Consider the following 56,245-nt stretch of genomic DNA (forward strand, 5'->3'; position numbering starts at 1 on the left):
CGACGCCGCGCTCGGCGGCCGCGGCGAGCGCGTCGACGACGTGACGGTCGAGCGCGTCGGGGTCGAGCATCCCCTCGATGATCGGGAGCACGTCGAACGCGGCCTCCTCGCGCAGCAGCGGCTCAGCGAGCTCGATCCCGAGCCGTCGCAGCATGGCCGAGTTCGGCCACGAGCAGTGGACGTCGCTCGAGATGATGAGCGTCGGCAGGTCGCCGGTCGCGGCGTCGAGCTGCGCGCGCGTGGGGGCGGTGGACCAGAGCCCGTCGCGCATGCCGGTGAGCACGAGCGGGTCGGTGCCGGTGTGCACCGACGCTGCGCGCGCGGCGATCGCCGCCGCCTCGTCGGCGGTCTCGGCGTCGAGCACGCTCACCCGAGTGCGGTGGCGCGCCCACTGGCCCAGGTGCGTGTGCTCGTCCCAGAGGCCCGGGACGACGGTCGCGCCCTCGAGGTCGCGCCGCTCCCCCACCGCCGGGGTCGAGCCGGCCGCGCTCACCCGCTCGATCTCGCCGTCGACGATGTCGAGGTCGGTCAGGGTCCCGTCGAGCAGTCGGGCGTTCGCGAGGCGCATGCCTCCATTGTGGGGTGGGCGCGGCACGACCGACGACGCGGCCGCCTGGGCAGCGGCCGCGTGGTGCGGGTCGGTCAGTGCGCCGGCGACCGCTGGCTCGCGGCGCGAGCGAGGTCGATCCGGGCGCGGGGGGTGCGCTGCCGCAGCAGCGCGACGATCGTGCCGACCGCGCCGGCGGCGCCGATCGTCGTGAGGAAGGTGAGCCACGTGCCGTCGAGCGGGACGCTGCTGAGCCAGGTGCCGTCCATGCGCCGATTGTGCGCCTGCGGGAGCGCGCGCGCCAGGGGTCGCTTCGGCGCTCGCGCGGCTCAGAGCCCGCCCGCCCAGAGGCGCTCGGTGCTGATGGGTGCTCGGCGCTGCGGCGTGCCAGCGCGGGCGTCGCGCTCCTCCGCGATGCGCTCCTCCACCTGCTCGCGCCCGCGCCGAGCGAGGTCGGCGGAGACGCGGTCGCGGAGCCGTGCGAGTCGCTCGGGGTCGGCGGCGACGCGCGGAGCGCGCTGTCCGATGAGGGCGTTGATCGTGCTCGAGATGGCCACGATCACGAGAGCCGTGATGACGATGATCCAGATGGTGTCCATGGCAGGAAGTCTGCGCTTGCCAAGATACAGCCACCAGTGGCAGGATAGCCAATGCTCGGCAAGATCCTGCCAGCCACGTGCGGACGGGATCGACGCGCCCGCGTCGGCCGAGGCATCCGCGCCCTGGAGGTCACCATGCTGAAGATCGCGTGCATCGTCGACGACGACGTGAGCGTGTTCGAGCTCGCTGTCGCTGCGGAGGTGTTCGGCACCGATCGCGCCGACCGCGGGGTGCCGCGCAACGACTTCCGGGTCGTGACGCCGACGCCCGGACCGATCCGGCTCGCGGGCGGGCTGGGCCTGCCGGTGATGGTCGACGAGGGGCTCGGGTTCGCCGACGAGGCCGACGTCGTGATCGTCACGCCCTACGACGAGTGCAGCATCGACGGCGAGTGCTCGCTGAGCATCGCCCGGGTGCTGCAGCGGGCCGTCGCGCGCGGTGCTCGCGTGCTGACCATGTGCACGGGTGCCTTCATCGCGGCCAGGTCGGGCGTGCTCGACGGCCGCCGCGTCGCGACGCACTGGGCGCACGCCGACCAGCTGGCCGAGCAGTTCCCGCAGCTCACGGTCGAGCGCGACGCGCTGTGGGTCGACGACGGCCCGGTCACCTCGAGCGCCGGCACCGCCGCCGCGATCGACGCGGCGCTCCACATCGTGCGGGAGCTGCAGGGCGCGCAGATCGCCGGCATCATCGCCCGATCGATGGTGGTGCCGCCGCTGCGCGACGGCGGGCAGTCGCAGTTCGCCGTGGGGCCCGTCGCGGAGCAGCGGGCCGAGACGCTCGCGCCGCTCATCGACTGGATGGTCGAGCACCTCGACGAGGAGCACTCGGTCGCGTCGCTCGCGCGCCGGGCGCGGCTCTCGGAGCGCACCTTCGCGCGCCGCTTCCGCGAGGAGCTCGGGGCGACCCCCGCGGCGTGGCTCGTGTCCCAGCGGGTGCAGCGGGCGCAGCAGCTGCTCGAGGCGACCGACCTCGCGCTCGACATCGTCGCGCAGCAGGCGGGCTTCGGCACCGCCGCGCTGCTGCGCCACCACTTCACGCGGCAGCTCGGCATCGCCCCGTCGGCCTACCGCCGCCGCTTCGCGTGTGTCGAGCCGAGCGCGATGGCGGAGGCCGCCCCCGCGGGCTGACCTGCGTCCCCGCGCTTCCGCCGGCGCTCGAGCGGTGGGTGGTCACGACACGCCGTCCTGCGGGCGGCGGGTGGTCACGACACGCCGTCCGGCGGTGCACGCGCGCGGCGTGTCGTGACCACCCCGCGCTGACCGGGGCGGGCTCAGGCGGCAGGGGTACGGTGGCGCGCATCCGTCGGGTGACGGAGGCGAGGGGGATCGCATGCGCATCGTCGTGATCGGCGCGACCGGCAACGTCGGCACCGCCCTGCTGCGGCGCCTCCAGGCAGCCCCCGAGGTCGACTCGATCGTGGGCATCTCGCGGCACGGTCCCGAGCGGCTCGGCGAGCCCTACGACCGCGTCGAGTGGCAGCACGCCGACGTCTCGCTGCCCGGCTCGACGTCGCTGCTCGAGCGGGCGATGCGCGGCGCCGATGCGGTCGTGCACCTCGCGTGGATCATCCGCCCGAACCGCGACCCGGGCCTGCTCGAGCGCACGAACGTCGAGGGCTCGCGGCGGGTGTTCGAGGCCGCGGCCGCCTCCGGGGTGCCGCACCTCGTCCATGCCTCGAGCGTCGGCGCGTACGGACGGGAGGACGAGCGGCCGCCCGGCCCCGAGCGCGCCGACGAGTCGTTCCCGCGCCACGGCGCGCCCGCATCCCACTACGGCCGGCAGAAGAGCGCGGTCGAGCGCATCCTCGACGACGTCGAGGCGGCGCACCCCGAGATGCTCGTCTCGCGCCTGCGGCCGGGGCTCATCTTCCAGGCCGAGGCCGCCCCCGAGATCCGCGACTACTTCCTCGGCGCCCTCGTGCCGCGCGTGCTGCTCCGCGCGCTGCCGCTGGTGCGCCTGCCCGTGCTGCCGTGGCCGGCCGGCATCGCCGCGCAGGTCGTGCATGCCGACGACATCGCGGATGCCTACTGGCGCGTCGTGCGCGAGCGCGCGCCGGGCGCGTTCAACGTCGCCGCCGAGCCGCCGGTGACGCCGCACTCGGTCGGGCCGCTCGTCGGCGCGACCCGGCAGCTGCCGATCCCCGTGCCGCTCGTGCGGGCGCTCGTCGCGATCTCCTACCGGCTGCGCCTGCAGCCGACCGACCCCGGGTGGGTCGACATGGCGCTGCTGACGCCCGTGATGGGCACCGACCGCATCCGGGCCCTCGGGTGGGAGCCGCGGCACTCCGCGACGGACACGCTGCGCGAGCTCGTCCACCGGCTCGGCGCCCGGGGCGGGCTCGGCAACGCGCTGCACCGCTCGCGCAGCCCGCTCGAGTGAGCCGGGTCCCTCGACGCGGGCGCGTGGCTCAGCCCAGCGAGCTCCAGCCCTCGGGCATGTAGCCCTCCGGCTGCAGCACGAAGCGCCCGATCGGCGTCGCGGGCCGCTTCTGGATCTTCGCGACCGAGGAGCGCAGCTCCTTGAACGGCTTGCCGTAGACCGTCACCTCGCGGCTGCCCTCGAACTCCTGGTCGGGGCGCTCGCGCGGGATCGTCAGCACCCGTCCCGCCGCCCATGCGGGCTCGTTCGGCATCACCGGCTGCAGCTCGATCTCGCGCTTCTCAGGGAACAGGAACCCGCCGAACGCGACCGGGTCGCGGCCGTCGACGGGCGTGAGCCAGCGCATCCACTGCCCGGGGTCGAAGTCGGGCAGCGGCCGCGGCGACCGGGCCTCGATCGCACGGCGCGTGCCGACGAGCCACCGCTCGTACTCGCGGTCGTCGTCGCCGTCGGGCACGTACAGCTGCAGGTCGAGCAGCGCGTCGTCGCGCTCGAGCACGTGCGGCTCGATCTCGAGCGAGTCGGCGCGGAACGCGCCGTACACCCACGGGTGCAGCGCCTTGCCGAAGCGGGTCGCCGCCTCGAGGACGAGGCCGCCCGACTCCTCGTCGCGCTCAGCCTCGACCCGGAAGGCGCTGCCCTGCGCGTCGAGCGCCCAGAGCCCGTACGGGTTGACGGGCTGCTCGCCCTCGCGCGTGGCGGGCGGCGCCTGCGGCTGGAAGAGCTCGGCGTGCGAGGCGATGAGCAGGTCGCGCTCGTCGGACTCCCACTCGTCGTCGAGCGTCGTGTCGCGGCGCACCTCCGCGCTCCTCGGCTCGGGCTCGACGTCGATCTCGACGATCCAGGCGCCGCGCTCGTCGAGGTCGACGACCTGCTTCACGAGCGTCGAGTAGATGCCGGGCGGCAGCTCGCCAGACCCCTCCGGGACGAGCACGTACGTGCGCGCGAGCCCGGTGGGCGGATTCGAGAGGGCGATCTCGACGATCGGCCCGCGCCGGGTCTCGAGGAAGCCGTGGAAGGGGAAGTCGAGCTCGCCGACGGTCTGCGTCACGCCTCCACGCTAGCCGTTCTTCTCGACCGGCCGGCTGGTCCTGCGAGGGCAGCATCCCCTCGCGCTGCCGACTGGCCGGTCGAGATTCAGGCGAGGAGGGCGCCGCTGCCGGGCGGGAGGGTGAGCGCGTCGGCGAGCGCGACATCCGGATGCGTCTGGAAGCGCAGGTCGCGCCGGGTCACCGGCACGGTCTGCGGCTCGGTGCCGAGGTTGAGGACGATCTCGACAGCGTCGGCCATACCGGCGCGACGCGTCAGCCGCAGCACCCGGGTCTGCTCATCGGCCTCGACGGCGTTCCGCGAGTAGTGCGGGTCGGTGAGCGCCTCGAGCTCGCGCCGCAGCGCCCCGAGCTGCCGGTAGCCCTCGAGCACGCGCGCGTGCCGCTCGCCGCGCAGCTCGTCCCAGTCGAGCTTCGAGCGCTCGAACGTCGCCGGGTCCTGCGGGTCGGGCACGACCTCCGGGTCCCAGCCCATCTGCTCGAACTCGGCGAGCCTGCCCTCGGCCGTCGCCTTCCCGAGCTCGGGCTCCGGGTGCGAGGTGAAGAACTGGAACGGCGTCGACGCCGCCCACTCCTCGCCCTGGAAGAGCATGGGCGTGAACGGGCCGCCGTAGAGCAGCAGCGCCGCGCACAGCAGCTGCGACTCGTCGAGCACGCCCGTGATGCGATCGCCGGTCGCGCGGTTGCCGATCTGGTCGTGGTTCTGCGCGCTCACGACGAGCCGCCACGACAGCGAGCGGTCGGTGTCGATCGGATGCCCGTGGTCGCGACCGCGGAACGACGAGTACGTGCCGTCGTGGAAGAAGCCGCGCTCGATCGCCTTCGCGAGCGCACCGATCGGCTCGAAGTCGGCGTAGTAGCCCTCGGTCTCGCCGGTGAGGGCGACGTGCACGCCGTGGTGGAAGTCGTCCGACCACTGCCCGTCGAGGCCGTAGCCGCCGCCCTCGCGCGGAGTGATGAGCTTGGGGTCGTTGAGGTCGCTCTCGGCGATGAGCTCGAGCGGCCGGCCGAGGTGCGCCGCGAGCGCGTCGGTCTCGATCGCCATCTCCTCGAGGATGTGCAGGTCGCTCGCGTCGACGAGTGCGTGCACCGCGTCGAGCCGCAGCGCGTCGACGTGCATGGTCTCGAACCAGTACCGCACGTTGTCGAGGATGTAGCGGCGCACCTCGCGCTCGGCGAGGTTGACGTGGTCGCCCCACGTGGAGCGGCCCTCGCTCGACAGGTACGGGCCGAACAGCGGCAGGTAGTTGCCCGAGGGTCCGAGGTGGTTGTAGACGACGTCCTGCACGACCGCGAGGCCCGCGGCGTGAGCGGCGTCGACGAAGCGCTGGTAGGCATCCGGCCCGCCGTAGAGCTCGTGCACCGCGAACCACGCGACGCCGTCGTAGCCCCAGTTGTGGGTGCCGTTGAAGCCGTTCACCGGCAGCAGCTCGACGTGCGTGACGCCGAGCGCGACGAGGTGGTCGAGCCGCTCGGCCGCCGCGTCGAGGGTGCCCTCGGGCGTGAAGGTGCCGAGGTGCAGCTCGTAGAGCACGCCGCCCGCGAAGGGGCGACCGGTCCAGTCGGCGTCCTGCCAGTCGTGGGCGGATGCGTCCCACACGCGCGAGCGCTCGTGCACACCCTGCGGCTGCCGGGTCGAGCGCGGGTCGGGCCGGACGCCCAAGTCGTCGTCGATCTGGAAGCCGTAGTCGCCGACCGGCGCGAGCGCGTGCCACCAGCCGCCCTCGCCCGCCGACATCTCGACGGACTCGTCACCGGCGACCACGCGCATCCGCGTCGCGTTCGGTGCCCAGACCCGGTACTCGTGCAGCTCGCTCATGTCCCCCATGCTCGCATCGGCTGCCTCGGAGCCGAGTGGGAGTGCGGTCAGCGTTGCGGCGCGGGAACGGTTCGCGGCACCGATGGCGTGCGGCGCGAGCGATACCAGGCGTTCGCCGCCGGGAGGAACAGCAGCACCACCCCGATGATCGAGAGCACCGACCCCGGATGCAGCGGCAGATCGGCGGTGACGGAGCTGACCGCACCGATCGCCGCGAGCACCGCCAGCACGCCGAGCAGGATCCGCGCCCAGTTGCGGCCCTTCGCGGCGAAGACGAGCACGATGCTCTGCACCGCGACGAGGGCTCCCGGGAGCACCGCGATGAGGGTCACCACGCCGAGCGCCCCGGGCAAGGGGATGCCGTCCATGACGGCGAGCGCGAGCAGGCGGATCAGCGGAATCGCCAGCGCGACGACGGCGAGCGCGATGGCGATCCACTGCAGGGCGAGACCACACACGACGACGACGGGCCGCCGCTCGTGCTGGCTGCGCTGCGATGGTGCCGGCGCGGCCGCCTGCGCGTGTCCGCCCGTCATGCGCGACTCGTCAGCGCTGACCGGAGCGGGCCCGGTACCAGGCCGTGGCGTCGGGCATGAAGAGCAGCGCGACGCTGAGGATCGAGATCGCCGAGCCGAAGTTGAGGCCCTGCCCGGTCGCGAGCGAGAGCACGATGCCGAGGATCGCGATCGCCGCGAGCGCGATGCGCGCCCAGTTGCGGCCCTTCGTCGCGAACACGAGGACGACCACCTGGATCGCGAGCATGATGGCGGCGACGGCGAGCATGATCCCGACGAAGCCGGCGACGGCAGCGTCGCCCGAGCCGGCGACCGCGAGCAGGCCGATGAGACCGAGGATGAGCGCGAAGGCACCGAACGCGACGCCCACCCACTGGATGCCGAGACCCCACTTGACGACGCCGGGCATCGCGCCCGAGTGCGCGCCCGGACCTGGCTGGTCGTATCGACCCGGCTCGCCGTACTGCGCGGGCTGGGCGTACTGCGCCGGTGGCGTGTAGTGCGCCGGCTGGGCAGGCTGCTCGTAGCCGCCCGACTGCCCGGGCTGCTACGGCTGACCGTACGCGGGCTGCTGCCCGTGCTGCTGCGGGTCGGACGAGGACGGCTGGTTCGGCTGCATGGGTGCAGGCTATGCGCCCGCTGTGCGCAAAGCCTGGCGGCCTGCTGGGAATGCGCCGGCCCAGCCGACCTCAGTCGGCGAGGGTGAGCAGTGCGACGGGCGCGGTGCCGAGCAGCTCGGCGAGCGAGACCTCGCCGCCGTCGACCTCGGCGCCCGTGAGCAGCTCGCGCCAGCGGCCCTCCGGCAGCTGGATGCGCGTGTCACCCCAGCCGCCGCGAGCCGCGAGGCCGATGGGCAGCCGGGTCGCGACCGCGACCGCTCCCCCGCGGTCGAACGCGACGACGTGCTCGGCGGCCGAGCCGCTCGCGAGCACCGGCTCGTAGCCCTCGAAGCGCTCGGGGTGCGCGCGGCGGAGGCGGAGCGCCTCGCGCACGAGCCGGGTCTTCGCGACCTCGAGGTCCCACTCGCCCGACAGCGGCTCCGCGGCCGCCGTCCGCAGCGCATCCATGCGCGCCCAGTCGACGGGCCTGCGGTTGTCGGGGTCGACGAGCGACTGCTCCAGCGCCTCCGAGCCCTGGTAGACGTCGGGGAAGCCCGGGATCGCGAGGTTCAGCAGCTTCGCCGCGAGCACGTTCGAGCGGAAGCCCTGCTCGGTCTCGGCGAGGAAAGCCTCGATGTCGCCCGAAGCGGGCGCAGCCGTCACGTTCCGCACGAGCTCGGCGAGGTTCGCCTCGAACTCCTCGTCGGGCGCCGTCCAGTGCGTGATGTCGTCGGCCTCGCGAGAGGCCTTCTCCATGTAGGCGAGCAGCCGGTCCTCGCTCGCCGGCCAGGCGCCGACGACCGCCTGCAGCAGCAGGTTCGCGAAGGCCCGGCCCTGGTTGGGCGCGAAGACGAGCAGCCGGTCGAGCAGCGCGTCCCAGCGCTCGGGCACCTCGGCGATCGTCGTGATGCGGGCACGCACGTCCTCGCCGCGCTTCGTGTCGTGCGTCGAGAGGGCGTTCATCGCGTGCGGCCACTCCGCCTGCCGGCCCGCCATGAACTGGTGGAAGTCGGGCACCGAGACCGAGAACACGTCCGGGTCGCCGCCGACCTCGTTGAGGCTCGTGAGCCGCGAGTAGCGGTAGAAGGCCGTGTCCTCGACGCCCTTCGCCATCACCATGCCGCTCGTCTGCTGGAACCGCAGCGCCGCATCCTGGCGGGCGTTGCCGAGCACCGGCAGCAGCGCGTCGATCGTCTCGGCGAGGTCGGGCCGGTAGTGCTTGGCGCGCTCGGCGGCGTGCCCGAGGTGCTCGAGCCCGTCGGGCAGGTACGAGCGGTAGACCGGGAAGCACGCGAGCAGCTCGGCGATCGCGTCGGCGGCGTCGGCCGGCGCGCCCTGCGAGCCCCACGCATCCGACGCCCGCACCTCGCGCTAGAGCCGCAGCACCTCGGCGCGCAGGATCCCGTCGGCGATGGCCCGCTTCGTGCCGCGGATCATGTCGGTCCAGTCGACGCGCTCGCCCTGCAGCCGCGCGTCGATCGCGTCGAGCGCCTCGACGGCGGATGCGTCGGTCAGCACCCGGTCGATCGCGCCGAGCGTGTCGTAGCCGGTCGTGCCGGCGGTCGCCCAGCGCGGCAGCTCCTCACCCGGCTCGAGGATCTTCTCGACGAGCACGAAGGCGCCGCCGGTCAGGCGGTCGAGGTCGTCGAGGTAGCGGGCCGGGTCGCGCAGGCCGTCCGGGTGGTCGACGCGCAGGCCCTGCACGAGCCGCTCGTCGAACCAGCGGGCGATCTCCGTGTGGGTGGCGTCGAAGACCTCGGGCAGCTCGACGCGCACCGCCGCGAGCGTCGTCACCGCGAAGAAGCGACGGTAGTTGAGCTGGTCGTTGCCCTGCTTCCAGTGGCCGAGCCGGTAGTGCTGGCGCTCGAGCACCTCCTGCGCCGTGCCCTCGCCCGTGCCGGGCGCGACGGGGAGCCGCGTGTCCCAGTAGCGCAGCAGGGGGCCGTCGGCACCATCGGCGTCGAGCTCGAGGTGTGCGACCGTGCCGTCCTCCGACCAGTCGTCGTCGCCGACGATCGGCAGCAGCAGCTTGCCGCCGCCCGCCTCCCAGTCGATGTCGAACGCATCCGCGATGGGGCTCTCCCGGCCCTCGCGCAGCAGCGTCCACCACCAGTCGTTGTGCTCGGGCACCGCGACGCCCATGTGGTTCGGCACGATGTCGACGAGCACACCCATGCCGAGTCGCCGCGCCTCGGCGGCCACGGCATCGAGCCCGGCCTCGCCGCCCCTGGCGGGGTCGACGCGCTCGTGCGAGATGACGTCGTAGCCGTGGTTCGAGCCGTGCTCCGCCTCGAGGATGGGCGAGAGGTAGACCCAGTCCACGCCGAGGTCGCTGAGCGCCTCGAGCCGCGCGGCGGCATCGAAGAGCGTGAACTCCTCGCTGATCTGCAGTCGGTAGGTGCTCTGCGGCGCGTGCACGGGTCTCCTCGTCGCGGTCAGTGCTGGGTGTCGGTCAGTGCTGGGTGTCGGTCAGTGCTCGGTGTCGGTCAGTGCTCGGTGTCGGATGCGTCGGACTCGTCGGAGCCGTCGGATGCCGCGGGCACGATGCCGTCGATGCCAGGCTCGACCGGCTGGCCGGGTGCGGCGAGCGGCGTGGTCGCGTGGAGCGGCCGGCCCTCGTGCTGCGTCTGCTCGAGCGTCGTCACCGGTCCGGGTGCCGAGGTGCCGGTCGCGGCGGCGACGGAGGCGGCGACGGAGAAGTCCTGGTCGACCGGCGCGATGTGCTCGCGGAGCACCGCGAGCGAGCGGGGCGCGAGACGCGCGACCTCACCGGCGCGGATGGCGCCCTCGACCGCCTCGACCGCACCCGTGTCGATGAGCACATCCCACGACTCGGCGTACTCGGCGGGCGGAATGGTGATCTCCCGCTCCTCCTCCGAGGCGTTCGTGTAGATGAGGAAGTGGTTGTCGATGATCCGCTCGCCGCGAGCGCCCCAACCGGCGATGCCGTTGCCGTTGAGGTACATGCCGAGCGTCTTCTCGGCCTCCGCGGCGTGCCAGTCGCCGGGCTCCATCGGGGTCGCGTCGGTGCGCAGCCACACGATGTCGTTCAGGCGCTCGCCGTCGCCGGTGCGGACCGTGTTGCCGTGGAAGAAGCGCTTGCGGCGGAACGTCGGGTGGTCGTGGCGCAGCTTCGCGATCGCCGCCGTGAACTCGATGAGCGGCTGGTCGATGCTCGACCAGTCGATCCAGCTGATCTCGGAGTCCTGTGCGTAGGTGTTGTTGTTGCCGTGCTGGGTGCGGCCGAGCTCGTCGCCGTGCAGCACCATCGGCACGCCCTGGCTCAGCAGCAGGGTCGCGAGGAAGTTGCGCTGCTGTCGCGCGCGCACCGACTGGATGTCTGGGTCGTCGGTGGGGCCCTCGACGCCGTAGTTGTAGGAGCGGTTGTGGCTCTCGCCGTCGTTGCCGTCCTCGCCGTTCGCGTCGTTGTGCTTCTCGTTGTAGCTCACGAGGTCGCGGAGCGTGAAGCCGTCGTGCGCGGTGACGAAGTTGATGGAGGCGACGGGGCGGCGGCCCGAGTGCTCGTAGAGGTCGGCGGAGCCGGAGAGACGGCTCGCGAACTCGCCGAGCGCCGTCGGCTCGCCGCGCCAGAAGTCGCGGACCTCGTCGCGGTACTTGCCGTTCCACTCGGTCCACTGCGGCGGGAAGTTGCCCACCTGGTAGCCGCCGGGGCCGATGTCCCACGGCTCGGCGATGAGCTTCACCTGGCTGATCACCGGGTCCTGCTGCACCATCTCGAAGAAGGTGGACAGCTTGTCGACGTCGTAGAACTCGCGAGCGAGCGCCGAGGCGAGGTCGAAGCGGAAGCCGTCGACATGCATCTCGGTGACCCAGTAGCGCAGCGAGTCCATGATCATCTGCAGCGAGTGCGGGTGGGCGACGTTGAGGCTGTTGCCCGTGCCGGTGTAGTCCATGTAGAACTGCTCGTCGCCCTCGACGACGCGGTAGTACGCGCGGTTGTCGATGCCGCGCCAGCTCAGCGTCGGGCCCATGTGGTTGCCCTCGGCGGTGTGGTTGTAGACCACGTCGAGGATGACCTCGATGCCGGCGGCGTGCATGGCCTTGACCATGCCCTTGAACTCCTGCACCTGCTGGCCGCCGCCCGCGCTCGCGTACTCGGCGTGCGGGGCGAAGAAGCTCAGCGTGTTGTAGCCCCAGTAGTTGCGGAGCCCCTTCTCGACCAGTGTCGCGTCGTGCACGAACTGGTGCACCGGCATGAGCTCGATCGCGGTGACGCCGATCTTCTGCAGGTGGGCGATGATCGACGGATGCGCGAGGCCCGCGTAGGTGCCGCGCAGCTCCTCCGGCAGGTCGGGGTGCGTCTGGGTGAGCCCCTTGACGTGCGCCTCGTAGATGATCGTCTCGTTGTAGGGCGTGCGCGGGTAGCGGTCGCCCGTCCAGTCGAAGAACGGGTTGATGACGACGCCCTTGGCCATGAAGGGTGCCGAGTCGTCCTCGTTGAAGCTCAGCGGGTCGCCGAAGTTGTAGCTGTGGAGCGGCTGGCCCCACTCGATCGTGCCGCTGGTCGCCTTGGCGTATGGGTCGAGCAGCAGCTTCGCGGGGTTGTGCCGCAGGCCCTGCTCGGGGTCGTACGGGCCGTGCACGCGGTAGCCGTAGCGCTGACCCGGCTGGACGGAGGGCAGGTAGGCGTGCCAGACGTAGCCGTCGACCTCGGTGAGCTCGACCCTCGTCTCGACGTCGTCATCATCGAACAGGCAGAGCTCGACTCGCTCCGCGGACTCGGTGAAGAGGGCGAAGTTCGTGCCGTTGCCATCGAAGGTGGCGCCGAGCGGGTAGGCCTCGCCGGGCCAGACCTGGAGTGCGGGAGCGGTATCAGTCACTCTGCTGAGTGTAGGCGGGGCGTGTACCCCGTGCCTGGGAGCGAGCGTGAAGGGCTCTGCGTGGGTCAGTCGCCGACGACGCGCGGCTCGCCGCCGGTGATCCGCAGCAGCTCGTCGTAGCTGAGCATGAAGACGGTGTCTGCGGTGCCGGCCGCGGCAGAGAGTTGCTCGTAGTCGGCGAGCGCGACGTCGACGATCGTGCGGATGGGCGCCGGGTGCCCGAGCGGGGCGACGCCGCCGATCACCTGCCCGGTCGCGGCGCGGACCTGTTCGGGCGTCGCGCGCTCGATTGCGCCCTCGCCGAGCTGCGCCGCGAGCGCCGCCGTGTCGACGCGGTGGCGACCCGACGTCATGACGAGCAGCGGCGCATCCGCCATCCAGAAGATGAGCGAGTTGGCGATCGCACCGACCTCGATGCCGAGCGCGGCGGCGGCGGCCTTCGCGGTGTGCGTGCCCTCGTCGAACCGGATGACCTCGCGGTCGATGCCCAGCTCACGGAGCTGCTGCTGGATGTGCTCGGCCCTCGTCGGAAGCGTCATGTCCCCATCCTGCCCTCCGCGAGCCAGCCTGACCGCACGGCTGGGGCTCGCGTGTGCGTCGGGGGCCGGATGCGTCGCCGCGGGTCAGGCGATGCGGCTGCCGGCGGCGAGCGTGCGGGCGGGGGCGCGCACGGCACCGACCGCGCCCCAGACGGCACCGCCGGCGATCAGCAGGTGGATGCCGAGTCCGACGAACCAGCTTGGCAGCGTGCGCTCGTAGATGTCGCGCGCCGGGTCCTGCCACTGCCCCAGCTCGTCGTAGTCGGCGCACGACTCCGCTCGCGGCGGCTCCTGCGCCGAGCGCACGGCCATGCCGATCTGCCCGAAGATGTCGTCGGGGTAGCCGGAGGCGTCGAAGCGCGGCGGGATCGCGTCGGCCATGATCACGTACGGGTTCGCGGCGAGCATGAGCCAGACGCGGTCCGGCCGCGGCACCGTCGTCTCGTACGTGCGGTCGGTCTCGACGCACGTCGAGCTGCCGGTGCGCTCGTCGTAGTCCCACCGGATCTCGTTGCGGGTCTCCTCCTGCTGGAAGGCGATCGTGCCGACGCCGAAGCCGATGAGCGTGCCGACGCTGAAGAACGCGACGACGAGGTAGGTCACGACCGTCGAGAGCACCGGCCTGCGGATCAGCCCGGAGAGCCCGACGCCGATCGCCGAGATGACGCCGATCTCGAGCACGAGGATCGGGATGGCGACGAGCACCGCCTCGAGCCGGAGTCCGCCGAGCATCGCCGAGCCGACCATGAACGGCGTGCAGACGGCGAGGAAGCCGAGCGAGGCGATCCAGGCCCCGATCACCTTGCCGAGCACGAGCTGCGCAGCGCTCACCTGCGTCACCTGGGTGGAGGCGAGCGTGCCCGCATCGCGGTCGCCGTTGATGGCGCTGCCGGAGAGGGCGGGCGTCACGAGCGACGTGACGAGCATCACGAGGAAGATCGTCATCGCGAAGATCGCGCCGCCGAGGTCGCGCTGGAAGCCCTCGAGCGACAGGAACAGCACCGTGATGACGCCGCCCACGACGACCGCGACGACGACGAGCAGCACGTACCAGGCGACGCTCCGCACGCGCTGCGCGAGCTCGAGCCCGATGACGACTCGGAGCATCCGGAACCACGCGCTCATCGGGCACCTCCGGCGAGGCCGAGGTAGGTGCGCTCGATGTCGCCGACGGCGGGCGCGAAGTGGATGATCGGCACGCCGGCGCCGACGAGGCGCGCGAGCACGTCGGCGGCGTGCTCGTCGCGGTCGAGCGCGACGTAGGCGACGTCGCCCTCGATGCGCACGCGGTCGAACGCGACGCCGATGTTCGCGAGCTGGTAGCTGAGGGCGCGGGGGTCGAGGGCGCGGATGCGCCACTCGCGCGCCGCTTGCCGCGCGAGCACGAGCCGCTCACCGCCGACGACCTCGCCGCGGTCGACGAAGACCGCGTCGTCGGCCATCTCGTCGAGCTCGCTGAGGTCGTGGCTCGAGATGAGCACGGTGCCGCCAGCCGCGGCGAAGCCGCGCAGCATGCCGCGCAGCTCGACGCGCGACGTGGGGTCGAGGCCCGCGGCGGGCTCGTCGAGCAGCAGCACGCTCGGCCGGTGCACGAGCGCGCGCACGAGGCCGAGGCGCTGCTGCTGGCCGCGCGACAGCACGCGGCTCGGTCGGCCCGCGAGCTCCTCGAGCCGCGCCTCGACGATGAGCTCGCTCGCGCGCTCCTTCGCCGCGGCGCGGGAGAGCCCGTGGAGGCGACCGACGGTCGTGAGGATCTGCAGCGGCGTGAGCGTGCGCCACGTGCCGAGCACGTCGGGCATCCAGCCCATCGCGCGTCGCACCGCGCGAGGGTCGCGCACCGGGTCGGCACGCGCGATGCGGATCGCGCCGGCGTCGGGCGCGAGCAGCGACGCGAGCATGAGCAGCAGGGTCGTCTTGCCCGCGCCGTTCGGCCCGATGAGCGCGGTGACGCGGCCGGGCCTCGCGTGGAAGGTCATCTCGCGCACGGCCTGCACGGTGCCGAAGCTGCGGTGCACGTGCTCGACGACGATGCCGTCGGCATCGAGCCCGGGCGCTGGCTCCACGGTGGCGAGCGGGTCGACGAACACGGGCGCGGCGGTTGCGGGGATCGGCTCGGGCGCGCCGTCGACGTGCGGGGGCGCGGGGCTCGGCACCGGCTCCGGCGCGCCCGCCGAGGGCACCGTCACGTCGCCGACTGCGGTGCGGCCAGGAGCGTCATGCCGCCATCCTGCCCGCGACCGCGATGAATCGCGCGAGCGACGCGGCCATACGCTGGAGCCGTGCAGCGCATCCCCCGACTCCCCACCGGCGGGCTGCTCGCGGGCGTGCTGCTGGTGCTGTGCTCGATCGCGTCGGTGCAGCTCGGCGCATCGATCGCGAAGACCGTCTTCGACCGCATCGACCCGGCCGCGCTCACGCTCCTGCGGCTCGCGTTCGCCGCGCTCATCGTGCTGCTCATCGCCCGGCCGCGCATCCGCTCGTGGGACCGCGCCGCGTGGCGCTCCATCGTCTTCCTCGGGCTGTCGCTCGCGGCCATGAACCTGCTGTTCTACCTCGCGCTGCCGCGCATCCCGATCGCCGTCGCGGTGACGCTCGAGCTGCTCGGGCCGCTCGTGCTCGCGCTCGTGCAGTCGCGACGCGCGATCGACGTCGCGTGGGTGGGGCTCGCCGCGATCGGCGTGGGCGTGATCGGCAGCCAGTCGATCGGCGGCGACCTCGACCCGGTGGGCGTCGTGCTCGCGCTCGCGGCGGGCGGCTGCTGGGCCGCCTACATCCTCGCCTCGGCATCGGTGGGCCGGCGCGTGCCGGGCGTCGGCGGGCTCGCGGGTGCGCTCGTGATCGCTGCGATCGCGGTGCTGCCGTTCGGCATCGTCGGTGCGATCGGTGCCGTCTCGGCCGACCCGTCCGTGCTGCTGCCGGCTTTCGGCATCGCGATGCTGTCGAGCGCGATCGCCTATGGCTTCGAGCTGCTGGCGCTGCGTCGCGTGCCGACCCGCGTGTTCGGCATCCTCATGGCGCTCGAGCCGGCGTCGGCGGCGATCTTCGGCTTCCTCATCGTCGGCGAGCTGCTGAGCATCTGGGACCTGCTCGCGATCGCGCTCGTGATCGTCGCCTCGGCCGGCGTCGCGCTCACCGCCGCCACGTCGCGGCGGCCNCCCCCCGCCGCCGACCGGACCGAGCACCGGACCGATCTCGGGGCTCGTGCCTCCCATCCCCTGACGGCTCCGCCCTGCCACGATGGATGCGTGGAGCGGCACGAGGACGACGACGCGCGGCGCTGGGCGCGGCCCGCCGCCGGCGAGCGCGGCGCGCGCGGCTCGGACGAGCCCGCCGCCGGCGATGCCGGCGCTCGAGAGGCGACGCCGCACTCCGCCGCCTCGCCGTGGACGCGCGGGCTGCAGCCGACGCGCCGGGTCGACGACGACGCATCCGGTGTGCCGATCCCCGCGCCGCTCGTCGACGAGCCGGCGCTCGCGGGCGCGGAGGCCGGGCGAGAGCCGCGGATGTGGCCGATCGCGGCCGGCATCGCCGGGCTCGCCGTGCTCGCGTGCCTGCCGCACTGGGTCGCCCCGACGGTCGCGCTCATGGTCTCGCTCGTCGGCATCCCCATCGCGTGGGGATTCCGGCGCATCTCGCACGGCCGCCGGCGCGTGCAGTACATCGTCGTGGTGCTGACGCTGCTGCTCACCGCCGCGCTCGCGGTGATCGCGCCGACCCTGTGGCTGCAGCTGGACGTGCTGCAGCCGCTGACCGTGCCCACCTGATCGGCCATTGACGCGCACCGGTCGGCTCGCCATGCTCGTGGCCAGCACGGACGGAGCGCCATGGCCACCATCACCGCGACCGAGAGCATCACCCTCGACGGCGTCATGCAGGCGCCGGCCGGCGCCGACGAGGATCGGCGCGGCGGCTTCGCGCACGGCGGCTGGGCGCTCCCCTTCGCCTCCGACGAGCAGATGGCCATCATGGGCGAGGGCATGGGCGAGACGGCCGGCATGCTGTTCGGCCGGCGCACGTACGACCAGCTCGTCGGGCACTGGCTCTCGGCGCCGGAGCCGAACCCGTTCGGCGGCTTCATCCGCTCGATACCGAAGTGGGTCGCGTCGCGCGCCGACGCACCGGTCGCGCATCCGGCATCGACGCTCCTGCACGGCGATGCCGCCGAGACGGTCGCGCGGCTCCGCGAGGAGGTCGGCGGGCCCATCTCGGTCCTCGGCAGCGGCGAGCTCGTGCGGTCGCTGCACGCCGCGGGCCTCCTCGACGGCTACGTGCTGCTCGTCCATCCGATCGTGCTCGGCAGCGGCATCCGGCTCTTCGGCGAGGGCGAGCGTCGCGACCTCGAGCTGCGCCGCGTCGATCGCACGAGCACCGGCGTCGTCATCCAGCAGCTGACGGTGCGGCGCTGAGCCTCAGCGATCCCCGCGCGGCTGCAGCCACGGCGCCGCGAGGCGCGTGATGAACGGCAGGATCAGCCCCACCATGATCGGCGTCAGGATCACCGTCGAGATGAGCAGCCGCAGCGGCAGCAGCAGCTCGATGAAGCCCGGGATGAGCGACAGCAGGAATGTCACGAGCACGTTCATCGGGAAGAACGCGAGCCAGACGATGATCATCTGCTTCCACACCGGCGGGGCGGATGCGACGGGTCGGATCTCGACCCGGTCGCCGTCGACCACCACGCCCTGGGGCGCGTCGAACCATCCCTCGATCCCGGTGCGGCGCTCCATCCGCGACTCGCTCGCGAAGCTCGCGCCCGAGGCGATCCACTGCTGCCGCTCGGGGCTGCGCTCCCAGGCCTCGAGCGTGGCCGGGTCCTCGAAGCGGTAGAGCATGTGCCAGCGCTTGCTGCCGCGCGACTCGCGCACCCACCCGGCGCCGAGGAAGCCCGAGAAGTAGGAGGCGAGGTCGACGCCGTGCCGCACCCACGCCTGCGCGTAGCGGTCGAGGTCGGAATCGACGGTGCGCTCGATGGCGACGGTGATGGGGCGGGGCTCCTGCATGCCTCAACGGTGGCAGATCGGGTGTTTCGCGCGCATGTCGTGCTCCCCTACGGTGGCGCGCATGACGAAGTACATGATCTCGTTCCCGAGCGGTGCGATGCAGTTCCGCCCGGAGGAGTTCCAGACTGTGGTCGACGAGTCGCACGCGGTGATCCAGGAGGCGAAGGACGCGGGCGTCTACGTCTTCGGCGGCGGCATCGACGAGGAGGTGCCACCGGTGCGGGTCTCGGCCGACGGCACCGTCACCCCCGGCACCTACCCGCAGACCAACCGGCTCGAGGGCGGGTACACGATCCTCGAGCTCCCGTCGCGGGCGGAGGCGGAGCGCTGGGCGGCGAAGATCGCGACGGCGTGCCGCTGTCCGCAGGAGCTGCGTCAGTTCGGGTACGACCCGATGTCGTGATGGCCGCCGAGACGGTGCCGGACGAGCGGTTCGAGGAGCTGCTGTCGGTCGCGTGCGTGCGCGACCGCGCGGCGGGCATCCGCTGGTACGAGGCGTTCTTCGGTCGTCCCGCCGACGAGGTCATCGGCGAGGAGGCACTGTGGCGCGTCGGGTCGGATGCCTATCTCGTGGTCGACGAGCGACCGGAGCGCGCGGGAGCGTGCACGATCACGTTCGCCGTGCGCAGGCTCGACGCGATGCTCGAGCGGATGGCCGCGGCCGGCATCCGGCCGGAGCACGCGGAGCGCTACGCCAACGGCGTGCACCACGTGACGATCGTCGATCCCGACGGCAACAGCCTGTCGCTCGCCGAGGCGCCGCCGGGCTCCGCGCCCTGATCGACCCCGGCGGTCAGCAGGTGCCGTTGGCCTGCATCGCCGGATCGTCGATGATGCGGCCGTCGATGTCGAAGCCCGCGACGAGCTCGTCGTCGACCACCTCGATCGACGTCAGCGTCAGCGCCGCGGGCAGCGACGACGCGACGCAGACGCTGCGATCCTGCAGCAGCGGCTCGAGCAGGCCGCCGAACTGCTGCCGCAGCTGCTCCGCGGTCACGGTCGCCTGGGCGACGGTGCCCTCGACGGGCGAGAGCACGAGCTGGCCCTCGGCCGCGTCGGGGGCGAGCTCGAGGGCGAGCGGGATCGACGCGCCGAGCAGCTCGACCTCCGTCGAGGCGGTGACGTTGGGCGCCGCGAGCTCGATGGTCTCGGCCGGGAATCCGTCGATCGTCGAGAGCAGCGAGCGCAGCTGCTCGGTCGTCATGCGCACCTCGGCGGTGCCTCCCGCGGCCGCCCGATCGCCGCGGATGGGAATGCCCTCGCCGTGGGCCGTCACATCGCCGCTGAAGGCGCCGACCGTCACGTCGTCGGATGCGATCCGCACATCCGCGAGCGTGCCGGCGATGAGCTGCGGGATGAGGATGCCGTCGACCGCCACGTCGACCGGGTGGTCTGCCGGCAGCTGGAGCTGCTCGACGACCGCGGCGCGGACCATCCCCGGCACCACCTGGCGGGCGACGAGCTCGGCGACGACCGCGAGCACGGCCACGACGAGGAGGATCGCGCCGAGCACGAGGAGGCCGCGTCCCCGCTTGCGGGGCGCGTGGTCGGCGGCGCTCACGAGCGCGCCCGATCGTGGTCGTGGTCGCAGCGCATCGTCGTCACACGCCGAGCGTAGACGCGCGGACGTCGAGCCGACCTGCACGCGCACCGTCGAGGAACGACGAAGGACCCCGCCGAAGCGAGGTCCCGTGGAGCGGATGACGGGAATCGAACCCGCGCTATCAGCTTGGGAAGCTGAAGTTCTGCCATTGAACTACATCCGCACGACCGCCGGAGCGGTGTGCCCATCCTACGCCACGACCGCGCGGGCGCACCTCCGGCCGGGCGTCATGGGCCGACCGCGGGGCGTTCCGCTCGCCAGAACGGGATCGCGAACAGGGGCCGCGCCACATCGCCGCGCGCCGCCGCGACCCAGCCGCGGATCACGTTGATGAGCGTCATGATGCCGCCGCCGATGTATGCGATGCCCAGCAGGCTCGCGGTGATGGCGAGCACGATCCCCTGGGGCGATGCGCCCGAGACGCTGCCGTCACCGGTGAGCGCGAAGAGCAGACCGAAGTGCAGCACGGCCGTCGCCACCACCGCGGTCATCCACGTGAGCGACCAGTTCATCGCGGCTCTCGAGTTGGCCTCGTCCACCCCACCGTTGCGCACGGCGCCGCCGCGCATGCCCAGGAGCACCGCCGGCACGACGAGCAGCGGCAGGATCGGGATCGGCACCCAGTAGAGCAGCTGCCACGCCCAGTGGCGCACGCCGGTCGACGGCCTGGGCGCGTACCCGCCTGCGTAGCCTGGCTGCTGCGCGTAGCCCGGCTGCTGCGCGTAGCCCCGCTGCTGCCCGTAGCCCGGCTGCTGCCCGTAGCCCTGCGGCGGCCCGTAGCCCTGCGGTGGCTGGTAGCCGTGCGGCGGCGCGTAGCCCCTCTGCCCCTCCGCGTCAGGAGTGCTGGCAGGCGGCTGCGGATGGGGGTCGTTCACGTGCGTCGACGCTACTCGCGCGTCGCGGCCGCGACCTGGGAGTCTCGGCTCGGAGGAAGCGCGCTCCGCTCAGCCGCAGCTCCGAAGCCCCGCAACTGCGCGGCTGAGCGTAGTGGGGCCTCCGAGCACGAGCACCCGGCTCGGTCGGTACTCCGTCGTCATGATGGCCAACGTCCCATCGGCGATGCACTCCCGCGGTGACAGCAGCAGCGGGCCGACGTCGCTTGCGATCGCCGCGCCGGCCAAGGCGTCGGGGAAGTTCTCGCCCGAGGCGAGGATGACGGCGGACTGCGCCTCCGTGCTGCCGAGGCGCGCGGCGAGCACGTTCGTCGCGTAGCGGTCGGCTCCCGACAGGCGGTCGGCGCGCACGGCAGCGGCGGCGTTGATCGCCCTCTCGGCCGCGCCCGAGACCGAAGGCGTCCCGCCGACGATCGTCACGTTCGAGAGCTCGTGGTCCCGGAGGTAGCCGTCGAGCGTCGCGGTGATATCGGCCGTTGGGGTGAGGAGCACCGGCGCGCCGCGTTGCGCTGCGATCGGTGCCGCGCTCAGCGCGTCGGGGAAGCCCTCACCCGAGGTCACGAACGCTTCGGTCGCGTCGGGGAACGCGTGGCGCGCGATCGCGACGCTCGTCGCGAAGCGGTCCTGCCCTGCGAGGCGAGTGACCGAGGCTCGCGGAAGGTTGCTCCTCACGGATGCGACGACCTCCGGCGAGATCGTGGTCTCGCCACCGACGACGACGACCGTGCTCGGGTTCAGCCGCCGAAGCTCCACCGCGACGTCGGCGGGGAGCCGGTCGGAGAGCGTCAGCAGGAGCGCGCCTCCTTGCTGCGCCGCCGCGGGTGCCGCGCTCAGCGCGTCGGGGAACTTCTGCCCCGACACGAGGTAGACGGTCCGGGTCGTCGAGGGCACGTTGTAGCGCTCCGACAGAAGCACTGCGGACTCGAAGCGGTCTGCACCCTCGACGCGCTCCACGTCCGGCGCGGATGGGCTGGGCGGCGGTGTGGGCGTCGGCGTCGGCGTCGGAACTGGAGTTGGGGTCGGGCTGGGCGGCGGTGTGGGCGTCGGCGTCGGCGTCGGAACTGGAGTTGGGGTCGGGCTCGGCGCCGGAGTCGGCACGCTCACGCATCGGGGGAAGGAACCCGTCTGCTGGCCCCAAGTTCCCGGCAGAGCTTCGCCGCAGACGGCGACCGCGCTCACCCCATCAACCACGCGCGGGATGACGGCACTGAAGCCGTGGTGCCCCTCGAACCCCGGCGCGACCGGCGCCGCGTCGTCGGCGAACACGGTGTATCTCGATGCCGTGCCTTCCACCCACACTCGCGCGATAGCCGGCCGCGACAGGTGCGTGGCATCGACCGCCCACCCCTGCAACTCGATCATGCCATTGCCCACGTCGACAACAGCGGTGATCGCGCCCCGAAGGTCGATGACCGGAGGTGCCGGCGTAGCGTGGATCGGGTGGCAGACCGGTGCGGAGTCGCTCCCCGACCCGTACATGTCGACGCCGGTCAAGCACACCATGACGTTGCGGGCCACCCCGAGGCCGTGCTCGAAGGTGACGTCGACCCCATGGTCGCCCGTCACGCCGAAGCGTTCCAGTCCCTGGTCCGGCGGGGTCGGCCCGTCCGCTTGGTACGTCCCCACGGACCTGCCATCGACCGTGATGCGCGCCTGCGACGGGGCGCTCCGCGCGGACAGGTCAACGGCCCAGCCACGGAGCCTGATCGTCCCGTCGCGCTGGTCGCTCAGCTGCGTCACACCGGCCAAGGCGTCCTCGCGCAGGTCGGCACCACCGGAGGCGATCCACTCGTCGACATCCGCGTAAGTGACGATGTCGCTCGCGCGATAGCGCGCGAAGTTGACGGTCCCGTACATCCGTCCGTCGCCGAACGCCACACCAACGCCCATGACACTGAATTCGCCGACCATGAGGGCCTCGTGGCCGTGCGAGTTGATCCACTGCCTGACGAGGGACTGTGGGTCGCGAGTCCCGTTGTACGCGATGATCTCGCCAGCGCTCATCCAGCCGGCCGGATACTGCTGAAAGTAGTCGGGATTGTGCTTGAACGAGTGCGTCTGCGCCATCGTGTCAGTCCACCGCCGGGCGACGTCGGCGATCTCCGGCGAGAAGCGAAGCGGCAACAGCCCCTTGCTGGCGCGGTAGGCGTTGACGCCATCGAAGACCACTGCGACCTGCTCGACGTTCTCAGGAACCGTGAGCGTCGGCGTCGCCTGCGCATCCGACACCGGCGCGACAACGATCCCCAGCGCCACGATCGCTGCGGTGGCGAGCGCGAGCAATCTCATCTTCATCGAAATGATCCCAACGGCCGGACGTGCGGTCGCCGAGTCGGCTGCACCTGAGTGCAACGTAGCAAAAGTGAGTGACGCTCGCGGTCGCAGGCGGATGCGACGACGTCGGCGTCCTCAGGGTGCCTCATGAGCCAGCGCTGCACGAAGGTGCCCTGGCACGATCCCGCGGCCCGCCTCTCGCGCATCCCGCATCGCGCACGTCGCGGACACGCTGCCGACGCCGTGCCCGCCGGACGCCTCGCCGAGGGCGGTGTGGGAGATCGTGCACTCGCCCACTAGTCCGGCGCCCGGCACCGCGCTCGCGCCGGCGGCCGACCGCTAGACGGTCTGCTCGCTCGTCGCCTCGCGCCGCGGCAGCACCCACCCCGGGCGGACGAAGTGGCACGTGTAGCCGTTCGGGATGCGCTCGAGGTAGTCCTGGTGCTCGGGCTCTGCCTCCCAGAAGGGCCCAGCCGGCTCGATCGTCGTCACGACGGGACCAGGCCACAGGCCGGATGCGTCGACGTCGGCGATCGTGTCGCGCGCCTCGCGCTCCTGCTCCGCCGACAGCGGGAAGATCGCCGAGCGGTAGCTCGTGCCGACGTCGTTCCCCTGGCGGTTCAGCGTCGACGGGTCGTGGATCTGGAAGAAGAGCTCGAGGATCTCGCGGTAGCTCGTGCGCGCCGGGTCGAAGACGATCTCGATCGCCTCGGCGTGCCCGGGGTGGTTGCGGTAGGTGGCGTGCGCGTTGCTGCCGCCCGTGTAGCCCACGCGCGTGTCCACGACGCCGGGGCGGGCGCGGATCAGATCCTCCATGCCCCAGAAGCATCCGCCTGCGAGCACCGCGGTCTCGGTGCCCGGGGTCTGCGTGATCATGCCGGTGTCGGTCATCTGCTGCTCCTTGGTGGTCTGTGCGGGCGTTCCGGGCGCATCGGCGCCCTGCCCTCTCCTCGACAACGCATCCGGGACCGGATCTGGTCCCGGATGGCCTTGCGAGTTGCTATGAGGCGGACGTCCCGTACGGGTGCGCGACGAGATCCGCGTGCTCAGGGTGCTTCACGAGCCAGCTCTGCACGAACGTGCACTGCGGCACGATCCTGCGGCCCGCATCCCGCGCATCCCGCATCGCGAACGTCGCGAGCGCGCTGCCGACGCCGTGCCCGCCGAACGCCTCGCCGACGACGGTGTGGCGCAGCGTGCGCTCGCCCGTCTCCTCGTCGTCGAAGTACGCGAGCACGCCGGCGAGGTGGTCGCCGATGTGCGCCTCGTAGCGAGAGCGGTCGGTGTCGTCGCCGACGACCACGTGCGAGTGCTGCTCCGTCATGGCCCCATCCAAGCCGGTCGGCCCGGATGGGGCAATGCTCAGGCGCGGCCGCCGCGCGGCGCCTGCGTGGCGCGCAGGGACGCCGAGTGTCGGGAGCCTTGCAGCATCGCCGCTCAGGGCACGCGGTGCAGCCACTCCTTGGTGCCGAACTTCGAGCGGATGCGCTCGTCGGCCTCGGCGAGCTCGGCCGCCGTCAGCTCGCCGTCGGCACCGCCGTAGAGCCTGCGGAACGTCGCCTTGAGCGCGTCCTGCACCTCGGCCTTCTCCATGCCGGTCTGCGACCGCAGCGGGTCGACGCGCTTCTTCGCGCTCGTCGTGCCCTTGTCGGAGAGCTTCTCCTTGCCGATGCGCAGCACCTCGGTCATCTTGTCGGCGTCGATGTCGTACGACATGGTCGCGTGGTGCAGCACCGCACCGCTCGCGAGCCGCTTCTGCGCTGCGCCGCCGATCTTGCCCTCGGCCGACGTGATGTCGTTGAGCGGCGCGTAGAACGCGTCGATGCCGAGCGCCTTGAGCGCCTCGATGACCCACGCATCCAGGAACGCGTAGGAGTCCTGGAAGCTCATGCCCTGCACGAGGTCGCCGGGCACGTACAGCGAATAGGTGATCGCGTTGTCGGGCTCGGAGAACATCGCGCCGCCGCCGGTGATGCGGCGCAACACGGGGATGCCGTGGCGCGAGGCAGCCTCGGGCTCGACCTCGTTCTTGAACGACTGGAACGAGCCGAGGTAGACGGCGGGGCCGGACAGGTTCCAGAAGCGCAGCGTCGGGCCGCGCGAGCCCTTGCCGACCTCCTCGGTGAGCACCTCGTCGAGCGCGACGTGCACGATCGGCAGCCGCGGCTCGTCGTCGATGATCGTCCACTCGTAGTCGCTGAACGAGCTCGCGTGCTGCAGCGCGCGGCGGATCGCGACGCCGACGGACTCGGGGGTGAAGCCGAGCAGCACCGCGTCGGCGGGCAGGCCCGCCTTGATCGCCTCGCCGATCTCGGCGGCGGATGCGGTGACGGGCAGGCCGTTCACGGCCGCGTCGATCGCCCCCAGCGCCTCGTCGGGCTCGAGGAAGAAGTCGCCCGCGAGCCGGAAGCCGGCGATGCGGCCGTCCTGCTCGTCGAGGTCGACCACCACGAGCTTGCCGCCGGGGACCTTGTACTCGCCGTGCATGGCTCCAGCCTAGGCGCGCCGACCGGACCCCGGTTCGGCAGCCGGACCCGCGATCGGGGGTCCGCGTGCCGTTCTCGGTCCGCGGGGGCCTCCGCGCAGCCGCCGCTACTCGCGGCGGGCGCTCGGCACGAGCTTGAGGTCGAGCCAGGTGACGAGGTCGTCGAGCACCTTGCCCTTGTTGATCTCGTTGAAGATCTCGTGGCGGGCACCCGGGTAGATCGTGACGGTGACATCGGTGAGGCCGCGGCGCCGGTACGCCTCGCCGAGTCGGCGCAGCGACTTCGGGCCGGCCATGGAGTCGTCGGAGCCGCCCGCGATGAGCAGCGGCAGCCCCGCCGGGATGCGCTTGCTCGGCACCTGGTAGAGGCGCAGCCCCTCGACGATGCCGAAGGCCTCGGCCGCCCTCGCGGGGAAGGTCAGCGGATCGGCGACGAAGGCGTCGATGACGGCCGGGTCGCGCGAGAGCCACTCGAAGCCCGTGTCGCCGAGGTGCGCGTGCCGCACGTTGAGGTCACCCGCGCGCACCCAGCCGGGCATCGAGTACGCGGTGCCGCTCAGCACCGCCGCGTCGACGAGCTCGGGGCGGGTGCTCAGCAGCATCTGCGTCACGAGCGAGCCCCACGAGTGGCCGATGATGCCGACCGGCAGCTCCGGGTGCTCGGCGCGGATGCGCCGCAACACGTTCACGAGGTCGCCGACGACCGCGCGCATGCCGCCCGGGCCGAGCCGGCCGAGCTTCGAGAGGTCGCCGCCGTGCTGCTCGATGCCGGTCGCGCCGTGGCCGCGCTGGTCGAGCGCCCAGACGGCGTAGCCGGCCTGCACGAGCCGCTGCGCGACGTGCTCGTAGCGGAGCGCGTGCTCGCCGAGCCCGTGGACGATGAGCACGACGCCGGTGGGCTTGCCGGGCTTCCAGCGGTACGTGTGGATGGTCACGCCCTGGAGGTCGACGAAGGTCGACTCCTCACGCAGGGCGGTGAACTGGGGCACGTCCGGATTCTACGTGCGGGGTCGCGGTGGGCTCGCATCCGCGCGCATCAGCATCCGCTCAGGCCGACCGGGGCGGGGTCGACGAGGCCCATGCCGACGACGCGCGGCCGACGACGCGCGGGCCCGTCCCTCAGCCGAGGGCGCCGCGCACCGCGACCGCGATCGCCGGCCGCGGGTCGGATGCGTCGTGGCGCGCGATGCGGTGCAGGATCAGGCCCTCGCTGAGGCCCATGAGCGCCTCGGCCGCGGCGTGCGGCTCGGCCGCGCCGAGCGTCTCGAGCGCGGCGACCATGGCGGCGACGTAGCCGGCGCGGGATGCGCTGAGCTGCACCCGGAGCACCGGGTCGTGCGCGGCCTCGAGGAACAGCACGTGCCGCGCGGTCGTCATCGTGCGCGCCGGGCCGGTGACGGCCTCGACGAGCGCCGCGATCGCGTCGACGAGCTCGTCCGCGCTGCCGGCGCGCAGCGCGAGCACGCCCGGGAGCTCGGCCGCGACGATGGCGTCGGTCGCGCCGGCGAGCAACGCCGCCCGGGTGCGGAAGTGGTTCGACGTCGAGCCCTCCGGGAGTCCGGCGCGCTGGTCGACGCGGCGGTGCGTCAGGGCGCGCACCCCCTCGGTGCCGAGCAGCTCGAGCGCCGCGGCGGCGATGCGGTCTCTCGTGGTGCTCATCCCGGTCACCCTACGTCGCGCATCCCGATTCGCCCCTCGTCAGATCACTACGATCGTAGTATCGTGCGCCCATGAACGTCGCAACCATCGCGCCCATGCCGGAGGTGGCAGGCGCGAGACATCGCTGGATCGCCGTCGGCGATCTCGACGTGCATGTCGCAGAGGCGGGCGCCGGCGTGCCCGTCGTGCTGCTGCACGGCTCCCCGCAGCACTGGTTCGAGTGGCGCAGCGTGGCCCCGCTGCTCGCGGCGGAGCATCGACTCGTGATGCCGGATCTGCGCGGCACCGGCTGGACGCGCGGGCCGAGCATCGGCTTCGACCTCGAGAGCCAGGTGCGCGACGTGTTGGGGCTGCTCGACGCGCTCGACCTGGATCGGCCCATCCTCGTGACCCACGACTACAGCTGCTTCATCGGCTGGCGGCTCGCGTTCGACCACCCGAATCGGATCCGGGGGCTCGTGGCGCTCGGATCCCCGCATCCGTGGACCCGGCCGTCGCTCTCGATGGTGCCGCAGATGTGGCGGCTGTGGTTCCAGCCCGTGATCGCCGCACCGGGGCTCGGGCCGCTCGCGGCGCGCTCGGGACGGCAGGGCACCGTGCGGTACATGCTCGACGGCTCGCGGCCGACGTTCGACGAGGCGGAGCGGGAGGTCTTCCTCGCGGTCCTGCGCCAGCCGGAGCACGCTCGCGGACTGTCGGGGATCTACCGGCGGCTCATCATCCCGGGCATGGCGCGGATGACGCGCGGCGAGCACGACGACCGGCACCTCTCGGTGCCGACGCGCATCGTGCTCGCGGGCGAGGACCCGGTGATCACCGAGGCGAGCCTCGGCCCCTGGCGCGGCACCGCCGACGACCTGCGCGTCTCGACCGCCGCCGGCGCGGGCCATTTCATCGCGAGCGACCGACCGGATGCCGTCGCGGCCGCCGTCCGCGGCCTCGCCGCGCACACCGCCTGACGTTGCCTCGACCGGCTATTGGGCAACGCGAGGGCGCTCGTCCCTCGCGATGCCAGCTAGCCGGTTGGGACCAGCCGCTTCGCGAGGTGGCGGCCGGTCAGCGAGTCGCCCGGCTCGGCGGCGAGCGCGGCGGGCGTGCCCTCGAAGACGACCGCGCCGCCCTGCGCGCCGGCGCCCGGACCGAGGTCGATGAGCCAGTCGGCGCGCGAGACCACGTCGAGGTTGTGCTCGATCACGATCACCGTGCGCCCCGCGTCGACGATGCGGTCGAGCAGCCCGATGAGGTTGTCGACGTCGGCCATGTGGAGGCCGGTGGTCGGCTCGTCGAGCACGATCACGGCGGCATCGGTGCCCATCTCGATCGCGAGCTTCAGCCGCTGGCGCTCGCCGCCCGAGAGGGTCGTGAGCGTCTGCCCGAGCCGGATGTAGCCGAGCCCGACATCGACGAGCCGGCCGAGCATCGGCTGCACCTGCTTCTCGGTGAAGAACTGCTGCGCCTCCTCCACCGACATGTCGAGCACATCGCCGATGGACTTGCCGCGCAGCTCGTACTCGAGCACCTCCGCGGTGAAGCGGCGGCCGCCGCACAGCTCGCAGGGCGTCGTCACGCCCGCCATGAACGCGAGGTCGGAGTAGATGACGCCGAGCCCCTTGCACTCGGGGCATGCGCCCTCGGAGTTGGCGCTGAAGAGCGCTGGCTTGACCTTGTTCGCGGTCGCGAAGGCCTTGCGGATGGGCTCGAGGATGCCCGTGTAGGTCGCGGGGTTCGACCGCCGGGAGCCCTTGATCTGCGCCTGGTCGACGAACGTGACGCCGTCGCGCGGGAGCGACCCGTGGATGAGCGACGACTTGCCCGAGCCCGCGACGCCCGTCACCGCGACGAGCACGCCGGTCGGGACGTCGACGTCGACGCCGCGCAGGTTGTGCTCGCGGGCGTCGCGGATCTCGATGCGGCCGGACGCCGTGCGCACCGACGCCTTCAGCTGCTGGCGGTGCTCGAGGTGCTCGCCCGTGCGCGTGCCCGAGGCGCGCAGCGCGTCGAAGGTGCCCTCGAACACGACGGTGCCGCCGTGCACGCCGGCCCCGGGCCCCATGTCGACGATGCGGTCGGCGATCGCCATCACCTCGGGCTTGTGCTCCACCACGAGCACGGTGTTGCCCTTGTCGCGCAGCCGGGTGAGCAGTCCGTTCATGCGCTCGACGTCGTGCGGGTGGAGGCCGGCGGTCGGCTCGTCGAAGACGTAGGTGACGTCGGTGAGCGCCGAGCCCATGTGCCGCACCATCTTCGTGCGCTGCGCCTCGCCGCCCGAGAGCGAGCCCGCGGGCCGGTCGAGCGAGAGGTAGCCGAGCCCGATCGCGTCGAAGGTCTCGAGCAGGTCGACGAGCTTCGCCCGCAGCGGCGCGGTCGCCGCGCCGCCCGCGTTCGGCGGGATGGCCGCGACGAACGGGGCGAGGTCGGTGAGCTGCATCGCGGTCGCCTCGGCGATCGTGATGCCCTGCACGCGCACCTCGCGAGCGGCTGCGTTGAGGCGCGAGCCGCCGCACTCCGGGCACGCCTCGAACGTCGCCGCCCGCTCGACGACCGCGCGCAGCGTCGGCTTCATCGAGTCGACGTCCTTGACGAACACCGACTTCCGCAGCTTCGGGATGAGGCCCTCGTAGGTCATGTTGAAGCCGGCGAAGTTGACCTTCTGCTCCTCGCCGTGGAGGAACAGGTGCAGCTCGTCGGCGGTGTAGTCGGCGATCCGCTTGTCGGCGTCGAAGAGCCCCGACTCGCCGTAGATCTTCCAGTACCAGGTGCCGACCGTGTAGTTCGGGAAGTCGATCGCGCCCTCGTTGAGGCTCTTCGAGCGGTCGACGATCACGTCGACGTCGATGGTCGAGACTCGCCCGAGCCCTTCGCACGCCATGCACATGCCGCGCGGGTCGTTGAACGAGAACATCACCGACGACTCGAGCCTCGGCTCGCCGACCCGCGACCAGAGGATGCGGAGCATCGTGTACGCGTCGGTCGCCGTGCCGACCGTCGAGCGCGAGTTCGCGCCCATCTGGTCCTGTCCGACGAGGATCGCCGCGGTGAGTCCCTCGAGGCTGTCGACCTCGGGCTGCGGCGCCGGTGGCATGAAGCCCTGCACGAACGCGTCGTACGTCTCGTCGATGAGCCGCCGCGACTCGGCGGCGATCGTGCCGAACACGAGGCTCGACTTGCCGGATCCGGAGACGCCCGTGAAGACGCTCAGCTGCCGCTTGGGGATGTCGACGTCGACACCCCGGAGGTTGTTCTCGCGCGCGCCGCGCACGCTGATGAGCTCGGTCACGGGAACACGGTAGCGGCGACCGCCCACACCCGCGCTCGCGCATCGTCCGTGCCGATCTCGGCGGATGCGCGACACGAGACGCGCGGGCGACTCTTGCCCCGGCGCAAAGACCGCGCGAAGTTTCGCGCCCGGTCGGTCCGCGGCGTCGCGGCGCGGTTCGTAGTGTCGAGAGCAGCTCGGCATGACCGATCCTCAGAGCCCGTCCGCCATCCCTGGACGCTCGGCTCGACCGATCCCCTCGAGAGCGATCGCGCGACGGCGCGCGACGCTCCATCCCCGCTTCTGCTCTGCCGAAACAAGGAGCCGTCTTGACGCAGCTCGACATCGCACCGCCGCTCTCCACCGACGCCATGCCCTCCCCCCTCGCCGCCGTGCGCTCCACGACCGAGACCGCCGGTCACGCGATCGTGCGCGTGCTCGAGGAGCACGGCATCCAGCGCGCGTTCGTCGTGCCCGGCGAGAGCTACCTCGAGGTGCTCGACGGCCTGCACGACTCGACGATCGAGACGGTCGTGTGCCGCCACGAGGGCGGCGCCGCCTACATGGCCGAGGCCGAGGGCAAGCTCGGGCCGCTCCCGGGCGTCGCGATGGTGACGCGCGGACCCGGCGCCGCGAACGCGCTCGTCGGCGTGCACACGGCGTGGCAGGACTCCACGCCGATGGTGCTCTTCATCGGCCTCATCCCGCTCGCGCACCGCCACAAGGAGGCGTTCCAGGAGTTCGATGTGCAGGGCTGGTTCGCCGCCGGCGCGAAGAGCGTCATGGTGCTCGACGTCGCCGAGCGCGCGCAGGAGGTGGTCGCCGACGCGCTGTTCCTCGCCCGCGCCGGCCGCCCGGGACCGGTCGTGATCGGTCTGCCCGAGGACGTCATCCGCGAGTCGATCGAGCACCACCCGCAGCCGCAGCTGCCGGTCGCCGACGGCGGCATGACGGGCCACGACCTCGCCGCGCTGCGCGGCGCGCTGCAGGAGGCCGAGAAGCCGCTGTTCGTCACCGGCGGCAGCGACTGGGACGCGGAGGCCTCGCAGCGGCTCACGCGCTGGCTCGAGCGGCACCGGCTCCCGGCGGTCGCCGAGTGGCGCACCGAGGGCATCGTGCCGTTCGAGTCCCCCTCGTACGCCGGCCCGATCGGCTACGGCCGGCCGAAGCCCACGCTCGACGTGCTCGAGGAGTGCGACCTGCTCGTCTTCGTCGGCACGCTCCCCGGCGACGTCATCACGAACGGCTTCCTCGTGCGCCAGGGCTGGCAGCGGCGCAACTTCCTCGTGTCGATCGACCCGACGCTGCGCGGCCGCTCGGGCGCCGTGAGCCACCACATCCTCGCCCGGCCGAGCGCCTTCGTGCGCGACCTCGAGCAGATCGAGCTCGCTGCCGACGAGCGCCGCGCGCGGTGGACGACGCGCCTCCGCGAGCAGCAGTCGGCGTTCAGCGCGCTGCCCGACCGCACCCCGGGCGACGGCATCGCGTCGATGGCGACGGTCATGGCGCACCTCGTGCCCGAGCTCGACGAGCACGCGCTCGTCACCTTCGGCGCCGGCGAGCACACGAACTGGGCGCACCGCTACTTCCCGACGCGCAGCTACCCCTCGATGGTCAGCTGCGGCAACGGCTCGATGGGCTACTCCATCCCCTCGGCGGTCGCGGCCTCGCTGCACTTCCCCGAGCGCGAGGTCGTCTCGATCGCCGGCGACGGCGAGTTCCTCATGAACGGCCAGGAGCTCGCGACCGCCGCGCAGGTCGGCGCGACCCCGCTCGTGATCCTCGTCGACAACCAGGAGTACGGCACCATCCGCACCCATCAGGAGCGCCGGCATCCGGGTCGCATCTCGGGCACGCAGCTCGAGAACCCCGACTTCGCGATGCTCGCGCGCGCGTACGGCGGGCACGGCATCCGGGTCGAGGCCGACCGCGACGTGCCGGGCGCGGTCGCCGCGGCGCTCGAGCTGTGGCGCGAGCGGGACCGCTTCGTGCTGCTCCACGTCATCACCGAGCAGCGCGCCCAGGCGTACTGAGCCCGGGGCTCCGCGTGGAGCACGGCCTGGCATGCTGGCCGCATGCCCCAGGTCGTCGCCCGCTCGTGGGTGCCCGTCGAGCCCGCGCTCGCGTTCGCCGTCTCGCAGACGCAGGGCGAGGTGCGGATGCGGTGGGACCCGTTCATCCGCCACCAGCGGCTCGTCGACGCGGCGCGACCGGCGAAGGGCGTGCGCACGATCACGCGCACGCGCGTGGGCCTCGGGATGCTGAGCGAGTACGCGTCGTACCTGCCACCGACCTCCGTCGGCATGACGATGGTGCACGGCCCCTGGTTCCTCGAGCGGTTCGGCGGCGGCTGGCGCTTCGCCCCCGAGGAGCGGGACGGCGTCGCAGGCACCGCGGCGACCTGGAAGTACACGTACACCGTGCGGCCCGCCTGGCTCCGCCGCGTCGCGGAGCCGATCGGCCAGCGGCTGCTCGGGCGCGAGATCCGGGCGCGCATCGACGCGTTCGCTCGCGCGTGCGACGACGCCGTCGTCCTGGCCGCGGCGCGCGACGACCTCGCGGGCGGCCGCTCCGCCTAGCGCCGCGCGGCGGCGTCGGCGGCCGTCGCCCGGTCGGGCGCGCCACGGCGCGGCAGCTGCAGCGCGATCACGGCGAGCACCGCCCCGAGCGCCGCGCCGACGGCGTTCGCGATCGCATCGTCCATCGCGCACGAGCGGCCGATCGCGGGCACGAGCGCCTGCACGAGCTCGATCGCCACGGTGAGCACCACCCCCGCGAGCGCGCCGAGCACCGGTCGCCGGCTGGCGACGCCGACGAGCAGCCCGATGGGCACGAAGAGCGCCACGTTCGCGAGCGGCTCCGGTCCCGCGAGCGTCCCGTCCCGTCCCAGCACGCACACGACCTCGACCACGCGGCCGGTCGGGTAGAGCGTCGCGACGAGCACGCCGGCGGCCGCGACCGCGGCGAGCACCCAGGCGACGCGGGACCGGGAGGCGACCCACCAGCCGAGCGGCAGCCCTACGACCACCGCGGCCACGACCGCCGCGATGCCGAGCCACGGGTACGCGGCGAGAATCGTGGAGAGCACTCCGAGACCGTACGCCAGCGGATGCGCGGCACGCGTCAACCGAGCGGATGACCCGCCGCCACCGGCGCGCGCGGCGCGAGCACCGCATCCGCGGCCGACTACGATCCGAGAGGCGGTCCGGCCGCCGATCCCATCCCCGCACCCGAGGAGCCGCATGCCCTGGCAGCGCCGCGACAGCCGAGGCCTCGCCGCCTCCGACATCATCTACCCGGAGGAGCGGCTCGGCTTCTTCCGCACCCTCGGGCTCGGCATGCAGCACGTCGTCGCGATGTTCGGCGCGACGTTCCTCGTGCCGTACATCACGGGCTTCGACCCCTCGACGACGCTGCTCTTCTCGGGTCTCGGCACGATCCTGTTCCTGCTCGTCACCGGCAACCGCCTGCCGAGCTACCTCGGCTCGTCGTTCGCGTTCCTCGCGCCGATCGGCGCCGCGACCGAGATCGGCGGGCAGGGCTTCGCGCTCTCGGGCATCATCCTCGTCGGCGCGCTGCTCGTCGTCGTCGGCCTCATCGTGCACCTCGCGGGCACGCGCTGGATCGCCGCCGTCATGCCGCCCGTCGTCTCGGGCACGATCGTCGCGCTCATCGGCTTCAACCTCGCGCCGGCCGCGCGCGACAACTTCAGCTCCGACCCGCTGCTGTCGGTCATCACGCTCGGCGCGATCATCCTCACCGCCGTGCTGTTCAAGGGCATGGTCGGCCGGCTCGCGATCCTCATCGGCATCGTCGTCGGCTACGTCGTCGCCGCGCTCACCGGCAAGCTCGACTGGAGCGACGTCGACGCGGCGCCGCTCGTCGGGCTGCCGCAGTTCGTCACGCCCACGCTCGACGCGGCGTCGCTGCCGGCACTGCTGCTGTTCGTGCCGGTGCTGCTGCCGCTCGTGGCCGAGAACCTCGGTCACGTCAAGGGCGTCGGGCAGCTGCTCGACCGCGACCTCGACCCGCTCGCCGGCCGCGCCCTCATGGCCGACGGCGCGGCGACGATGCTCGCCGGCACCTTCGGCGGCTCGGCGACGACGACCTACGGCGAGAACATCGGCGTGATGAGCGCGACGCGCGTCTTCTCGACCGCCGCCTACTGGGTCGCGGCGATCACCGCGATCCTGCTCGGCCTCTCCCCGAAGGTCGGCGCGATCATCAACGCCGTGCCTGCTGGCGTGCTCGGCGGCGTCACGACCGCGCTCTACGGTCTCATCGGCATCATCGGCATCCGCATCTGGGTCGAGAACCGCGTCGACTTCTCGGTGCCGAAGCACCAGTTCTCCGCGGGCGTCGGCCTCATCGTGGCGATCGCGAACTACACGCTCACCGCGGGCGAGCTCATCTTCGAGGGCATCGTGCTCGGCACGGTCGCGACGCTCGTGATCTACCACCTGATGGATGCGCTCGAGCGGCTGCGCGGCACCGGCCGCGACGCGGATCGCGACGTGCGCCCCGACCACGCGCCGCCCGCGACCGCGCCCGCCGAGTAGCGCCGCCTCGGCGCCAGCGGCGCCGCTGCGGCCCGCTCAGCGCCCGCGCGCGTGCCCGTCCTCGCCCTCGCCCTCCTCGAGCTCGCCGTCCTCGTGGGGCGGGTCGGCAGCCCGCTGCGCGGCGGCCAGCTCTGCCTCGAGCGCTTCCGCCTCTCTGCGGACGCCGGCCGCCGACGCGTCGAGCCGTTCGCGCTCGAGCGCGATGCTCGCTCGCACCTGCTCCGAGCCCGCGCGGCGGGCCTCGCGGTAGGGCCGCAGGATGCGCCCGAGCGCCCACTGCACGCCGAAGGCCACCAGCGCCGCACCGATCGCGAGCAGCAGGGGCGTCCACGACGGATCCATCCGAGCAGGGTAGCGAGGTGGAGGCCCCGGCGTCCGAGCGACGGCCCTGTCCCTCGTGCCGCCGCCGTGCCAGGGTGATCGCCATGACATCGGTCGCGGAGAACATGGTGCAGACGCTCGTGCGGAACGGGGTCCGGCGCATCTACGGCCTGCCGGGCGATTCGCTCAATGCCCTGACCGAGGCGATCCGGCTCGAGGACGAGCTCGAATGGGTGCACGTGCGCCACGAGGAGAGCGCCGCGTTCGCCGCCGGCGCCGAGGCGGAGATGACTGGCGCGCTCGCCGTGTGCGCCGGCAGCTGCGGACCCGGCAACCTGCACCTCATCAACGGCCTCTTCGACGCCAATCGCAGCCGCGTGCCGGTGCTCGCGATCGCCGCGCACATCCCCACCGTCGAGATCGGCACCGGCTACTTCCAGGAGACCCACCCGCAGGAGCTCTTCCGCGAGTGCTCGGTCTACGTCGAGTACGTCGCGACCGCCGAGCAGATGCCGCGGCTGCTCGAGATCGCGATGCGCACCGCGATCGAGCGGCGCGGCGTCGCCGTGCTCGTCATCCCCGGCGACGTCGCGCAGGCGACGATCCACGACGACCGCCGCACGCTCATCCGCAGGACGCGGTCGGAGGTCGTGCCCGCGGCCGCACAGCTGCAGGAGGCGGCCGACGCGCTCAACGCCGCGAAGACGGTGACCATCCTCGGCGGCGCGGGCGCTGCGGGGGCCCACGCCGAGGTGCTCGCGATCGCCGAGCGGCTCGCCGCGCCGACCGTGCACGCGATGCGCGGCAAGGAGCACCTCGAGCACGACAACCCGTTCGACGTCGGCATGACCGGGCTGCTCGGCTTCGCGAGCGGCTACCGGGCGATGGATGCGGCCGATGCGGTGCTGCTGCTCGGCACCGACTTCCCGTACCCGCAGTTCTACCCGGAGGGCACGACGTTCGTGCAGGTCGACATCCGCGGCGAGCAGCTGGGGCGACGGCACCCGGTCGACGTCGGACTGGTCGGCGGCGTGCGGGAGACGTGCGCCGCGCTGCTGCCCCTGCTCGAGCAGAAGCGCGACCGGCACCTCAAGGATGCGCAGCAGCACTACGCGAAGACGCGCGAGCGGCTCGACGACCTCGCGAAGCCCGCCCGCAAGGGCGCCCCCGTGCACCCGCAGCACCTCACGCGGCGGATCGACGCGCTCGCGGCGGACGACGCGGTGTTCATCCCGGACGTCGGGTCGCCGGTGGTCTACGCATCCCGCTACCTGACGATGAACGGCCGGCGCCGACTGCTCGGCTCGTTCTGGCACGGATCGATGGCGAACGCGGTGCCGCAGGCGATCGGCGTGCTGGCGCAGGATCGCGAGCGCCAGACCGTCACGCTCTCGGGCGACGGCGGGCTCACGATGCTGCTCGGCGACCTGCTGACGCTCACGCAGAACCGGCTGCCGGCGAAGATCGTCGTGTTCAACAACTCGTCGCTCAACTTCGTCGAGCTCGAGATGAAGGCGGCCGGGCAGCTGCCGTTCGCGACCGAGCTGCAGAACCCGGACTTCGCCGCGGTGGCCGAGGCGCTCGGCATCAAGGGCATCCGGGTCGAGGAGTCGGCCGACGTCGACGCGGCGCTCATCGAGGCCTTCGCGCACGACGGCCCTGCCCTCGTCGACGTCGTGGTCGATCCGCAGGAGCTCACCATCCCGCCGACGATCGCGCTCGAGCAGGCGAAGGGCTTCGCGCTCTACGCGATGCGCACCGTGCTCTCCGGTCGCGGCGACGAGCTGCTCGACCTGGCGCGCACGAACTGGCGCCAGCTGTTCTAGAGGAGGTCGCGCATGCGCGCCGCACCGACCGCTCGCCGGGTGCAGGGCACCTACTACGTGCTCACGCTCGGCAACACGCTCGCGGCCTCGTTCATCTGGGGCATCAACACGCTCTTCCTGCTCGACGCGGGGCTGACGAACCTCGAGGCGTTCGCGGCGAACGCGTTCTACACCGTGGGCGTGCTCGTCTTCGAGATCCCGACCGGGGTCGTCGCCGACACGCTCGGGCGGCGCGCCTCGTACCTGCTCGGCTCCCTCACGCTCGCCGTGACGACGGTGCTCTACTGGCTGCTCTGGGTGTGGGAGTCACCGCTCTGGGCGTGGGCGCTCGTCTCGATGCTGCTCGGGCTCGGCTTCACGTTCTTCACCGGCGCGGTGGATGCGTGGCTCGTCGACGCGCTGCAGGCGACCGGCTACACCGGCAGCCTCGAGACCGTCTTCGGCCGCTCGCTCATCGTGAGCGGCGCGGCGATGCTCTCTGGCTCGGTGCTCGGCGGTGTCGTCGCGCAGCTCACCGACCTGGGCGTGCCGTTCCTCATCCGCGCGGGCGTGCTGCTCGCGATGATCGTCGTCGCGGGGCTCCTCATGCGCGACCTCGGCTTCACCCCCGACCGCAGCGAGGGACCGCTGCGCGCGACCCGCACCGTGCTGCGGGCGGCGTGGCGGCACGGCCTCGGCAACGCGCCGGTGCGGTGGCTGCTGCTCGCGAGCCCGTTCACCGCGGGCGTCGGCTTCTACGTCTTCTACGCCCTGCAGCCGCACCTGCTCGTGCTGTGGGGCGACCCGGACGCGTACTCGATCGCTGGCCTCGCCGCCGCGCTGCTGGCCGGCGCCTCGATGCTCGGCGGCGCGATCGCGCCGCTCGTGCGGAGGCTCTTCCGCCGCCGCACCTCGACGATCCTGCTCGCGACGGCCACGAGCGTCGGCGTGCTCGTCGCGCTGGGGCTCGTGCAGGAGTTCTGGATCGCGCTCGGCCTCGTCGCGGTCTGGGGCGTCACGTCGGCGATCGACGACCCCGTGCACCGCGCCTACCTCAACGACCTCATCCCCTCGAAGCAGCGCGCGACGGTGCTGTCGTTCGACTCGCTGCTCGGGTCGGCGGGCAGCTCGGCGTTCCAGCCGGTGCTGGGCCGCAGCGCCGACCTGGGCGGCTACGGCTTCTCGCTGCTGCTGAGCGGCGCGCTGTCGGCCGTCGCGCTGCCGTTCGTGCTCCTGAGCCGGGCGCAGCGCGCGCCCGCCGATGCCCGGGTCGAGAGCGCCGACGACGCATCCGCCGCCGCCTGATCTGCATCCTTCCCGAAGCGGCGGGGGTCGAGGAAGGCGGCGTCGGTGAAGGGGGCCTCGTCGGCCGCGAGCTGCGCGGCGAGCTCGCCGAGCGCCGCCGCGTGCTTGAACGAGTGGCCCGAGCAGCCGCCGGCGACGATGACGCGGGCGGATGCATCCGTCGGTCCGACGACGAACTGGCCGTCGGGCGTGTGCGCCATGGTGCAGGTCGTGAGGTCGGCGGGCTCGGGGTCGAGGTCGGCGAAGGCGGCGTCGACGAGCTCGCTGATGCGGTCGGTCTCGCCCGCGTGGATCTCGCGATCGATCGCGTCGGGATCGGCGTCGTCGAACGGCCCGTCGAACTCCGGGCCCACCTTCGCCAGGTCGCCCGGCAGCGCGCCGTGGCCCCAGATCCACTCCGCGGTGCCGGGCACGCTGCGGATGAAGACGGGGATGCGGTCGATGGATGCGTCGTGCCCATCGCGCGCGCCGAACCAGCTCATCACCACGCGGTGCGGCCGCACCGGCACGTCGACGAGCTGCGACAGCCACGGCCCGGCGGCGACGACGACGCGCCGCGCGCGCACGTCGCCCCGCTCGAGCCGCACCGTGACGGCCGCGTAGCCCGCATCGCCGACGTCGTCGACCTCGATCGCGAGCACCCGCTCGCCCGTGCGGATCTCGGCGCCCGCCGCGCGCGCCGCGTCGACGGCCGCGACGATCGCGGCCTCGGGCCGCAGCACGCCCGCCTCGGGATCCCACAGGCCCACGTCGCCGGGATCGAGCCGAGCCAGCGCGGGCAGCCGCTCGGCGATCGCCGCGGCGTCGAGCCGCTCGACGGGGAGGTCGTGCTCTCGTGCCGCCGCGAGGGTGCCCTCGATGATGCGGGAGCCGGGCTGCCCGATCATGATGCCGCCGGTCTCGAGCAGCAGCTCCTCGCCGCTCAGCGCCTCGAGCTCGCGCCACAGCGCGCGGGCGCGGCGGGCGATGGGCGTGAGGCCGGGGTGCTCGAGGCACGCGACGCGGAAGAGCCGCGAGCGGCCGTGCGATCCGCCCCATGCGTGCCCCGGCTCGTGCTGATCGACGGCGACGACGTCGAGCCCGCGCGCCGCGAGCCTCCACGCCGCGCTCGACCCGATCGCGCCCAGCCCGACGACCACGACGTCGGCGACCCGCTCGCCCACCGCATCCACTCGCATCCCCCGCCCCTCGTTCTCAACGTCGCCGGTGGTCACTCGACCCGCATATGCACCCGAACTACCACCCGCGACGTTGAGAGGCAACGGGAATAGACTTGCAGAATCGAAGGTTGTGGATGTCGTTCAACTTTGAATAGATAGCCGGAGACGGAAGGGACACCATGAGCAGCATGCAGTTCGGCATCTTCTCGGTGAGCGACATCACCCAGGACCCCACGACGGGACGCACCCCGACCGAGCACGAGCGCATCAAGGGCTGGATCGCCATGGCGCAGAAGGCGGAGGAGGTCGGCCTCGACGTCTTCGCCGCGGGCGAGCACCACAACCCGCCGTTCTTCTCCTCCTCCCCCACCACGATCCTCGGCCACATCGCCGCCAAGACCGAGCGCCTCATCCTCTCGACCGCGACGACGCTCATCACGACGAACGACCCGGTGAAGATCGCCGAGGACTTCGCGATGCTGCAGCACCTCGCCGATGGCCGCGTCGACCTCACGCTGGGTCGCGGCAACACCGGCCCCGTCTACCCGTGGTTCGGCAAGGACATCCGTGACGGCATCGAGCTCGCGATCGAGAACTACGCGCTGCTGCGCAAGCTCTGGACCGAGCCGGTCGTCAACTGGCAGGGCAAGCACCGCACGCCGCTCACCGGCTACACCTCGACGCCCGCGCCGCTCGACGGCGTGGCTCCGTTCGTCTGGCACGGCTCGATCCGCTCGCCGCAGATCGCCGAGCAGGCCGCGTACTACGGCGACGGCTTCTTCCACAACAACATCTTCTGGAACAAGGAGCACACGCAGCGCATGGTGCGCCTGTACCGCTCGCGCTTCGCGCACTACGGCCACGGCGAGCCCGAGCAGGCGATCGTGGGCCTCGGCGGCCAGATCTTCATGAAGTCGACCGAGCGCGAGGCCAAGGAGCGCTTCCGCCCGTTCTTCGACGTCGCGCCGGTCTACGGCCACGGCCCGTCGCTCGAGGAGTTCACCGAGGCGACGCCGCTCACCGTCGGCACGCCCGAGCAGGTCATCGAGCGCACGCTGTCGTTCCGCGACTACGCCGGGGACTACCAGCGGCAGATGTTCCTCGTCGACCACGCCGGGCTGCCGCTCGAGGAGGTGCTCGAGCAGATCGAGATCCTCGGCACGGAGGTCGTGCCGGTGCTGCGCCGCGAGTTCGACGCGGTGCGCCAGGCGGGCGTGCCGGATGCGCCGACGCACGCCGCGCGCGTCGCCGCGGCCCGCGAGGCGGGCACGCAGCTCGGCGAGCAGGGCAACGCGTGGCAGCAGCAGAGCGCTCGCGACGACCTCGACACCGGCGCCTCGATCGCCCGCCAGGGGGCCGAGGCATGACCTCGCCACGCATCGCGGTCGTGTCGGCCGGCCTCGGCGATCCGTCGACGACGAAGCTGCTCGCCGACCGGCTGCGCGACGCGACGCTCGCGGCGCTCGCGGGCCACGGCCAGCACACCGAGGCGGTCGACGTCGTGCTGCGGCCGCTCGCGCAGGACATCGCTGCGCACATGCTCACGCACAACCCGTCCGACGCGCTCGCGGCGGCCATCCGCGAGGTCGTCGACGCCGAGGCGATCATCGCGGTGACGCCCACGTTCAACATGTCGTACTCGGGCCTCTTCAAGTCGTTCTTCGACGTGATCGAGGAGGGCCAGCTCGCCTCCATCCCGACGGCGCTCGGCGCGACCGGCGGCTCGGCGCGGCACTCGATGGTGATGGACACCGCGATGCGCCCGATGTTCACCTACCTCAAGGCGCAGGTCGTGCCGACGGGCGTCTTCGCCGCGAGCGAGGACTGGGGCACGGGCGCCGGGCTCGACCGCCGCATCGAGCGCGCGGGCAAGGAGCTCGCCGACCTCATGGTCGCGCTGCCCAGGCGCCGCGAGGCCGACCCGTTCGACGAGTCGGGCGACGCGTTCCTGTCGTTCGAGCAGATGCTGGGGCACGCGTGAGCGCCGGGGGGCTCGCGCCGCGCGCCTGGCGCTCCTACTTCGAGGGCTCCCGGCTGCTCGAGAGCGAGCTCGAGCGCCGCCTGAAGGCCTCGAGCGGCATCGATCTCGGCGACTTCAACGTGCTGCTCGTGCTCTCGGAGGCCGACGGCCTGCGGATGCGCATGGGCGACCTCGCGCGCACGCTCGCGTTCGCGCCCGGCCGGCTCACGTACCGCATCGCGGCGCTCGAGAAGGAGGGGCTCGTCGTGCGCGAGGCGAGCGCCGTCGACCGGCGCGGCACCGATGCGGTGCTGACGGATGCGGGTCGCCGGCGGCTGCGCAAGGCGCGGCCCGAGCATGCTCGGCACGTCGAGGAGCTCTTCCTCGGTGGCCTCGACACCGAGGCGCTCGAGGTGCTCGACCGGGTGTTCACCCCGCTGCGGACGCGGCTGCTCGACCGCCGCGCAGAGGCTCCGGCGGACGAGTAGCGCTCGCGCCCGAGGGCGCAGGGCACGGATGTTTGCTCCCGCGGCACGAGTTTCTCGGCGTGCCCCCACTCGATGCTGGGACGATGGACGCGTGCTGGAGCAGCGGCTGCTGGAGAAGGCGATCGGCGAGGCCGGTCGGCTCATCGCCGTCGAGCCCTTCGGCGAGGGCAGCATCGCGCGCTTCGGCATCGAGGGCGGCGAGCACGCGGGCGACTGGTTCGTCGACAGCTCGCGGCAGCACGTGGCGCACGAGACGGGATTCGTGATCCGCTCCCGCGAGGGCGTCACCGTGGCGCGCATCTGGAAGCATCCGCTCGACCCCCGCCTGCCGGCGCTGCGCACCGCGCTCGACCCGCAGCGGCTCGCGAGGATCTCGGCCGCCGCGGGCAGCGACGGGCCGATCGACGCGCGCGTGCTCGCCTACCGCCCCGGGCGGCGGGCGGTCGTGCGGCTCACGCAGCACGACGTGCACCTGTTCATCAAGGTCGTGCGCCCCGGCGAGGCGGAGGACCTCGCGGCGATCCACGGCGCGTGCCGCGCGGCCGGCGTGCCGGCGCCCGAGGTCGTGCACTGGACGCCCGCCGGCGTCGTGGTCGTGCGCGACGCGACCGGGGCACCGGGCCCGGTGGCCGCGAGCCGCATGCCCGTGGGGGAGCTGCTCGACGCGGTCGACGACCTGCGCGAACACCTGCTGATGGTGCGCACGCGGCGCATCGCGCGCGCATCCGTCGGGTCCCGCGTCGACTGGCACCTCGATCGGCTCGCCGCCGACCTGCCGGGCCGCGCCGACGACGTGCGGGCGCTGCTGCCGGCCCTCGTGCCGCACCTGCGCCGCGTGGGACCCCCGCGCGTCGTCCACGGCGACCTGCACATCGGGCAGCTCTTCTTCGCCGACGGGGCGGTCTCGAGCGTCATCGACGTCGACACCGCGGGGCTCGGCGATCCCGCCGACGACGCCGCCGCGTTCGTGGGGCACGCGATGGCGAGCGCTGCGCGCAACGAGGTCGCCGGCCGCACGGCGGACGCCGCGCTGCTGCAGGGCATCGCCGACGAGGCCGCCGATCGCTGGCTGCGCGAGCCGCACGCCGCGGCGCTGACGGCGCTGCACCTGGTCGGCCACGGCATCCGCGCCGTCGACCGCTCCCCCGAGGCGACCGACCTGCTGCTCGACCGTGCCCGCCGGGTGGCGGGCGTGCGCGCGCTGCGCTGACGCCGCCCGCCCCGCGTTCGCGTTCACGACCTCAGCGATCGCGCTTCCCGTGCGGCGGCCATCAGTCGAGGCGGTAGCCCATGCCCCGCACCGTCTCGATGCGGTCGGCGCCCAGCTTGTTGCGCAGGTAGCGGATGTAGACGTCGACGACGTTCGAGCCGGGATCGAAGTCGTAGCCCCAGACGCGGCTGAGCAGCTGCTCGCGGGAGAGCACCTGGCCGGCGTGGCGCACGAGCTCCTCGGCGAGCGCGAACTCGCGGCCCGAGAGGTCGACCTCGCGCCCGTCGATCCGCGCGCGGCGGGTGCGGATGTCGAGCTCGAGCCCTCGGTGCGAGAGCTCCGAGGCGACCGCGGCTCCCGAGGCGGCCGACGCCATCCGCAGCCGCACGCGCGCGAGCAGCTCGTCGAACCGGAACGGCTTCGCCATGTAGTCGTCGGCGCCACCCTCGAGGCCCGCGACGGTGTCGCTGCCGCCGCCGCGCGCCGTGAGGATGATGACGGGCATCGTCGAGCCCGAGCCTCGCAGCTGCGAGAGCACCTCGAAGCCGTCCATGCCGGGCAGCCCGATGTCGAGCACGAGCAGGTCGAACTCGTCGGTGAGCGCGAGGTCGAGCGCCTCTGGCCCCGTGGGCGCGACGCGCGTCGTGTAGCCGGCCGCGGTCAGGCCCTTCTCGACGAACGCGGCGATGCGCGCCTCGTCCTCGGCGATCAGGATCGATGCCACTGCTGCTCCTCGATGGGTGGCCGGTCGGCGGATGCGTCGTCGGCGGATTGCCGGTCGGCGGATGCGTCGTCGGCGGCCGGTCGGTCGGACGCCGGTCGGTCGCTGGGCGGGCTGGTGCGTGCCGCGTCCCGCTCGACCTCGGCGCTCGAGCGCGGCACGATCGCGCCCGGGAGGGTGAGGATGAACTCCGACCCGGCCCCCGCATCCGCGACCCATGCCCTGCCGCCGTGCGTCTCGGCGATGAGCGCGACGATCGCGAGGCCGAGCCCCGAGCCGCCGTCGCCGCGGCCGCCGGCGGCGCCCCGCCGGAAGCGCTCGAAGATGACGGCCTTGAGGTCGTCCGGCACGCCGGGACCGCGATCGCGCACGAACAGCTCGAGGTCGGTGCCGCGCACGCGCGAGCCGATCGCGAACGGCCCCCGCGCGTGCCGCACCGCGTTCGCGGCGAGCTGCAGCATCGCCTGCGTGATGCGGTCCGGATCGAGCCGGGCGACCACGGGGGTCGCCTCGACGTGCGGGTCGAGGTCGGCGCCCTCGATCGCTTGCCCCTTCACCGCGATCTGCTCGACGAGCGCTGCCACGTCGGTCTCGCGCACCGCGAAGGCCGCGGGGTCGCGCAGTCGCGCGGCGGCCCGCAGGTCGTCGACGAGCCGCGCCATCCGGTCGAGCTCGTCGATCGCGAGCTCACGCGTCTCGATCACGTCGGCGGGGCTCTCGGGGTCGACGAGCTCGAGGTGGCCGCGCACGATCGTGATGGGCGTCTTGAGCTCGTGCCCGACGTCCTGCAGCAGCTGCCGCTGGCTGTCGAGCGAGCGGCCGAGCCGGTCGAGCATGCCGTTGACGGTCGAGGCGAGCTGCGAGACGTCGTCCTTGCCGGTCACCGGCACGCGCTCCGACAGGTTCGACGCCGACGAGCGCTCCGCCACCTCGCGCATGTCGCGGATCGGGCGCAGCAGTCGGCCGGAGACGAGCAGGCCGATGCCGAACGTGGCGGCCGTCGCGACGAGCGCCGTGACGATGAAGACCTGCGCGGCGCCGTCGAGCTCGGCGAGCTCCGCGCCCACGTCGTAGCCGGTGACGAACACGGCTCGGGGCGCCTCGCCCGTCGGTTCGCCGATCGCGACCGGCGCCGCGAGGTAGCGGATGCTGCGCCCCTCGTCGACGTAGGTGCCGAGCACGACCTCGCCCGCCCGCGTCTCGTCGACGACGCGATCGACGAACCCCGGCAGCCGCTCGAGCTGCACGTCGGGCTGGATGCCCGGCCGCCAGGCCGCCGCTCCGTCGACGATGCCGAGGCTGCCGGTGTTGTCGTCCGGCGCGAGCCGCTGCACGATCGCACGGATCGCGTCGTCGCTCGAGTCCCACTGCTGCTCGGCGACGATGAAGCGCACCGAGTCGAGCGCCGCGCCGAGGTTGGCGTCGACCTGCTCGAGCACGCGCACCCGGTCGACGAGGTAGGCGACGCCGCCTGCCGCGATGACCGACACGAGCGACAGCAGCGTCAGCAGCCCGACGATCCGCGAGCGCACCGTCCAGGTGCGGAGTCGGGATCGCGGGGCATCGGGCACGCCTCCATGCAACCACTCGGTGCGACGCGATGGCAGGAGTGTGAGAGAAGCCTCACGTGGCCCCGCCGCCCGCCGGGATCTGGTGGGATCGAGTCGTGGAGCTTACCGATGACACCGCTGCCCGGATGAGCGACGAGGAGCGGCTGCTGCGCGACGCGCTCGGCGCCGACCTCGTCGGCTCGCTTCGCGTGCTGAGCCGCGAGCCCTCCGGGCACGGGGCGCTCACCGGCTTCGAGGAGGCGGGTGCGACGCCGCGCTACTGGTACGTCGACACGTCGGGCAAGCGGGTCGAGGTCGAGACCGGTCTCGTGCTCGGCGACCCGGCGCATCCCGAAGCGCGCATCTGGCTGCACCCGGCCGACCCGTGGCTGCCCGCGCTCGCGCCGGCCTCGTTCCCCGACGCCGCCGCGACGCTCATGGCGCGCATGGGCGTCGCGATCGACCGACGCCCCGAGCTGCTCGTCTACCGACCGTGCAAGCGCGCCATGTTCCGGATGCGCGCGGGCGACCGCGACACCTACCTCAAGATCGTGCGCCCCGCGTCGTCCGCCGCGATCGTGCAGCTGCAGGAGTCGCTGCGGGCCGGCGGCGTGCCCGTGCCGCCGATCACCGGCTGGTCGGAGCTCGGCATCGTGCTCACCGAGACGGCTGACGGCGTGCCGCTCACGTCGCGCCTCGACGCGCTCGACCCCGAGCGGCTGCTCGACTCGATCGAGGCGCTGCGCGAGCGGATGGGCGGGGTCGACACCGGGCGCGACGCCCGGCACTCGCTCGCCTCCCGCACGCCCTGGTACCTCGATCGCATGCGAGCGGCGCTCGACCGCGCCGGGGCCGCCGGCGACGACGCGAGCGCCGTGCGCGCCGCGCTCGCGACGCTCGAGCGCGCGCTCGACGCGACCGACGCATCCGCCGTCGACGACGCCGAGCGGCGCACCGTGCACGGCGACCTGCACGTCGGGCAGCTCTTCGTCGCCGAGGACGACGCGAGCCGCATCTCGGGCGTCATCGACATCGACACCGCGGGGCTCGGCGACCCGGCCGACGACGAGGCGGCCCTCCTCGGCCACCTGGTCGCCTCGATCGCGCTCGCGCGGGCCCACGCCGAGCGCGCGGCGGGCTTCCGGCGACTCCTCGATGCTGGGGTCGCGCGATGGCTCGCGCCGTCGCGGCCCAGCCGCGCGCGGGTCGCCCACCGCACCGCCGTGCACGTGCTCGCCCACGCGCTCGCGCCGACGGAGCGCGGCGACCTCGAGACGGCCGCGGTCGAGCTCGCGCTCGGCGCCGAGATCCTCGGACGCAGCGAGATGCCGAGCGTCGCGCCGCGCACATGAGAGAGCTCTCATCCGGCCCTCCTCGCGCGCTCACGGGCGACGCCGAGGCTGGATCCATGCAGCGCAACCAGTGGATCATCGCCGGCACTGCCGGCGTGCTCGGCATGGGCGCCCTCGCCATCGGCGCCGTGAGCCTCGCGAGCGCGATGACGGTGCAGGATGCGTCGGGACGCCCCATCGCGGGCGTCGAGGTGCGCGGCGAGGCCGCCGGCGACCCGGTGGGCGATGCGCCCGGCTCGACGCTGGGCAAGGCGATCGACCTCGGCGGGATCGTCGCGCCGTCGCCGACCGATGCGCCGACGGAGGTCCCGGCACCCGCGCCCGCGGAGGTGGAGCAGCCGGCACCGGCGCCGGTCGCGCCGGCCGGCTCCGTCTCCGCGCACTCCGCCGGCTCGGCCGGCTGACACTGAGGGCCGCCTCGGCAGCGGCCCGACCTCCCGCTCGGCACGCGGATTCGTCGGAGGCGAACGCGCTCAGCCTGGCCTGCAGGCATATCGTGAGGTAGACTAACGATATGCCTGCCATCGCCCTTGCCGACTCCCTCCGCGTGGCGCTCGTGCGCATGGGGCGCCGGATGCGCCGCGAGCGGGTCGACGAGAACCTGTCGCTCCACCACCTCTCCGCGCTCGGCGCGATGCAGCAGCTCGAGGAGCCCACGCTCGCGCGCATCGCCGCGGCCGAGTGCGTGAAGCCGCCCAGCATGGTGAAGACCCTGCAGCACCTCGAGTCGCTCGGCTACGTCGAGCGCAGCGATCACCCGAGCGACGGCCGCATGGTGATCTTCCGCATCAGCGGCAAGGGCGAGGAGATGATCGCCGAGACGCGCGAGCGCCGCAATCGTGCGCTCGCGGACGCCATCGAGCAGCTCGACGCCGACGAGCGCGCGACGCTCGAGCGGGCCGTGCCCATCATCGAACGGCTCGCCGAGCAATGATGTTCCGGTCCTTGCGGCTCTTCAACTACCGCACCTGGTTCACCGGCGCCCTCATCTCGAACATCGGTGCGTGGATGCAGTCCACGGCGCTGTCGTGGACGGTGCTGACCGTGCTCACGAACAACGACGCCACCGCGGTGGGCATCAACATGGCCCTGCAGTTCGGGCCGCAGCTGCTGCTCGTGCCGATCTCCGGGCTCATCGCCGACAAGTACGACCGGCGCAAGGTGCTGCTCGTGACGCAATCGGCGATGGGCGTGCTCGCGCTCATCCTCGGTGTCGTGGTGACGACGGGCATCGTCGAGCTGTGGCACGTGCAGATGTTCGCGCTCGCGTTCGGCATCGTGCAGGCCTTCGACGCGCCCGCGCGCCAGGCCTTCGTGTCGGAGCTCGTCGGCCAGGACGACATCGCCAACGCCGTCGCCCTCAACTCGGCCTCGTTCCACGGCGCTCGCCTCGTCGGCCCCGCCGTCGCCGGCCTGCTCATCGCGCTCGTCGCGCCTGGCCCGGTCTTCCTCATCAACGCGCTCACCTTCACGGCGATGCTCGTGGCGCTGCTGCGCATCCGCACGCGCGAGCTGCAGCCGAGCCCGCGCGGCGCGAAGGGCTTCGGCGACATCGTGCAGGGCTTCCGCTACGTGCGGAAGCGCGGCGACCTGCTCATCGTCTTCACGATGGCGTTCATCCTCGGCACGTTCGGGCTCAACTTCCCGATCTACATCTCGACGATGACGAGCGTCGAGTACCAGGCCGACGCGAGCACGTTCGGCATCCTCTCCTCCGCCATGGCGATCGGATCGGTGACGGGCGCGCTGCTCGCCGCCCGCTCGGAGCGGCCCCGCTGGACGTACATCATCGGTGGCCTCGGCCTCTTCGTGCTCGCGTGCGTCTTCGCCTCGCTCGCACCGCACATCATCGTCTTCGGCGTCGCCCTCGCGGTGGCGGGCTTCACGGCGCAGCTGTTCATGACGAACGCGAACTCGATGGTGCAGCTCACGAGCGCGCCCGAGATGCGCGGTCGCGTGATGGCGCTCTACGGCGCCGTCTTCATGGGCGGCACGCCGATCGGTGCGCCGATCGTCGGGTGGGTCGCCGACATGTTCGGGCCCCGCTCGGGCCTGCTCGTCGCGGCCATGACGTGCCTCCTCGCCTTCGCGCTCGGCGCCATCTGGTGGGCGCGGGCGCGTCGCAGCGACCGGATGACCCGCACGGGCACGCTCACGCTGCCGCCGCCGACGGAGCAGGTCGACGTCGTGAAGTAGCGGGCCTTCCCGCCGATCCGCGCAAGGGCTGGTCTCGACACGCTCAGCGCGCTGCGCGCGCGGAGCGGCTCGACCGGCAGCGGGGCGCGCTGCGCGCGCGGAGCGGCTCGACCCGCGTGGGTCAGCGCGACGAGACCGTGCCGAAGCGCTGCGCGATCGGCACGAGCAGCGACGGCCGGGCGGCGAACCACGCGGCGGCGATCACGAGCAGCGAGCCGGCGAAGAGCGCGAAGCCGAGCCAGTCATCCGCCTCCCGCGACGCGTACATGTGGTTGAGGTTGCGGAGCGCCCCCGTGGTCATGACGAGCAGCACGTGCGTGACGATGAACACGACGAAGTAGAGCATCACCGGGAAGTGCACCGCCCGCGCCCACTCGACGGGGAACGACCGGTCGAGGCCGGCGCGGCCCTGCGGCCACCAGCGGCTCATGCGGAGCCCCGTGATGATGGCGAGCGGCGCCGCGACGAAGACCGTCACGAAATAGGCGAGCTGCTGCAGCGCGTTGTAGCTCACCCAGCCGTGCTCGGTCGGCCAGTCGAGGGATGCGTACTGCAGCCCCGCGGAGACGGCGTGCGGGAAGACCTCGAGGCTCGTCGGCACGATGCGCATCCACTGACCGGTCGCGAAGAGCAGCACGACGAAGACGAGGCCGTTGACGACCCAGAGCACGTCGAGGCTCGTGTGCAGCCACACCGAGAGCGAGGTCTTCTTGCCGCCGCGCTTCGGGGTCCAGTACGCGTCGGGCTTGCGCTCGTACCGCACCTGCAGGCCCGACCGGATGATCAGCACGATGAGCAGCGCGTTGAAGAAGTGCGACCAGTTCAGCCACGGCGGCAGGCCGACGGGCGCTCCCTCGGGCAGCGCGTAGGTGCCCGAGTGCTGCTGCATGAACGCGGCGACGGGCTCGAGCCCGACGAACCAGCGCGCGATCGCGACGATGATGGTCGCGGCGCCGATGATCGCGAGCGAGACGAGCACGCCGGTCGCGATCCACTGGCGCGGCGTGACCGGGCGCATCGAGGGCTCAGCCGGGGCCGCGGATGCCGTGGGCCGCTTCGCTGCGGCAGTCGGCTTCGCTGCGGCGGCCGGCTTCGCTGCGGCGGAGGGGGCCGGGGCGGCAGTCGGCTGCGAGGCCGCAGCAGGCTCCCGAGGCGCAACGGGCTGGGGAGCGGCAGCGGGTGTCGGAGCGGCAGCGGGCTCCGCGGCGGCGACAGGCTCGGCGACGGGGACCGCCTGCGACGCGAGCGGTGCGGGAGCGGCCGCTGGCGTCTCGGCCGGCCGGCTCTCCTCCAGCGCTCGGGCAGCGGCGGGACGAGGCGCCTCGGCACCGCTCGAACGAGCGGGTGCCGTTCCGTGCGGTGGCCACGGCTCGCCGCCGCGCACGCGCGGGAGGCCGCGGCGGATCGCTTCGGCAGAGGCATCGACCGCGAGACCCTGCTCGGACGCTGCAGGTTCCGATGCCGGAGCGACCACGTCGGTCGCGGCAGCGGCAGCGGGCTGCCGCGACGGCACGGCCACGGCCGGCGCTGCGGTCGCTTCGGCACGCACCTCCGGCTCGGGTGCCGCGGCCAGCGCGGGCGCTCCTCCGGCGGGCGGCCAGGGATCACCTCCGGCGACGCGCGGCAGTCCGCGGCGGATGGTCGCGCCGCCCATCGCGGACGGGGCCTCGGCTCGAGCCTGCGGCGTCGCGGCCGGTGCCGAGCTCGTCCCGGGCGGCTCCTCGACAACGGCCGGGGCGGTCTCGGCGGCGATCGCCGTGCTGACGGGCGCCGGCTCCGCGGCGACCGACGCCTCGGCAGGCGCGAGCGCCGTGCCCTCCGGCGGCCACGGCTCTCCGCCGGGCACGCGCGGGAGCCCGCGCCGCACCACCACCGCGCCCGCCACCGTCAGCCCTTCCGCGCCTCGAGCGCGGCGACGAGCTGCGGCACGATCGTGAAGAGGTCGCCCACGACGCCGAGGTCGGCGATCTCGAAGATGGGGGCAGACCCATCCCGATCGATCGCGACGATCGTCTTGGCCGTCTGCATGCCTGCGCGGTGCTGGATCGCGCCCGAGATGCCGACCGCGAGGTAGAGGTCGGGCGAGACCGACGTGCCGGTCTGGCCGACCTGCGCACCCGGCTCGACGTAGCCCGCATCGACGGCCGCGCGCGAGGCACCGACCGCCGCGCCGAGCTGGTCGGCGAGCTGCTCGATGAGCGCGAACTGCTCCTTCGACCCGAGGCCACGGCCGCCCGCGACGATGCGCTTCGCGATGCGCAGGTCGGGCCGGCTCGACTCCTGCGCCACCGGCTCGAAGCTCTCGACGGTCGCCGCGCGGCGACCGGATGCCTGCACGTCGAGCGCCTGGACGTCGGGGGTCGCCGCCTCGGCGCGGTCATCGATCGAGCCGAGCCGCACGGTCGCGACGAGCGTGCCGAAGGTCGCTGCCGACTCGGAGTCGTAGGCTCCGCCGTAGACGGAGTGGCGCACGACGACGCCCTGCTCGTCGCGCGCGACGCCGACGATGTCGGAGGCGATGGGCGCGCGCAGGCGGGCGGCGAGCCGCCCGGCAGCCTCTCGTCCCTCGACGGTCGCCGGCACGAGCACGAGCTCCGGCTCCACGAGGCGGACGGCAGCCTCGAACGCGTCGGTGGCGGGCGCGCCGAGCTCGGTGCCGTCGACGACGGCCGTGTGCACGCGCGCGGCACCGAACGATGCGGCCTGCTCCGCGAGCGCGGGCAGCGCATCCGTCGGCCCGGTCACGACCGCGATGGGCGTGCCGACCGCGGCGGCGGCGCCGAGCGCCTCTGCAGCGCCGGCGATGAGCCCGCCCGCCGGGGCGGCGGGCAGCAGCACGAGGATGGGGTTCACGCGAGCCTCCGCTCGGCCAGGAAGGCCGCGATGCGCTCGCCCGCGTCGCCCTCGTCGGTGATGATCGTGCCGGCGGCGCGCGGCGGGCGCTCGGTCACCGCGGTCATGATCGAGCGCGGCGCCGCCGTCTCGTCGAGCGCGGCGCCGACCTCGTCGAGCGGCAGGTCGTCGAGCGTCAGCTGCTCGACGGGCTTCTTCTTGGCGTTCATGATGCCGCGCAGCGCCGGGAAGCGCGGGTCGGGCAGCTTCTCGGTGACCGAGACGACCGCGGGGAGCGATGCGTGGACGACCATCGACCCGCCGTCGGTCGCGCGGATGCCGCGCACCGCATCCGCCGTGATCTCGAGCGACTCGAGCCGCGTGATGCCGGGGGCGTCGAGCAGCTCGGCGAGCATCGCGGCCATGACGCCGCCGTTGCCGTCGGTGGATGCGTCGCCAGTGACGACGAGGTCGAAGCCGGTCCTGCGCAGCGCCGCGGCGAGCACCTCGGCGGTGCGCACGTAGTCGGCGCCCGCGAGCCGCTCGTCGGTGATGTGCACGGCCGAGGCCGCGCCCATCGCGAGTCCCTTGCGGAGCGCCGCCTGCGCGTCGCCGGGTGCCATCGAGAGCACGACCACCTCGGCGTCGCCGGCCTGCTCGGCGTGCTTGATCGCGGCCTCGAGGGCGCGCTCGCCGATCTCGTCGATGACCGTCTCGCTCGCGGCGCGATCGGCGAGCCCCGTCTCGAGGTCGAGCACGCGTTGCCCGTAGGTGTCGGGCACGGGCTTCAAGAGCACGACGATCTTCATCGAACAGTTCCCTTCGTGGTGGGCCGTTGAGCCCACGCTACGGTGAATCTCGAGGAGGACGCGATGCCGCACAGGCCGATGCCCATGGATCCGATCGCCGAGGCCCGCCGGCAGTGGATCGAGCACGGGTGGACCGACGCCGTTCCGGGCATGACGCTCGTGACGTCGGTGAACCGCGCGCAGCAGCTGCTGGTGGCGCCGGTCGAGGCGACGCTGCGGCCCTTCTCGCTGTCGTTCGCGCGCTTCGAGCTGCTGCGGCTGCTCGCCTTCACGCGCGACGGTCGGCTGCCGATGCAGTCGGCGGTGAAGCGGCTGCAGGTGCACTCGACGAGCGTGACGAGCACGGTCGACCGGCTCGTGCGCGACGGGCTCGTGACGCGCGAGCAGCACCCGACCGACGGTCGAGCGACCGTGCTGGCGATCACCGACGCGGGGCGCGAGCTCGTCGAGCGGGCCACGGTCGCGCTCAACGAGCAGGCGTTCACGGGCGTCGCGCTCGACGAGGACGACGCGGCGGAGCTCGTGCGGCTCATCGCGCGGCTGCGGAAGCGCGCGGGCGACTTCGACGACCCCCGACCGGTGGCCGAGCAGCTGTAGCGCCGCGCCTCGGGTCCGAGGGCACGCGTTCGTGCCGGCTCACCGGGCGCCGAGCAGCGAGCGGCCGACGATCATGCGCATCATCTCGTTCGTGCCCTCGAGGATGCGGTGCACGCGCAGGTCGCGCACGACGCGCTCGATGCCGTACTCGTGCAGGTAGCCGTACCCGCCGTGCAGCTGCAGCGCCTCATCGGCGACCCGGAAGGCGGCATCGGTGGCGAAGCGCTTCGCCATGGCGCACGCGACGGGCGCGTCGGCCGCTCGGCTGTCGAGCTTCCCCGCGGCCTGCTCGAGCAGCGCCCGGGCAGCCTGCAGCTCGGTCTCCATGTCGGCGAGCTGGAACATCACGTGCTGGCGGCTGGAGAGCGGGGCGCCGAACGTGGCGCGGTCGCCGACGTAGGCGATCGTGCGCTCGAGCGCGAACTGCGCGCCGCCGATCGAGCACGCGGCGATGCCCAGGCGCCCGCCGTTGAGGCCGCGCATGGCGATGCCGAAGCCATCGCCCTCCTCGCCGAGACGATTGCCCGCAGGAACGCGCACGCCGTCGAGGATGACCTGGCGCGTGGGCTGCGCGTGCCACCCCATCTTGCGCTCGTCGGGCCCGAACGAGAGTCCCTGCGCTCCGGCCGGCACGATGAACGCGCTGATGCCGCGCGAGCCCTCGTCGGAGGTGCGCGCCATGACGATGTAGACGGCGGAGGCCCCGGCACCCGAGATGAACTGCTTCGTGCCGGTGAGCACGTAGTCGTCGCCGTCGCGCACGGCCCTCGTCGCGAGCGCCGCCGCGTCGGAGCCGGCGCCGGGCTCGGTGAGGCAGTAGCTCGCGAGGTGCTCCATCGAGCACAGCGTCGGCAGCCACTCGCGACGCTGCTCTGCCGTGCCGAACTCGTCGATCATCCAGGCGACCATGTTGTGGATCGAGACGTAGGCGGCGACGGCGATGTCGCCGCGCGCGAGCTCCTCGTAGATCGCGCACGCGTCGAGGCGGGCGAGCCCCGACCCGCCGACGTCGTCCCGCACCACGATGCCGCCGAGCCCGAGCGAGCCGGCCTCCCGCAGCGTCTCGATCGGGAACTCGTGGTCGGCGTCACGCTGGTTCGCGAAGGGCGCGAGCCGAGCGTCGGCGAAGTCGCGCACCGCTGCGACGAGTGCCGCGCGATCCTCGGCGCTGATGCCGGGAGCGCTCGCCTCGGTCGGGTGGATCAGGCTGGCGGTGCTCACGCACGACCTCCTCGTCGATGCTTGCCTGTCCATCGAGTTCGATGGACATCCACATATCTACCATCCTTGCGGCGCGCCCCGCCAGACGGTTGAGGCACAGCGGATGCGGTCGCTAGGTTCAGGGGCGAGGGTGCCGACGGCGGCGCCGCGACGGCACCGAGGTAGGTCACGATGCGCTCCAGCTTCTACGACGACGAGCACGACGCGTTCCGCGAGAGCGTGCGCGAGTTCACCGCCCGACACATCACCCCCCACTACGCGGAGTGGGAGGAGGCGGGGATGATCGGCGACGAGCTCTACCCGCTCATGGGCGAGGCCGGGCTGATCGGCATCGCGGTGCCGGAGTCGCACGGCGGCATGGGCGTCGACGACTACCGCTTCCGCATGGTGATCAGCGAGGAGTTCGCGCGCGGCGGCGCGACGTCGGTGAACGCGACGCTCGGTGTGCACGACGACATCGTGCTGCCCTACCTCATGGACCTCGGCACGCCGGAGCAGCTCGAGCGCTGGCTGCCGCCGATGGCGGCGGGCACGTCGATCGGCGCGATCGGGATGACCGAGCCCGGCGCGGGCAGCGACCTGCAGGGCATCCACTCGAACGCCGTGCGCGACGGCGACGACTGGATCCTCAACGGCTCGAAGACGTTCATCACGAACGGCTTCCACGCCGACAAGGTGCTCGTCTTCGCCCGCACCGATCCGGCAGCGGGCTCGCGCGGGTTCACGCTCTTCCTCGTCGAGGACGGCATGGCGGGCTTCGAGCGCGGCCGCAAGCTCAAGAAGCTCGGCCTGCACTCGCAGGACACGGCCGAGCTGTTCTTCAAGGACGTGCGCATCCCGGCCGCGAACGTCGTCGGCGAGCCCGGGCAGGGCCTCGTCTACCTCATGCAGCGGCTGCCTCGCGAGCGGCTGTCGATCGCGTGCGGTGCGCTCGCGTCGGCGGAGGCCGCCTACCACTGGGGCCGCGAGTACGTCTTCCAGCGCCAGGCGTTCGGCGGCCCGATCGGCGACCTCCCGACGGTGCGGTTCACGCTCGCCGAGCTCGAGACCGAGCTCGACGTCACGCGCGCCTACGTCGAGCGCTGCATCCTCGCGCTCGACGAGGGCCACCTGTCGACGGTCGACGCGTCGAAGGCGAAGTGGTGGGCGACGGAGCTCGAGCAGCGCGTCATCACGCGCAGCCTGCAGCTGCACGGCGGCTACGGCTTCATGGAGGAGTTCCCCATCGCGCGGGCGTTCCGCGACTCGCGCGTGCAGACGATCTACGGCGGCACGACCGAGATCATGAAGGAGATCATCGCCCGCGACATCGCCAAGCGCTCGAAGGCGTAGGGCAACGAGTGGCATCCGGCCCGAGCGGCCGATCGAGCAAGGGAGCAGCATGCGTGAGGCCGTGATCGTCGACGTCGTCCGCACCGGGTCGGGCAAGGGCAAGCCGGGCGGTGCGCTCTTCGACGTGCACCCGGTCGACCTGCTCGCGAGCGTGCTCGAGCAGCTCGTCGCCCGCACGGGCATCGATCCGTCGATCGTCGACGACGTGATCGGCGGATGCGTGCAGCAGGTCGGAGAGCAGTCGGGCAACGTGACCCGCAACGCGCTGCTCGCGGCAGGGTTCCCCGAGCACGTGCCCGGCACGTCGATCGACCGACAGTGCGGCTCGAGCCAGCAAGCGGCCACCTTCGCCGCGCAGGCGATCATGGCCGGCTCGCAGGACGTCGTGATCGCGTGCGGCGTCGAGTCGATGAGCCGGCTCCCGCTCGGCACCGCGGCGATCGATCGCGACATCCACGGCTCGAGGCTCGCCGAGCGCTACCCCGAGGGCCTCGTGCACCAGGGCATCTCGGCCGAGCTCATCGCCGCGAAGTGGGGCTTCAGCCGCGCCGAGCTCGACGACTTCTCGGCCCGCTCGCACGAGCTCGCCGCCGCGGCGACTCGCGATGGCCGCTTCGAGCAGGAGGTCGTGCCGATCGCGACCGCAACCGGCGAGCACCGAATCGACGAGACAGTGCGCGCGACGACGACGCGCGATGGGCTCGCGGGCCTGCACCCGTCGTTCGAGCACCCCCGATACGCCGAGCGCTTCCCCGAGATCGAGTGG

Annotated in this window: 52 protein-coding genes, 1 tRNA gene and 2 pseudogenes (1 of these 55 only partly in view); 23 read left to right on the forward strand and 32 right to left on the reverse strand. The window is 72.8% G+C overall.

The annotated features are described in order from the left end of the window. The 3 genes from ABD106_RS07505 to ABD106_RS07515 all read right to left on the reverse strand — a co-directional run. The coding region (locus ABD106_RS07505) for an amidohydrolase family protein (protein WP_343918971.1) at positions 1–568 on the reverse strand (568 nt) is incomplete at its 3' end. A 74-nt stretch (positions 569–642) separates the two neighbouring features. Further along, on the reverse strand, positions 643–816 hold the full coding sequence (locus tag ABD106_RS07510; protein ID WP_343918973.1) for a hypothetical protein: 174 nt from the start codon (positions 814–816) through the stop codon (positions 643–645). A 60-nt stretch (positions 817–876) separates the two neighbouring features. Further along, positions 877–1,146 carry a hypothetical protein gene (locus ABD106_RS07515; RefSeq protein ID WP_343918975.1) on the reverse strand — a complete coding sequence of 90 codons (270 nt, stop codon included), beginning with the start codon at positions 1,144–1,146 and terminating at the stop codon, positions 877–879. A 135-nt stretch (positions 1,147–1,281) separates the two neighbouring features. On the opposite strand from ABD106_RS07515, the gene ABD106_RS07520 reads away from it, so the two are divergent. Both ABD106_RS07520 and ABD106_RS07525 read left to right on the forward strand, forming a co-directional pair. Then, a complete protein-coding gene (locus ABD106_RS07520; RefSeq protein ID WP_343918977.1) occupies positions 1,282–2,277 on the forward strand; it encodes a GlxA family transcriptional regulator in 996 nt (331 codons plus the stop codon). Between the two features lie 202 nt (positions 2,278–2,479). Then, entirely contained in the window at positions 2,480–3,529 is a 1,050-nt protein-coding gene (locus ABD106_RS07525; RefSeq protein ID WP_343918979.1) for an NAD-dependent epimerase/dehydratase family protein, read from the forward strand. Between the two features lie 28 nt (positions 3,530–3,557). Here the strand turns inward: ABD106_RS07525 and ABD106_RS07530 are convergent, their stop codons facing one another. From ABD106_RS07530 to ABD106_RS07570, 9 genes and pseudogenes are all read right to left on the reverse strand, one after another. Continuing rightward, a complete protein-coding gene (locus ABD106_RS07530) occupies positions 3,558–4,580 on the reverse strand; it encodes a hypothetical protein (RefSeq protein WP_343918981.1) in 1,023 nt (340 codons plus the stop codon). Positions 4,581–4,666: 86 nt separating this feature from the next. After that, a complete protein-coding gene (treZ, locus tag ABD106_RS07535) occupies positions 4,667–6,397 on the reverse strand; it encodes a malto-oligosyltrehalose trehalohydrolase (RefSeq protein WP_343918983.1) in 1,731 nt (576 codons plus the stop codon). Positions 6,398–6,444: 47 nt separating this feature from the next. Beyond that, positions 6,445–6,933 carry a hypothetical protein gene (locus ABD106_RS07540; RefSeq protein WP_343918985.1) on the reverse strand — a complete coding sequence of 163 codons (489 nt, stop codon included), beginning with the start codon at positions 6,931–6,933 and terminating at the stop codon, positions 6,445–6,447. Between the two features lie 10 nt (positions 6,934–6,943). Then, positions 6,944–7,321, reverse strand: a complete 378-nt coding sequence (locus tag ABD106_RS07545; protein ID WP_343918987.1) for a hypothetical protein — start codon at positions 7,319–7,321, stop codon at positions 6,944–6,946. Between the two features lie 280 nt (positions 7,322–7,601). After that, a pseudogene (gene treY / locus ABD106_RS07550) lies at positions 7,602–9,929 on the reverse strand (malto-oligosyltrehalose synthase). 68 nt (positions 9,930–9,997) lie between these two features. After that, positions 9,998–12,352 (reverse strand): glycogen debranching protein GlgX, encoded by a 2,355-nt coding sequence (glgX, locus tag ABD106_RS07555; protein WP_343918989.1) that lies wholly within the window; start codon positions 12,350–12,352, stop codon positions 9,998–10,000. Positions 12,353–12,417: 65 nt separating this feature from the next. After that, complete coding sequence (locus tag ABD106_RS07560; RefSeq protein WP_343918991.1) at positions 12,418–12,891, reverse strand: YbaK/EbsC family protein; 474 nt, start codon at positions 12,889–12,891, stop codon at positions 12,418–12,420. A gap of 84 nt (positions 12,892–12,975) precedes the next feature. Continuing rightward, entirely contained in the window at positions 12,976–14,016 is a 1,041-nt protein-coding gene (locus ABD106_RS07565) for an ABC transporter permease (protein WP_343918993.1), read from the reverse strand. After that, positions 14,013–15,077, reverse strand: coding sequence for an ABC transporter ATP-binding protein (locus tag ABD106_RS07570; protein ID WP_343918995.1), 1,065 nt, complete (start codon positions 15,075–15,077; stop codon positions 14,013–14,015). Before ABD106_RS07570 ends, ABD106_RS07565 begins: the two co-directional genes overlap by 4 nt. Before the next feature lie 138 nt (positions 15,078–15,215). Between ABD106_RS07570 and ABD106_RS07575 the strand changes: the two genes are divergently transcribed. Continuing rightward, positions 15,216–16,655, forward strand: a complete 1,440-nt coding sequence (locus ABD106_RS07575; protein ID WP_425545734.1) for an EamA family transporter — start codon at positions 15,216–15,218, stop codon at positions 16,653–16,655. 60 nt (positions 16,656–16,715) lie between these two features. Further along, on the forward strand, positions 16,716–17,297 hold the full coding sequence (locus ABD106_RS07580) for a dihydrofolate reductase family protein (RefSeq protein WP_343918999.1): 582 nt from the start codon (positions 16,716–16,718) through the stop codon (positions 17,295–17,297). Positions 17,298–17,300: 3 nt separating this feature from the next. Here ABD106_RS07580 and ABD106_RS07585 read toward each other — a convergent pair whose 3' ends face one another. After that, complete coding sequence (locus tag ABD106_RS07585; RefSeq protein WP_343919001.1) at positions 17,301–17,891, reverse strand: antibiotic biosynthesis monooxygenase; 591 nt, start codon at positions 17,889–17,891, stop codon at positions 17,301–17,303. A 61-nt stretch (positions 17,892–17,952) separates the two neighbouring features. Between ABD106_RS07585 and ABD106_RS07590 the strand changes: the two genes are divergently transcribed. Together ABD106_RS07590 and ABD106_RS07595 are read left to right on the forward strand one after the other, a co-directional pair. Further along, positions 17,953–18,294: a YciI family protein gene (locus ABD106_RS07590; RefSeq protein ID WP_343919003.1), complete on the forward strand. Its 342-nt coding sequence runs from the start codon at positions 17,953–17,955 to the stop codon at positions 18,292–18,294. Further along, on the forward strand, positions 18,294–18,671 hold the full coding sequence (locus ABD106_RS07595; RefSeq protein ID WP_343919005.1) for a VOC family protein: 378 nt from the start codon (positions 18,294–18,296) through the stop codon (positions 18,669–18,671). Before ABD106_RS07590 ends, ABD106_RS07595 begins: the two co-directional genes overlap by 1 nt. A gap of 13 nt (positions 18,672–18,684) precedes the next feature. Here ABD106_RS07595 and ABD106_RS07600 read toward each other — a convergent pair whose 3' ends face one another. The 9 genes from ABD106_RS07600 to ABD106_RS07640 form a co-directional block, all read right to left on the reverse strand. Further along, the gene (locus ABD106_RS07600) at positions 18,685–19,452 is read right to left on the reverse strand and encodes a DUF2993 domain-containing protein (RefSeq protein ID WP_343919007.1); all 768 of its coding nucleotides are present in this window, start codon (positions 19,450–19,452) and stop codon (positions 18,685–18,687) included. A 131-nt stretch (positions 19,453–19,583) separates the two neighbouring features. Continuing rightward, positions 19,584–19,657, reverse strand: a tRNA-Gly gene (locus ABD106_RS07605). A gap of 64 nt (positions 19,658–19,721) precedes the next feature. After that, entirely contained in the window at positions 19,722–20,369 is a 648-nt protein-coding gene (locus ABD106_RS07610) for a hypothetical protein (RefSeq protein ID WP_343919009.1), read from the reverse strand. Between the two features lie 69 nt (positions 20,370–20,438). Continuing rightward, positions 20,439–22,682, reverse strand: coding sequence for a cell wall-binding repeat-containing protein (locus tag ABD106_RS07615; protein ID WP_343919011.1), 2,244 nt, complete (start codon positions 22,680–22,682; stop codon positions 20,439–20,441). A 318-nt stretch (positions 22,683–23,000) separates the two neighbouring features. Then, positions 23,001–23,552 (reverse strand): peptide-methionine (S)-S-oxide reductase MsrA, encoded by a 552-nt coding sequence (gene msrA / locus ABD106_RS07620; RefSeq protein WP_343919013.1) that lies wholly within the window; start codon positions 23,550–23,552, stop codon positions 23,001–23,003. Between the two features lie 109 nt (positions 23,553–23,661). Continuing rightward, positions 23,662–23,985 (reverse strand): GNAT family N-acetyltransferase, encoded by a 324-nt coding sequence (locus ABD106_RS07625; RefSeq protein ID WP_343919016.1) that lies wholly within the window; start codon positions 23,983–23,985, stop codon positions 23,662–23,664. Between the two features lie 113 nt (positions 23,986–24,098). Next, positions 24,099–25,148 carry a lipoate-protein ligase LplAB gene (lplAB, locus tag ABD106_RS07630; protein WP_343919019.1) on the reverse strand — a complete coding sequence of 350 codons (1,050 nt, stop codon included), beginning with the start codon at positions 25,146–25,148 and terminating at the stop codon, positions 24,099–24,101. A gap of 105 nt (positions 25,149–25,253) precedes the next feature. Next, a complete protein-coding gene (locus ABD106_RS07635) occupies positions 25,254–26,135 on the reverse strand; it encodes an alpha/beta fold hydrolase (RefSeq protein WP_343919021.1) in 882 nt (293 codons plus the stop codon). Positions 26,136–26,265: 130 nt separating this feature from the next. After that, positions 26,266–26,805, reverse strand: a complete 540-nt coding sequence (locus ABD106_RS07640) for a TetR/AcrR family transcriptional regulator (protein ID WP_343919023.1) — start codon at positions 26,803–26,805, stop codon at positions 26,266–26,268. Positions 26,806–26,876: 71 nt separating this feature from the next. Here ABD106_RS07640 and ABD106_RS07645 point away from each other — a divergent pair, with 71 nt between their 5' ends. Further along, positions 26,877–27,764, forward strand: a complete 888-nt coding sequence (locus ABD106_RS07645; RefSeq protein ID WP_343919025.1) for an alpha/beta fold hydrolase — start codon at positions 26,877–26,879, stop codon at positions 27,762–27,764. A 56-nt stretch (positions 27,765–27,820) separates the two neighbouring features. On the opposite strand, the gene ABD106_RS07650 is transcribed toward ABD106_RS07645, so the two are convergent. Then, entirely contained in the window at positions 27,821–30,082 is a 2,262-nt protein-coding gene (locus ABD106_RS07650) for an ATP-binding cassette domain-containing protein (protein ID WP_343919026.1), read from the reverse strand. 350 nt (positions 30,083–30,432) lie between these two features. Between ABD106_RS07650 and ABD106_RS07655 the strand changes: the two genes are divergently transcribed. Together ABD106_RS07655 and ABD106_RS07660 are read left to right on the forward strand one after the other, a co-directional pair. Beyond that, positions 30,433–32,094 carry a thiamine pyrophosphate-dependent enzyme gene (locus ABD106_RS07655; protein WP_343919419.1) on the forward strand — a complete coding sequence of 554 codons (1,662 nt, stop codon included), beginning with the start codon at positions 30,433–30,435 and terminating at the stop codon, positions 32,092–32,094. 42 nt (positions 32,095–32,136) lie between these two features. Further along, positions 32,137–32,640 (forward strand): SRPBCC family protein, encoded by a 504-nt coding sequence (locus tag ABD106_RS07660; protein WP_343919028.1) that lies wholly within the window; start codon positions 32,137–32,139, stop codon positions 32,638–32,640. Here ABD106_RS07660 and ABD106_RS07665 read toward each other — a convergent pair. Further along, the gene (locus tag ABD106_RS07665) at positions 32,637–33,149 is read right to left on the reverse strand and encodes a VanZ family protein (protein ID WP_343919030.1); all 513 of its coding nucleotides are present in this window, start codon (positions 33,147–33,149) and stop codon (positions 32,637–32,639) included. The genes ABD106_RS07660 and ABD106_RS07665 overlap by 4 nt on opposite strands. Before the next feature lie 154 nt (positions 33,150–33,303). Here ABD106_RS07665 and ABD106_RS07670 point away from each other — a divergent pair, with 154 nt between their 5' ends. Continuing rightward, positions 33,304–34,620 (forward strand): uracil-xanthine permease family protein, encoded by a 1,317-nt coding sequence (locus tag ABD106_RS07670; RefSeq protein ID WP_343919031.1) that lies wholly within the window; start codon positions 33,304–33,306, stop codon positions 34,618–34,620. A gap of 36 nt (positions 34,621–34,656) precedes the next feature. Here the strand turns inward: ABD106_RS07670 and ABD106_RS07675 are convergent, their stop codons facing one another. After that, positions 34,657–34,962, reverse strand: a complete 306-nt coding sequence (locus ABD106_RS07675; protein ID WP_343919033.1) for a hypothetical protein — start codon at positions 34,960–34,962, stop codon at positions 34,657–34,659. Between the two features lie 83 nt (positions 34,963–35,045). Here ABD106_RS07675 and poxB point away from each other — a divergent pair, with 83 nt between their 5' ends. Beyond that, the gene (gene poxB / locus ABD106_RS07680; protein WP_343919035.1) at positions 35,046–36,767 is read left to right on the forward strand and encodes a ubiquinone-dependent pyruvate dehydrogenase; all 1,722 of its coding nucleotides are present in this window, start codon (positions 35,046–35,048) and stop codon (positions 36,765–36,767) included. 12 nt (positions 36,768–36,779) lie between these two features. Further along, positions 36,780–38,051 carry an MFS transporter gene (locus ABD106_RS07685; RefSeq protein WP_343919037.1) on the forward strand — a complete coding sequence of 424 codons (1,272 nt, stop codon included), beginning with the start codon at positions 36,780–36,782 and terminating at the stop codon, positions 38,049–38,051. A gap of 23 nt (positions 38,052–38,074) precedes the next feature. On the opposite strand, the pseudogene solA reads toward ABD106_RS07685, so the two are convergent. Continuing rightward, a pseudogene (solA, locus tag ABD106_RS07690) lies at positions 38,075–39,229 on the reverse strand (N-methyl-L-tryptophan oxidase); the annotation flags it as partial. A 170-nt stretch (positions 39,230–39,399) separates the two neighbouring features. On the opposite strand from solA, the gene ABD106_RS07695 reads away from it, so the two are divergent. The 4 genes from ABD106_RS07695 to ABD106_RS07710 all read left to right on the forward strand — a co-directional run bounded on the left by ABD106_RS07695 (position 39,400) and on the right by ABD106_RS07710 (position 42,869). Next, the gene (locus ABD106_RS07695; RefSeq protein ID WP_343919421.1) at positions 39,400–40,578 is read left to right on the forward strand and encodes an LLM class flavin-dependent oxidoreductase; all 1,179 of its coding nucleotides are present in this window, start codon (positions 39,400–39,402) and stop codon (positions 40,576–40,578) included. Beyond that, positions 40,575–41,192 (forward strand): CE1759 family FMN reductase, encoded by a 618-nt coding sequence (locus ABD106_RS07700; RefSeq protein WP_343919039.1) that lies wholly within the window; start codon positions 40,575–40,577, stop codon positions 41,190–41,192. Before ABD106_RS07695 ends, ABD106_RS07700 begins: the two co-directional genes overlap by 4 nt. Next, positions 41,189–41,659 (forward strand): MarR family winged helix-turn-helix transcriptional regulator, encoded by a 471-nt coding sequence (locus ABD106_RS07705; RefSeq protein ID WP_343919041.1) that lies wholly within the window; start codon positions 41,189–41,191, stop codon positions 41,657–41,659. Before ABD106_RS07700 ends, ABD106_RS07705 begins: the two co-directional genes overlap by 4 nt. 91 nt (positions 41,660–41,750) lie before the next feature. Further along, positions 41,751–42,869 carry a phosphotransferase gene (locus ABD106_RS07710; RefSeq protein ID WP_343919043.1) on the forward strand — a complete coding sequence of 373 codons (1,119 nt, stop codon included), beginning with the start codon at positions 41,751–41,753 and terminating at the stop codon, positions 42,867–42,869. Between the two features lie 61 nt (positions 42,870–42,930). Here ABD106_RS07710 and ABD106_RS07715 read toward each other — a convergent pair whose 3' ends face one another. Then, a complete protein-coding gene (locus ABD106_RS07715; RefSeq protein ID WP_343919045.1) occupies positions 42,931–43,593 on the reverse strand; it encodes a response regulator transcription factor in 663 nt (220 codons plus the stop codon). Next, on the reverse strand, positions 43,578–45,161 hold the full coding sequence (locus ABD106_RS07720; RefSeq protein WP_343919046.1) for a sensor histidine kinase: 1,584 nt from the start codon (positions 45,159–45,161) through the stop codon (positions 43,578–43,580). Before ABD106_RS07720 ends, ABD106_RS07715 begins: the two co-directional genes overlap by 16 nt. 95 nt (positions 45,162–45,256) lie before the next feature. Here ABD106_RS07720 and ABD106_RS07725 point away from each other — a divergent pair, with 95 nt between their 5' ends. The 4 genes from ABD106_RS07725 (at position 45,257) to ABD106_RS07740 (ending at position 48,688) form a co-directional block, all read left to right on the forward strand. Further along, entirely contained in the window at positions 45,257–46,492 is a 1,236-nt protein-coding gene (locus ABD106_RS07725; protein WP_343919048.1) for a phosphotransferase family protein, read from the forward strand. Between the two features lie 56 nt (positions 46,493–46,548). Beyond that, entirely contained in the window at positions 46,549–46,896 is a 348-nt protein-coding gene (locus ABD106_RS07730) for a hypothetical protein (protein WP_343919050.1), read from the forward strand. A 110-nt stretch (positions 46,897–47,006) separates the two neighbouring features. Next, positions 47,007–47,426 carry a MarR family winged helix-turn-helix transcriptional regulator gene (locus tag ABD106_RS07735; RefSeq protein WP_343919052.1) on the forward strand — a complete coding sequence of 140 codons (420 nt, stop codon included), beginning with the start codon at positions 47,007–47,009 and terminating at the stop codon, positions 47,424–47,426. Between the two features lie 11 nt (positions 47,427–47,437). After that, entirely contained in the window at positions 47,438–48,688 is a 1,251-nt protein-coding gene (locus ABD106_RS07740; RefSeq protein WP_343919054.1) for an MFS transporter, read from the forward strand. Positions 48,689–48,809: 121 nt separating this feature from the next. Here the strand turns inward: ABD106_RS07740 and ABD106_RS07745 are convergent, their stop codons facing one another. The 3 genes from ABD106_RS07745 to ABD106_RS07755 form a co-directional block, all read right to left on the reverse strand. Then, a complete protein-coding gene (locus tag ABD106_RS07745) occupies positions 48,810–49,706 on the reverse strand; it encodes a cytochrome b/b6 domain-containing protein (protein ID WP_343919056.1) in 897 nt (298 codons plus the stop codon). A gap of 869 nt (positions 49,707–50,575) precedes the next feature. Further along, positions 50,576–51,541: an electron transfer flavoprotein subunit alpha/FixB family protein gene (locus tag ABD106_RS07750; protein ID WP_343919058.1), complete on the reverse strand. Its 966-nt coding sequence runs from the start codon at positions 51,539–51,541 to the stop codon at positions 50,576–50,578. Then, positions 51,538–52,329, reverse strand: coding sequence for an electron transfer flavoprotein subunit beta/FixA family protein (locus ABD106_RS07755; protein ID WP_343919060.1), 792 nt, complete (start codon positions 52,327–52,329; stop codon positions 51,538–51,540). Before ABD106_RS07755 ends, ABD106_RS07750 begins: the two co-directional genes overlap by 4 nt. Positions 52,330–52,392: 63 nt before the next feature. Between ABD106_RS07755 and ABD106_RS07760 the strand changes: the two genes are divergently transcribed. Continuing rightward, positions 52,393–52,926 carry a MarR family winged helix-turn-helix transcriptional regulator gene (locus ABD106_RS07760; RefSeq protein ID WP_343919062.1) on the forward strand — a complete coding sequence of 178 codons (534 nt, stop codon included), beginning with the start codon at positions 52,393–52,395 and terminating at the stop codon, positions 52,924–52,926. A gap of 39 nt (positions 52,927–52,965) precedes the next feature. Here the strand turns inward: ABD106_RS07760 and ABD106_RS07765 are convergent, their stop codons facing one another. Then, positions 52,966–54,147, reverse strand: coding sequence for an acyl-CoA dehydrogenase family protein (locus ABD106_RS07765; RefSeq protein WP_343919064.1), 1,182 nt, complete (start codon positions 54,145–54,147; stop codon positions 52,966–52,968). 171 nt (positions 54,148–54,318) lie between these two features. Between ABD106_RS07765 and ABD106_RS07770 the strand changes: the two genes are divergently transcribed. Both ABD106_RS07770 and ABD106_RS07775 read left to right on the forward strand, forming a co-directional pair. Continuing rightward, positions 54,319–55,479: an acyl-CoA dehydrogenase family protein gene (locus ABD106_RS07770; protein WP_343919066.1), complete on the forward strand. Its 1,161-nt coding sequence runs from the start codon at positions 54,319–54,321 to the stop codon at positions 55,477–55,479. Positions 55,480–55,528: 49 nt separating this feature from the next. Continuing rightward, positions 55,529–56,245, forward strand: the 5' portion of a protein-coding gene (locus ABD106_RS07775; RefSeq protein WP_343919068.1) for a thiolase family protein. It continues 465 nt past the right edge of the window; 717 of the gene's 1,182 nt are visible here — the first part of the coding sequence; the start codon lies at positions 55,529–55,531; its stop codon lies off the right edge, out of view.

It is taken from the genome of Agrococcus citreus, from assembly GCF_039527715.1.
GTDB lineage: Bacteria > Actinomycetota > Actinomycetes > Actinomycetales > Microbacteriaceae > Agrococcus > Agrococcus citreus.

What these genes read in the sequence shown, in the direction of transcription:
- ABD106_RS07510 (WP_343918973.1), bottom strand. Translation starts at nt 816, where the DNA reads ATGGACGGCACCTGGCTCAGCAGCGTCCCGCTCGACGGCACGTGGCTC.
- ABD106_RS07515 (WP_343918975.1), bottom strand. Translation starts at nt 1,146, where the DNA reads ATGGACACCATCTGGATCATCGTCATCACGGCTCTCGTGATCGTGGCC.
- ABD106_RS07520 (WP_343918977.1), top strand. Translation starts at nt 1,282, where the DNA reads ATGCTGAAGATCGCGTGCATCGTCGACGACGACGTGAGCGTGTTCGAG.
- ABD106_RS07525 (WP_343918979.1), top strand. Translation starts at nt 2,480, where the DNA reads ATGCGCATCGTCGTGATCGGCGCGACCGGCAACGTCGGCACCGCCCTG.
- treZ (WP_343918983.1), bottom strand. Translation starts at nt 6,397, where the DNA reads ATGAGCGAGCTGCACGAGTACCGGGTCTGGGCACCGAACGCGACGCGG.
- ABD106_RS07540 (WP_343918985.1), bottom strand. Translation starts at nt 6,933, where the DNA reads ATGACGGGCGGACACGCGCAGGCGGCCGCGCCGGCACCATCGCAGCGC.
- ABD106_RS07545 (WP_343918987.1), bottom strand. Translation starts at nt 7,321, where the DNA reads ATGCCCGGCGTCGTCAAGTGGGGTCTCGGCATCCAGTGGGTGGGCGTC.
- ABD106_RS07560 (WP_343918991.1), bottom strand. Translation starts at nt 12,891, where the DNA reads ATGACGCTTCCGACGAGGGCCGAGCACATCCAGCAGCAGCTCCGTGAG.
- ABD106_RS07565 (WP_343918993.1), bottom strand. Translation starts at nt 14,016, where the DNA reads ATGAGCGCGTGGTTCCGGATGCTCCGAGTCGTCATCGGGCTCGAGCTC.
- ABD106_RS07580 (WP_343918999.1), top strand. Translation starts at nt 16,716, where the DNA reads ATGGCCACCATCACCGCGACCGAGAGCATCACCCTCGACGGCGTCATG.
- ABD106_RS07585 (WP_343919001.1), bottom strand. Translation starts at nt 17,891, where the DNA reads ATGCAGGAGCCCCGCCCCATCACCGTCGCCATCGAGCGCACCGTCGAT.
- ABD106_RS07590 (WP_343919003.1), top strand. Translation starts at nt 17,953, where the DNA reads ATGACGAAGTACATGATCTCGTTCCCGAGCGGTGCGATGCAGTTCCGC.
- ABD106_RS07595 (WP_343919005.1), top strand. Translation starts at nt 18,294, where the DNA reads ATGGCCGCCGAGACGGTGCCGGACGAGCGGTTCGAGGAGCTGCTGTCG.
- ABD106_RS07615 (WP_343919011.1), bottom strand. Translation starts at nt 22,682, where the DNA reads ATGAAGATGAGATTGCTCGCGCTCGCCACCGCAGCGATCGTGGCGCTG.
- msrA (WP_343919013.1), bottom strand. Translation starts at nt 23,552, where the DNA reads ATGACCGACACCGGCATGATCACGCAGACCCCGGGCACCGAGACCGCG.
- ABD106_RS07625 (WP_343919016.1), bottom strand. Translation starts at nt 23,985, where the DNA reads ATGACGGAGCAGCACTCGCACGTGGTCGTCGGCGACGACACCGACCGC.
- lplAB (WP_343919019.1), bottom strand. Translation starts at nt 25,148, where the DNA reads ATGCACGGCGAGTACAAGGTCCCCGGCGGCAAGCTCGTGGTGGTCGAC.
- ABD106_RS07640 (WP_343919023.1), bottom strand. Translation starts at nt 26,805, where the DNA reads ATGAGCACCACGAGAGACCGCATCGCCGCCGCGGCGCTCGAGCTGCTC.
- ABD106_RS07645 (WP_343919025.1), top strand. Translation starts at nt 26,877, where the DNA reads ATGAACGTCGCAACCATCGCGCCCATGCCGGAGGTGGCAGGCGCGAGA.
- ABD106_RS07655 (WP_343919419.1), top strand. Translation starts at nt 30,433, where the DNA reads ATGCCCTCCCCCCTCGCCGCCGTGCGCTCCACGACCGAGACCGCCGGT.
- ABD106_RS07660 (WP_343919028.1), top strand. Translation starts at nt 32,137, where the DNA reads ATGCCCCAGGTCGTCGCCCGCTCGTGGGTGCCCGTCGAGCCCGCGCTC.
- ABD106_RS07670 (WP_343919031.1), top strand. Translation starts at nt 33,304, where the DNA reads ATGCCCTGGCAGCGCCGCGACAGCCGAGGCCTCGCCGCCTCCGACATC.
- ABD106_RS07675 (WP_343919033.1), bottom strand. Translation starts at nt 34,962, where the DNA reads ATGGATCCGTCGTGGACGCCCCTGCTGCTCGCGATCGGTGCGGCGCTG.
- poxB (WP_343919035.1), top strand. Translation starts at nt 35,046, where the DNA reads ATGACATCGGTCGCGGAGAACATGGTGCAGACGCTCGTGCGGAACGGG.
- ABD106_RS07685 (WP_343919037.1), top strand. Translation starts at nt 36,780, where the DNA reads ATGCGCGCCGCACCGACCGCTCGCCGGGTGCAGGGCACCTACTACGTG.
- ABD106_RS07695 (WP_343919421.1), top strand. Translation starts at nt 39,400, where the DNA reads ATGCAGTTCGGCATCTTCTCGGTGAGCGACATCACCCAGGACCCCACG.
- ABD106_RS07700 (WP_343919039.1), top strand. Translation starts at nt 40,575, where the DNA reads ATGACCTCGCCACGCATCGCGGTCGTGTCGGCCGGCCTCGGCGATCCG.
- ABD106_RS07730 (WP_343919050.1), top strand. Translation starts at nt 46,549, where the DNA reads ATGCAGCGCAACCAGTGGATCATCGCCGGCACTGCCGGCGTGCTCGGC.
- ABD106_RS07735 (WP_343919052.1), top strand. Translation starts at nt 47,007, where the DNA reads ATGCCTGCCATCGCCCTTGCCGACTCCCTCCGCGTGGCGCTCGTGCGC.
- ABD106_RS07745 (WP_343919056.1), bottom strand. Translation starts at nt 49,706, where the DNA reads ATGCGCCCGGTCACGCCGCGCCAGTGGATCGCGACCGGCGTGCTCGTC.
- ABD106_RS07755 (WP_343919060.1), bottom strand. Translation starts at nt 52,329, where the DNA reads ATGAAGATCGTCGTGCTCTTGAAGCCCGTGCCCGACACCTACGGGCAA.
- ABD106_RS07760 (WP_343919062.1), top strand. Translation starts at nt 52,393, where the DNA reads ATGCCGCACAGGCCGATGCCCATGGATCCGATCGCCGAGGCCCGCCGG.
- ABD106_RS07770 (WP_343919066.1), top strand. Translation starts at nt 54,319, where the DNA reads ATGCGCTCCAGCTTCTACGACGACGAGCACGACGCGTTCCGCGAGAGC.